This is a genomic window from Paraburkholderia dipogonis, from assembly GCF_046027395.1.
Classification (GTDB): Bacteria; Pseudomonadota; Gammaproteobacteria; order Burkholderiales; family Burkholderiaceae; genus Paraburkholderia; species Paraburkholderia dipogonis_A.
Window position 1 is genome coordinate 57,672 of sequence record NZ_JAQQEG010000010.1, and the last position, 57,671, is coordinate 115,342.

Below are 57,671 nucleotides of genomic sequence, written 5' to 3' on the forward strand. Positions count from 1 at the left end.
ACATGAAGCGCTTCGGGACGCCGATGGAAACCTTCGCGAAGATCCGTGCCAAGGCTAGCCGTCATGCGGTCAACAATCCGATGGCGGTGTTCCGCAAGATCGTAACCACCGAAGAAGTGATGGCCGATCAAGTGTTGTGGCCGGGCGTGATGACACGCCTGATGGCCTGTCCGCCCACTTGCGGCGCGGCGGCTGTCGTGCTGTGCAGCGAAGCGTATGCGAAGAAGCACGGACTCGACACGCGCGTGTGGATCGAAGCGCAAGCCATCGCCACCGATGGGCTCGACACCTTCCAATCCGACGACATGCGCAACATCGCTGGTTTCAGCATGTCACGCGCGGCGGCCAACAAGGTCTACGAGATCGCCGGCATCGGAGCCGAAGACGTCGACGTGGTGGAACTGCACGACTGCTTCGCGCACAACGAATTGCTGACTTACGAAGCGCTCGGCCTGTGTCCGGAAGGTGGCGCGCAAAAGTTTGTCGACGATGGCGACAACACGTATGGCGGCCGCTACGTGACCAATCCGTCCGGCGGCTTGCTGTCGAAAGGCCACCCTATCGGGGCCACCGGCCTCGCGCAGTGCACGGAGCTTGTGCAGCAACTGCGCGGTAATGCCGGCCAGCGCCAGGTGCAGAACGCGCGCATCGCGCTGCAGCACAACATTGGTATTGGCGGCGCTGCCGTCGTCACCATGTATCGCAACTGACATCACAGTGCGCCCGATCCATTGTATCGACGGCTGCCACCACTCGAGCGCGATGTGAATGAACTGCATTAGCTGGCGCGCGCGGCGAGCCGCCAATGCGACCCCCTTCGCGGTCGTAGCGCGACATTCAAGTCGTTGAAGCGACCTTAATCGAGAGAATGGAAATGAGTCGAAATCAGAATGGCCCGCTGGCGGGACTGCGCGTCCTGGAAATTTACGGGATCGGGCCGGTCCCGTTCTGCGGCATGAATCTGGCCGATCTGGGCGCCGATGTTGTGCTCGTCGACCGCATGCAGGTAGGCGCCGAAGATAACGATCTCGGCAAGCGCGCAATCATGAACCGCGGCAAGCGCTCGATCGCTCTCGATCTCAAGTCCCCGGAAGGCGTGGAAACGCTGCTGCGTCTGGTGGAAAACTGCGATGTGCTGACAGAAGGAATGCGTCCCGGCGTGATGGAACGGCTGGGACTCGGTCCCGACGTCTGCCTCGCGCGCAATCCGCGGCTGGTGTACGGCCGCATGACCGGATGGGGGCAGGAGGGACCGTTGGCGAACGCTGCCGGCCACGACATCAACTATCTGGCGCTGTCGGGCGCACTTTGGTATTCCGGTCAACCGGGCGAAGCGCCGATGGTGCCGCCCAGCCTGATCGGCGATATCGGCGGCGGCGCGTTGTATCTGGCCGTCGGTGTGCTGGCCGGCGTGATGAGCGCGCGTGCAACAGGCAAGGGGCAGGTGATCGACGCATCGATCGTGGACGGCAGCGCCAACATGATGAATCTGCTGATGGGCCTGAGGGCGACTGGCCAGATGGTGAATGAGCGTGGGCGCAGCCTCCTCGACGGTCCGCATTGGTATCGTACCTATCGCTGCGCCGATGGTCACTTTGTCTCGGTCGGCTCGTTGGAACCGCGCTTTTACCGCATCCTGCTGGAGAAGCTGAACCTTGCCGACGAACTCGCCGAGGTGAAGCAAAATGACCCCGATCATTGGCCGCAAGTGCACGAGCGTTTCGCCGCCTTGTTTGCCACTCGCACGCGTGACGAATGGTGTGCGTTGCTGGAAGGCACCGATGCCTGCTTTGCACCGGTTCTGAACCCCGACGAGGCGGCGAAGCATCCTCACATGGCCGCACGCGCAGTGTACAGCCGCATCGATGGCGTACTGCAGGCCAATCCGGCACCGCGCTTCATCGGCACCCCCCTGGCGCAGCCGGGCAGCATACCGAGCCGCGGCGAGCACGGCGAAGCCGTGCTGAACGACTGGTGCAAGGCCCGATGATTTCCGTTGCGAAGGAATGATCCGACATCATCGATTCATTGCTCCGGAAGCAATTCAATCCGGAAAATGAATGTCACATTTCATGAGGAAAAAATGGGCGATACATCAGCAGCATTCCTAAGTGAGCAGGAAGTCTTGATCCGCGATTCGGCGAGAAAAGTGGCGGCGGAAGTGGTCGCGCCAACGGCAGCCGAGCGCGATCGGACCTGTGCGTGGCCACGCGACGAATTGAAAGCCGTCGCTGAACTCGGCTTTCTGGGGATGCTCATTCCGGAGGAATACGGCGGCTCCGGCTCCAGCTTTGTGGATTATTGTCTCGCCATCGAAGAGTTTGCTGCTGCGGACGCCGGCTTCGCAACGCTCATTCACGTGCACAACACCATGGCCGGCATGCTTGCCAAAGTGGGAAGCGAGGAGCAGAAGCGCAGGTACCTGCCGGCGCTGGCCTCCGGCGAAAAGATCGGTGCGACATTGTTCACTGAGCCGCACGCGGGATCGGATACGGCGGCTTTCCGTACCACGGCACGCCGTGAAGAATCGCATTACGTTGTGAATGGCAGCAAGCAGTTCATCTCGAACGGCAGCGAAGCCGGTGTGGCCTTTGTACTCGCCGTCACCGACAAAACCGCTGGCAGGAATGGCATGAGCCTGCTCCTCGCCGAACCCAGCGAGCCCGGCTATATCGTTGCCCGTATCGAGCACAAGCTGGGTCAACGCTCGGCGCACGTCGCACAAATCCAGTTGGAGAACTGCCGTGTGCCGATCGAAAACCGCGTGGGCGATGAAGGCGGCGGATACAAATTGGTCATGAGCTTGCTGTCGGAGGGGCGGGTTGCCATTGGCGCAGTGGCTGTCGGCACCGCGCGCGCCGCATTGGAAGCCGCGGTGCGATATGCCAGGGAGCGCGAAGCCTACGGCGCACCGATCATCAAGCTGCAGGGCGTTGCCTTTGATCTCGCCGATATGGCGACCCAGGTGGAAGTCGCGCGTCAGTTCATGATCCACGCCGCCCGCCTGTGCGAAGCCGGCATCCCCTGTGCGAAGGAAGCGTCGATGGCCAAGCTCTTCGCCAGCGAGATGGCGGAAAAGGTGTGCTCGGATGCCTTGCAGATCCACGGCGGCTATGGCTACGTCAACGACTTCCCGGTCGAACGCTACTACCGGGACGTGCGCGTGACAAAGATCTACGAAGGCACAAGCCATATCCAGAAGCTGATCATTTCACGTGGCCTTGTGTAAGGCCCGACATCAAATTAGGGAAGCAAGATAAATGAACGATACGTCAGCGGTATTCCTGAGCGAACAGGAAGTCATGATCCGCGATTCGGCCAGGAAGGTGGCGGCGGAAGTGGTCGCGCCAACGGCAGCCGAGCGCGATCGGACCTGTGCGTGGCCGCGCGCCGAATTGAAAACCGTCGCTGAACTCGGCTTTCTAGGCATGCAGGTGCCAGAGGAATACGGCGGATCCGGCGCAACTTTTGTGGACTATTGCCTCGCCATCGAAGCGTTTTCCGCAGCGGATACCGGTTTTGCGACGCTCATTCACGTACACAACACCATGGCCGGCATGCTTGCCAAAATGGGAAGCGAAGAGCAGAAGCGCACGTACCTGGCGGCGATGGCCTCGGGTGAAAAAATCGGCGCGGGTCTGTTGACCGAACCGCACGCCGGTTCGGATACGGCGGCCTTCCGTACCACGGCACGCCGTGACGGATCGCATTATGTGTTGAATGGCAACAAGCAGTTCATCTCGAACGGCAGCGAAGCTGCCGTAGCCTTTGCCATTGCGGTGACCGACAAGACCGCCGGGAAGAATGGGTCGAGCATGTTCATCATCGATCCCAGTCAGCCCGGTTATAACGTGGCGCGCGTCGAAAACAAGCTCGGGCAGCGCTCGGCTCATATTGCCGCGATCCAGTTGGAAGACTGTCGTGTACCGGCTGAAAACATCCTGGGGGAAGAGGGCTCCGGCTACAAGAAGATCATGGGCATGCTGTCTGAGGGGCGCATTGGGATTGCTGCGGTGGCAGTCGGCACCGCGCGCGCCGCGTTGGAAGCCGCGGTGAAATATGCCAGCGAGCGCGAAGCCTACGGCGCGCCGATCATCAAGCTGCAAGGCGTCGCTTTCGATCTGGCCGACATGGCAACCCAGGTGGAAGTCGCGCACCAGTTCATGCTGCATGCCGCGAGGCTATACGAAGCCGGCATCCCCTGCGCGAAGGAAGCCTCGATGGCCAAGCTCTTCGCCAGCGAGATGGCGGAGAAGGTGTGCTCGGATGCCTTGCAGATCCACGGCGGCTATGGCTATCTCAACGACTTCCCGGTCGAGCGCTATTACCGGGATGTGCGCGTGACCAAGATCTACGAAGGCACGAGCCATATCCAGAAACTGATCATTGCACGCAGCCTGATCTAGGAGGAGGGTAGCCGGTGAGCAGCGACCTCCGCTGCAGGCACGCCTGACCCCTATATACCGCCAAAATCCATGCCATAGATGTGTGGGGCGGCGCTGACACCTGGCTCAGCCGCAACGCGTCGAATCCTGATTGGCAGCCGGGCGGCCCCGGCGTTTGACAGGCAATTTCGTCCGCACTCAGCCAACTGGCGTGCGATGCCTGGTCTGATGCCGAAACCGCCCACGAATCGAGGGCATGCCTACGCGCGCGGTAGCAACGGCCGCCCTCTCGTCTGGACAGGTGTGCCGCAACTTGTGACGAAGTAGGCTGACCGGTCGAACAGCTACTTCTAAAGTGAGTCTTCATGTCCTTTTCACTGCGGCCTCTCGTTGCACTTAGCCTCGCTCTCGCAACGGCGTCGGTGTGCGCACAGTCGGCCGGCTCGGCAGCACTCTCAATTCCTGTCACCGCCGATAACTTCGTTCGCGCGGAGTCGGACATGATGTTCACCGCGATGGTCAAGCAGAACGGCCTCGGACAGTTCGGGCATCACCGCGATCTGGCGCCGATTGACAAGCAGACTGTCGTACGTGTCAATCGCGACACGATCTATTCGACGGCGGTGTTCGACCTTGATGCAGGGCCCGTGACGATCACGCTGCCCGACGCGGGCAAGCGCTTTCGTTCGATGATTGCGATTAACGAAGATCACTATGCGCAAGAGGTGGTCTATGACGGCGGTAGCTACACGTTGACGAAGAAGCAGATGGGCACGCGGTACGTGTTGGTTACGGTGCGCACGCTGGCGGACCCGTCAGATCCGGCGGATCTGCAACAGGTCCATGCGCTACAGGACGGGATCAAGGTCAAACAGGCGAGTGTCGGCCATTTCGACATGCCCAATTGGGATGCCGTCAGTCAGAAGCGAGTACGCGACGCGCTGAAAGTGCTGGGATCGACGCTTCCTGACACGAGGGACTCGTTCGGCCCGCCGGGCGAAGTGTCGCCGATACGGCATCTGATCGGTGCCGCAACCCTCTGGGGCGGCAATCCGGATAAGGATGCTGTCTATCTGACCGTCACGCCGGGCAAGAACGACGGTGCAACGGTGTATCGTCTACGTGTCAAGGACGTGCCCGTCGATGGATTCTGGTCGGTCAGCGTGTACAACGCATCGGGATATATCCAGTCGAACGCATACGGTGCCTATACGCTTAATAACGTAACGGCGAAGAAGGCCGGGGACGATTCCGTCGAGGTCCAGTTCGGAGCGTGCGACGGCAAGATTGCCAATTGCCTGCCCACCGAGGCTGGCTGGAACTATACGGTACGACTCTATCGTCCGCGCGCCGAAGTCCTGAAGGGATCCTGGACGTTCCCTCAAGCGCAGCCCGTGCTTTGACAAGCGGATACGCATTTGACCGGCCTCGTCAGGCCGGCCAGGTTTTCTTTGAACGCTGTTCCACGATGGCAATCATCCGCTGCGCCAAGGGCGACAAATAGGCTCCGGCTCTTGACATGATCGCGATGCGCCTTTGCAGATCAAGCTCTTGCGCATCCAGCCTGATCGGTCGAATCCCCATCGCCGCCCACTTTGGCGCCGCACTTGCGACGCTCAGCAATTGCGTACCCCGAACAAGCTGAACGAACGAGGGGCTGCTGAAGTCTGTCTCGATCCGCAAGATAGGCTGTGGCAGGCCTTGATTGCGAAACGCGGCTTCCACTTGTTGCCGCACGGCGACGTGGGAACCTGGCAGCAGCCAATCGTGGCCCACCAGATCAGCGAGCTTCGGCTTTCGCTTACGCAGCAGTGGGTGCGCCTGGTCCGCGATGACAGTGAGTCTGTCATTGAAAAGCTCCCGCACCACAAAATCTGCTGCGCGCTGTTTTGGCACTGGCGCCATGACCAGATCGAGCGAACCTTCCGCGAGGAGGTCTAAAAGGGCAGGCGCCAGCATCCGACGCAGACGAAGCTGGGCCGCGGGGCGATCCATGACCAACTGTCGACAGGCATCCAGCACCATCGCATCGGGGACCGAGGGCGAACAACCCAGGCTCAAAACGCCCTGCGTCCCCGATTGAATCGCCCGCATTTCTTTCAGCACATCTTCGTAGTCCCGATGAATAAGCCGAGCTCGATCGATGAAGAGTGCCCCTGCCGAAGTTGGACTCATACCCCGCGCGCTGCGCTCGAACAACCGTAAGCCTAACTGCGCTTCGATGCGCTTCACAGCCTTGGTCAACGCGGGCTGAGTGACGCCCATGGCCGTGGCGGCACGGCCGATCCCGCCATATGTGTTGATGGCCAGAACATATTCGAGGTCACGGGTTTCCATTGAGGCATTCCTGATGGTAATGACTTTATGCCAGATGTCGCATTGCGACCATGAATCGAATCATACAGACTCGGCTTAAGTAGCAAACCCAGAACGAGAGACGAAGCCGAAATGAAGCCGAACAATGTACTGGTACTGATGGCGGACGAGCACAACGCCAGAATGCTTGGGTGCGCAGGCCATCCCCTGGCAAAAACGCCAAACCTCGATGCGCTGGCGGCACGCGGAACCCGCTTTACCCATGCTTACACGAATTCCCCCATCTGCGTGCCGGCGCGCGCGAGCTTCGCCACCGGACGCTACGTCAATGAAATCGGGTACTGGGACAATTCCATTGCCTACGATGGTCGTGTAGAGGGCTGGGGGCATCGTCTCCAGGCGGCAAAGATCCCGGTGGAGTCCATCGGAAAGCTCCACTATCGCAAGCAAAGCGATCCGGTCGGCCTTGACCGCCAGCATGTGCCCATGCATATCAAGGACGGCCTGGGCATGGTGCATCTGTCGATCCGCAAGCAATTTCCGGATTTCGTGGCCGAGGCGCGCCATGTGGCAGGCATCCCCATGTCCGCAGCCGAAGGCGAAAGCGAATACACCCGCTACGACCGGCGGATCGCCGACGTCGCGTGTGACTGGCTGAAGCGCGCCGCTGACAAAGACGGCAACTGGGTCCTGTTCGTGAGCTTCGTCACACCGCACTATCCATTGTGCGTACCCAAGGAATTCCTGGACCTGTACCCGATCGACCAGATGCCTGAGGGAAAGTTTGCGCCCGCATCAGGCTTCCAGCTTCACCCCTGGCTGCAGCGCTTCGTCGCCTCCGGGCGCGCGACAGTCGAGCAACAAAAAAAGGCCTTCGCGTCCTATCTGGCGCTGTGCAGTTTCATGGACGCCCAGGTCGGGCGCGTGCTGGAAGCGTTGCAACAGGCGGGCCTCACCGATTCCACCCGGATCATCTTTACCTCGGACCATGGCGAAAACGCCGGTGCTCGCGGCCTGTGGGGCAAGTCCAACCACTACGAGGAAGCCGCAGCCATTCCGCTCATCGTCGCGGGCCCGGATGTTCCCGCTGCGAAGGTGTGCAACACGCCCGCCACGCTGGTTGACGTCCATCCGTCCATCCTTCATGCCGCCGGGTTGCCCTTTGAAAACGACGGAACACCCGGAAAATCGCTTTTCAATCTTGCAAACCAGCCGGACGACATCGAGCGTGTCGCCTTCAGCGAATACCACGCCGGCGGGTCGCCGTCCGCGTCCTACATGGTCCGCAAAGGCCGCTTCAAGCTTATCCACTACGTTGAGTTTTCTTCAGAACTGTTCGACCTCGAGGCCGACCCCGAGGAGGGCACTAACCTTGCAGAGGACACGCGCTACGCATCGGTGGTCTCGGAACTCGAGCGCATCTTGCACACGATCGTTGACCCCGAAGAAGTCGATAAGCGCGCCAACCTTGCGCAACGTGAGTTGATCGAAAGCCTGGGTGGTCCCGAAATGGTGATGGCCAATCTGGTGACTGAAAAGTCTTACACCCCCGTGCCCGCGCACATCGCTTCGGAAGACTTCATTCCGCCAGGCCAGTGACGCGTCAATTCCGTGCGCTGTCTGGATCAGCGTGGTCAAGACAACGTACGGAACGGGCAGTAGTCGTGCACTAAATAGCATCCCGAAACACGGGATCAAACGGAGACATCATGCCGGTTGGGAATCTCAAATTTTCGCTTCGAAACCGATGGGTTCGCATTCTTGGCGTCGCTACGGTGATGTACATGTTGGCGCTCATCGATCGCGGCAATCTGGGCATGGCCATTCCCTCGATGCGCCAGGATCTCGGCTTGTCGCCAAAGGCCATTGGCCTGGCGGCGGGCGCTTATTTCTGGGGCTATCTCATCTTGCAGATACCGATGGGACGAATAGCCAGTCTACGGAGCCCCAAGAAGGCAATCTTCGTCTTGATGCTGCTCTGGAGCACCATTGCGTTGGCTGCGGCGTCTGTCACGACCGAACGTGGATTGACGATCAACCGGTTCATGCTGGGACTCGCAGAAGGCGGTTTGCTGACTTGCGTGCTGGTCCTGATCCGGTCCTGGTTTACTCGTGCAGAGCGCGCGCGCGCCACCGGCATTCTCCTGCTGGGTCTGGTCGCCGGGCCGATCATCGCGGGTCCGCTTTCCGGCCTCATTCTGACGCACTCAACCTGGCGTTGGATGTTCATCATCGAAGGATTGCCAGGCTTACTCTGGGGCATCGTCTGGTGGTGCCTCATTGATGACCACCCACGACACGCGACCTGGATGGATGAAGCGGAGCGCGAACAACTGATTCGAACCCTTGACGCGGAAACGAGCGACATGGTTGCGCTGCAAGGCCATTTCCTGTCGGTCCTGTGGCATCCATGTGTCATCTTGCTGGCGCTGTACAACTTTCTTGCACTTGTCGGGGAGTGGGGAATTCAGTTCTGGTATCCCACCGTTCTCAAAGAGGCGGGGCTTTCAATAGGCGTCGTTGGACTGGTGGCCACCTTGCCGGCCCTCTTGAGCATGCTCTCGATGACGCTGGTTGCCAGAAGCTCTGACCGTTGGGGTGAGCGCAAGTGGCACATGATTGGCGCGACGATGACTGCGGGTTGCGTGCTATTGCTGATGCAGTTCAGTGGAGGAAGCGCGTTCGCGATGGTTTGTCTGTTTGCTGTGGCAACAGGTGCCATGGCGGGTCGGTTCGGGCCGTTCTGGACGCTGCCATCCGAAGTGTTGCCGCCAGCCGTGCTCGGCGTGGGGATTGGCGTCATTCATGGCTTTGGCAGCCTGGGCGGCGTAGTCGGACCGTTCGTTTTTGGACTCGTGCGAATACATACAGGAAATTTCACCTTGGCGTTCAGCGCGGCCGGGGTGGCAATGATCCTTGGTTGCCTGTTCGTCATCCCTTTACGGGTTCGCCCGCGAACTGCCACGAATGGGTGCAGGCGCCCTGTTCGTCACAGCACGAACTGAATTCGTTCTCAAACTCGGAAAGACAAAATGACAGCTGAATCTTCGTTTTCTGCAGCAACCACAGCCTGGCAAAATTCGGGCGATTTTGTTCAGATTGGAGAGCATCGGGTCTTCGTCCATCGGCGAGGCGTTGGCGCTTCCATTCTCTTCATCCACGGCTTTCCGACTTCATGCTTTGATTGGCGAGATACAGTTTCCAGCCTTGCGGGCCACTTCGATTGCATCGCATTCGATCAGATCGGCTACGGACTCTCCGACAAACCGGCGGCGTGGGGATACTCGCTCTTCCAGCAAGCCGATGTCATCGAAGCATTGCTCAAAAAGCTCGGCGTCAAGACGGTGCACGTGGTGAGCCACGACGTGGGCACGAGTGTCCATACGGAGTTGCTTGCCCGCAAGCAGGAGGGGCGCCTTTCCTTCGAGATCGACAGCTCGACGTTTCTGAATGGAAGCATCATCAAGGGGATGGCGACACTCACGAACATCCAGAAGGTGCTTGAGAATCCCGCCACCCTTGACGAAGGGAAGCGGATGGTGGCCGACATGGTGCCTGGATACGCTGAGCGCCTGAAGAAGTGTATGGGCAAACCCGAGGCCGTCAGTGCAGAGGACGCACTGATCATGACCGAACTCCTTGCCCACAAGGACGGCAACCTTCGCATACCCAATGTCTACAGTTACGTGCGCGAACGGTATTTGCACGCGGACCGCTGGGTCGGTGCAGTCCAGGCGGAGGGCGCGCGAGTTCAGTTCCTGTGGGGCGATGCGGACCCCATCGCCAACATTGCCATGGGGAGAGCGCTGCATGCTCTGGCGCCGCAGGCGCAATATGCAGAATTGCCCGGGGTTGGCCACTTCGTTCCGGTAGAGGTGCCTGAAACCGTAGCCGCGCACGTCAACCGCTTCGTCACTGAGACCGCCGCTGCTTGACGGCGTGCGTTTCACCCCTTCCCTATGCGAGATCGTCGATGTCGACTGTAGAAAAACACCTTGAGGACACCACACGTTTGCTCGAAACCCGGCCGGCCGGCACGATGGCGCAGATGAGCGGCGCTGAGAGCCTCGTGAGAACGTTGCTCGCGTGTGGCGTCGACACCTGCTTTGCGAACCCCGGCACGAGCGAGATGCATTTCGTGGCGGCACTCGACCAGATTCCCGGCATGCGCTGTGTGCTCGGCCTGTTCGAGGGCGTGGTGACCGGCGCGGCCGATGGCTATGCGCGCATCGCGGGCAAGCCCGCCGCCACGCTGTTGCATTGCGGGCCCGGTCTGGCCAACGGCCTCGCCAACCTGCACAACGCGCGCCGCGCGCAGACGCCCGTGGTCAACATCGTCGGCGACCAGGCGACTTATCATCGGCCCTTTGATGCCCCCCTTACCTCCGATACGGAGGGCTGGGCGCGTCCGGTCTCGGTGTGGACGCGCACGGCCACCGAGGCCGCTTCGGTCGGCGCCGCTGCGGCCGCCGCGGTGCAGGCCGCGTGTGCAGAACCGGGCGGGGTGGCGAGCCTGATCCTGCCGTCCGATGTCTGCTGGAACGAGGGCGGCCAGGTGGCTGCGCCACTGGCCCCGCTCCCTGTGCCGAAGGTCACGCCGGATATCGTGCAGCAAATCGCGCGTGTGCTGCGCTCCGGCGAGCCGACCATGCTGCTGCTCGCGGGCCGCGCGCTCGACGAAGCCGCGCTGGCCGACGCGCATGGCATTGCCGCCGCCACCGGCGCTCGCCTGATGTGCACGACCGCCAATGCGCGCGTGGCGCGCGGCCGTGGGCGCTTTCCGATCGAGCGGCTGCCGTATTACGGCGACCCTGCACGGGCCAGGACCGCTGGCATCCGCCATCTGATCCTCGTCGGCACACCCGCGCCGGCGACGTTTTTCGCGTACCCAGGCAAGTCGTCGCGCCCGTATCCCGAAGACGCGGTGGTCCACGTGCTGGCCCGGGCAGAGCAGGACCTCGCCGATGCGCTGGCGCAGCTCGCGGCGCAACTGAACGCGCCGCGCATCGACGCACCTGACGCCCAGGCCGCTGCGCACGAGATTCCTGACGGACCGATCACCTCGCAGTCGGTGGCGCAGATTCTGTGTGCACAGCTTCCCGAGCAAGCGATCGTGGTCGACGAGAGTGTCACCTTCGGTCATGCGTTCTACCCGGGCACCGCACACGCGGCGCCGCATGACTGGCTGCAGGTGACCGGTGGCGCGATCGGCGATGGTCTGCCGCTCGCGCTCGGCGCGGCGGTCGCGGCGCCTGGCCGGCGCGTCGTTGCGTTGCAGGCCGACGGCTCGGCGATGTACACGCCGCAGGCGCTCTGGAGCATGGCCCGCGAAGGTCTCGATGTGACCGTGGTGCTGCTGTCGAACCGCAAATACGCGATTCTGCTCGGTGAGCTGGCAAGCGTCGGCGCGACGCCGGGCAAAACCGCGCTGGACATGCTCGACATCGGCCGCCCCGATATGGATTGGGTCAAGATCGCCAACGGCATGGGCGTGGAGGCCGCGCGCGCCGATACACTCGCGCGCTTCGCCGAACTCTTCGCGATGGCGAATGGGCGCAAGGGCCCGTTCCTGATCGAACTGATGATCTGACGAGAGGGCATTCAACCATGACAACGTCAGGTAACACACAGCAACGCGCTGACGCCGGCGCCGCGCTGACACCACTGATCGAGGCGCTGCGCGAAATCGTCTGTCCGGCTGGCCTTTTGCTGGAAGACGATGTGCGTGCGCGCCCGGCCGGCGTGGCCAGCCGGCAGGGGATACAAGCGCGGGTGCTCGTGCGTCCCGCCAGCACCGCCGAAGTCAGCGCCGTGCTGGCCGTCTGCCACGCGGCGGGGGTACCCGTCATACCGCAAGGCGGGCTGACGGGCCTCGTGCACGGCGCCGATGCGCAAGCGCATGAAGTGATTCTGTCGCTGGAGCGCATGCAGCGCATCGAGCCGGTCGATACGACGCAGCGCGTGCTGATCGCCGAGGCGGGTGTGATACTCGCGCAAGCGCAGGATGCAGCCGCGGCGGCGGGGCTGTTGTTGCCGGTCGACCTCGGTGCGCGCGGCAGCGCGACGCTGGGCGGCATGGTGGCCACCAATGCGGGCGGCAACCGCGTGATTCGCTACGGGATGATGCGCGAGAACCTGCGCGGTCTCGAAGTCGTACTGGCGGACGGCACCGTGCTGGACTCGATGAACGAGCTCCTCAAGAACAACTCCGGCTACGATCTGAAACACCTCTTCATCGGCTCCGAAGGCACGCTCGGCATCGTGACGCGGGTCGTGCTGCGTCTTAGCGAGCCGCCTGCCGGGCGACGCATGGCGCTCGTGGCGATGCCCGATTTCGCAGCGGTCTGCACGCTGCTGCGCCAGCTGGATCATGCGATGGACGGCCGGCTCTCGGCGTTCGAAGTGATGTGGCAGGACTTCTACCATGTGGTGACCACGCCGCCCGCGCTCGCGCGGCCGCCATTGCCGCAGGACCATCCGTTCTATGTGCTGGTGGAGGCGAGTGTCGATGACGATAGCCAGGACGATCGCTTCGACGATGCGCTCGGTGCGGCGCTGGAAGCGGGTGTCGTGGTCGATGCGACACTCGCGAAGAACGAGCGCGAATGCGCGGCCCTGTGGGGACTGCGCGACGATGTCGCGCAGCTGCGCCGCTTCGGCCCGCTCGTCGCGTATGACATCTCGCTGCGGCTCGCCGACACGGGACACTACGTCGAAACCGTCCGTGCAGAGATCGCGCAGCGTTGGTCCGGCGCCGGGTTGTGGGCCTTCGGGCATCTCGGCGATGGCAACGTGCATCTCGCGGTGCATGTGCCGGACCTGGACCCGCAACGCCGCGTCGAACTCGACACCTTGGTCTACTCACCGTTGCAGGCGTTGCACGGCTCCGTGTCGGCCGAACACGGCATCGGGATCGAAAAGAAGCCGTGGCTGGGTGTGTCGCGCACACCAGCCGAAGTGAATGTGATGCGCCTGCTCAAGCAAGCGCTGGATCCGAAAGGCGTGCTCAATCCTGGACGTGTCTTCGACGGCGTGGCGGGCACACCCTAGACGCGGGCACTACTGCCGTGTGGGCGCAGATGGCGCACAATCTCCCGCGACGGATCATTTAAAGGTGAACGGAATGGTTGAACAGACTTTTAACGCGCTGATGCTGCGCGAGGAAGACAGGAAGACGAGGGCGGCGGTCGAAACCTTGTCGTTCGATGCGCTACCCGCTGAGGACACGCTCGTCAAAATCGACTATTCGACCATCAACTACAAGGACGCGCTTGCCGTCACGGGCACCGGCAAGGTCGTCAAGGCATGGCCGCTGGTACCCGGTATCGACTTCGCGGGGACCGTTGTCGAGACCACGAATCCCCAGCTCACCGCGGGCCAGAAAGTGGTGTTGACGGGATGGGGTGTCGGCGAAAAGCACTGGGGCGGCTATAGCCAGTATCAACGGGTGCGGGGCGACTGGCTTGTGCCCTTGCCAGACGGCCTCGGCACGCGTGAGGCGATGATGGTCGGCACGGCGGGCTTGACGGCCATGTTGTGCGTGAGCGCGCTCGAATCGGCGGGGGTCACGCCACAAAGCGGTCCCGTGCTCGTCACTGGCGCGACCGGCGGGGTGGGGAGCATCGCTGTAGCGATCCTTAAGCACCTCGGCTATACCGTGTCCGCGCTGACGCACAATCCGGAGAAACATGATTATGTGAGGGGCCTCGGCGCCAGCGAGATCGTGGACGGTCCGCAATGGGCCGAATCGCCGCGCGCGCTCGAGGGCCAGCGCTGGGCCGCCGCGATCGACACCGTTGGCTCGAAAGTGCTGGCACGCGTGCTGGCCGAGATGAACTACGGCGGTGTGGTGGCCGCATGCGGTTTGGCGGGCGGCGCCGATTTGCCGACCACCGTGATGCCGTTCATCCTGCGTTGCGTGAACTTGATCGGCGTCGATTCGGTCATGCTTCCGTTGAAGAATCGGATCGCAGCGTGGCAGCGTATCGTGACGGATTTGCCAGTGTCCGTGCTCGACGCGATCACGGCGAAAACGGTACGGCTGACCGAAGTGCCCAGTGCCGCGGCAGACCTGCTGGCGGGTAAAGTGCGCGGCCGCGTGCTGGTCGACGTCAACTGACGGGTCTGCGCTGAGTTGCGTCGCGAGAACGCTCGCGACGGTAACGATACGGCGGACCTGCGAAACTCGCGCAGGCCCCCGCGCCGCGGCGAAACTCAATCGCCGCCGGCGTTCTCGAGCGATGCCATGTCGATCACGAAGCGATACTTCACATCATTGGCACGCATGCGCTGAAACGCCGTGTTGATCTCGCTGATGTCGATCATCTCGCAGTCGGGCAGAACCTTGTGTTCCGCGCAGAAGTCCAGCAGTTCCTGGGTAGCCTGGATTCCGCCGATCAGCGAACCGGTCAGCGAGCGATTGTTGCGCATCAGCAAAGCGCCGTGCACGGGCTCCAGAAGGTCGATTGCGCCGACCACCACCAGCTTGCCGTTGCGTCCAAGGAGCATCAGATACGGGTTGACGTGGTGCCGCATCGGGATCGTGTCGAGGATGAAATCGAATGAGTTGACCGCTGCCTGCATCGCCTTCGGATCACTCGACAGCAACACGTGGTTCGCGCCGAGCGCGCGAGCGTCGTCGACCTTGCCCGGTGAGCTCGTGATCACGGTCACTTCGGCGCCCAGTGCCGCTGCGAGCTTCACCGCCATGTGACCCAGGCCGCCCAGGCCTACGACCGCCACCTTCGATTGCGCGCCGACGCCATACTTGCGCATCGGCGTCCATACCGTGATGCCGGCACACAGAAGCGGTGCGGCGAAGCGTGGGTCGAGTGCGGCGGGCACGCGCAGCACGAACCGGTCGCGCACGATGATGTGCTGGGCGTAGCCGCCGTAAGTGGTCTCGCCGGTGATCCGATCACGGCCGTTGTAGGTCGGCGTGGGTCCTTCGGTACACAGTTGTTCTTCGCCTTCCTCGCAGGGTGCGCAGTGCTGGCAACTGTCGACGAGACAGCCGACGGCGACCCGGTCGCCGACCTTGAATTTCGTCACGTCGCTGCCGACGGCAGAGACCTGCCCGACGATCTCGTGCCCGGGCACGCAGGGGAAAACGGTATTGTTCCAGTCGTTGTCGACCTGGTGGGCGTCCGAGTGACATACGCCGCAGTAGGCGATGTCGATCGAGACATCGTCGGCGCGCAATGCGCGGCGCTCGAAGCTCATCGGGGTGAGGTGTGCGTGGGCATCGAGGGCGCCGAATCCGTGACAGGTGGTCATGATTTGATGTGGTTCAGAAGAAAAAGGGAATGGATTGGCCCGAGCGGGCGCCGGGCCTTGGGGATAGAAAACCGGTCAGTCGATGGGCGGGCGCTGCCACGGGCCCGGGGTGGCGTCGGGTGAGTTGGTCTGGTTCGAAATCCACTTGCCCATACGGCGCAGCGGCTCGATCGCGTCCTGAGGCGCGGCCCATTTCATCGCCGCCGCGTAACCGAGCGACACGATCCGTTGGGCGCCATACAACGGCAGGCGATCTTTCAGTTCGTCCTTGAGGCGTTCCGGATAGATGCCGACCGTCTGGGTGTAGGCGTCCACCGCGTCCATCACTTCATCGAGGGAGTCGACCGGCACGAGGTTGGCCGTCCGATCGTCGAGCAACGTGGCGAACGACACCGGTTCGGGAATCTGCGAGACGATGATCGCACCTTCCCCATCCTTGCCACCGATTACCCGATACCACTCGTCGTCGAGGCGTAGTGCATCGACGTGTGCCTTGAGACCCTGGTCGTAACGTTTCGCAGACGTGCTGACGCTGTTCGGCAATTGCATCAGGGCGTCGTACACGTAGCGGCCGAAGGCGTTGAGCTGCTGCAGGCCCGCCTCGTCGGTGCCGCTTTGCACATAGGCCAGACGCGCACACACGCAGCCTTTCTGGTTCAGCGCGCCGATATCCGTGGCGAGGCGCAGCGCGGCTTCGCGCATGGTGGCCTCGCTCGCGAAAGTGTTCTTGCCGATGATGCTCGCGCTGCGTTTGGGGTCGAGCGAGATCAGTTCGAGGCCGGGCTGGATGTACTGGCTCACGTGCTTCATCGACGCGAAGCCGCCCCACGCGACGATCTTTTCCAGATTCTGTGGCTGATACAGGCGCTTTTCGAACGCCGCGTCGCCGCCTTTCCAGTAGGCGACGCTCAGGTGTTTCGTGAGCGGGTGATCCGGTGCCATCTCGATCATCGTGCGGGCGATGGCGAGGGCCGTGAAGGGGTCGTTCGACGGCGCCTTGATGATGGCGTCGCTGCGCAGCACCATGTTGCGCACGATGGTCAGCAACGACAGCCCCGTGGCATTGCCGGCCACGATGTGCAGAGTACGCGCGCCGAAGCAGCGCACTTCGAGGTCGGTGCCGTCGATCAGGCGCTGCTTGACCCATCCTTCCAGATACTTGATGCCGACCGTGCTGTCCACGGCTTCGATGATCGCCTCGCGCGAGAGCATGTGACGCAGGCCGAGGTAGCTCGACTTGACGAGCGTCGGCGTGGTCGGCGCCGTCAGATACGACAGCTCGCACGCTTCCTGAAGGTGGCGATTGGTCGCGAGATCGAGGTGCTCGCCGAGCGCGGCAGCGTAGTCGAGAATGTCGTCGAAGCTGAGCTTGTACAGGTCGGCCAGCTTCGCCGGATTGCCGAGCGGCAGCGCGTCGATGTAATGGTGGGCGTCCGGCGTGAGAAATGCGAGATCGCCGCCGCGGCCGCCGACTTCGATCAGGTTATCGGTGATGATCTGGCCGCGAATGATCATCGGCGCGATAGGTTTTTGCATGACATCAGCCTTCGAGAGTATTGAGGAAATCCATCGCTTCGCGATGCGCGTTTTCGCTGGCCGCGCAGGTGATCTTGTCGTCACCGCCGTTCTTTTCGCTGTAGCGCTGGATCGGACCGACGATGTAGCGGCTCGGTCTGCCGCACGGGCAGCGCTCGTCCCATTCGATGGTGATTTCGTCGCCGGAAATGAAGCCGCCCCAGCGCGTTTCGGTGCTCAGATCGTAAAAAGCCGCGCGCCCTGTCACGCGGCCAGTGCGCGGCAGCGGCTTGCTCGTCTCGGGATCGAGCAGGTAGGGAATGACGGTCGGATTCAGGTGGTAATGGCCGTGCTCGCACAGCATGTGCGAACCGAGTACTTCGGACATCGCATATGACTGGTTCAGCTTCTTCGCGCCCGTGAAACGCAGGATGTCCTCCACCCAGCCTTCGGGTTGCACCATGCCTTTCGCGCCGCCGGCGGTGGTGATGTACGAATCAGCGGCGAACACGCCTTCGAGACCGCGCGCGAGGCCCGCCTTCGCCATGTTGTGCAGCAGATTCCAGGTCGCGTAGATAAACGCGCGCTTGCCCTTGAGTTCATGTGCGATGCGTTCGAAAAATGCTTCGAGATGCTTCGGCATGTCGGCCTGGAGCCGGTCGAAGGCTTTCTTCTTGGCGGCCAGTTCAGCACTGATTTCCAGTCGATCGAGCGTGCCGCGCGCGTGCGCAGCTCGGATTTTCGCGCCGAGATGCAGCACGTCGCTGCTCAGCCGCGCGGGGTAGGCGGCCCGGAAATGCGTTTCGTCCGGCAGCAACACCTTGATCATGAAGTCGTTGCCGCGCAAGTGGCTCAAATAGCCGGAACGGTAGTACGGAAAGGCGGTGTGCAACTCCGGTTGAGGCGTGTGCGGCCCCGTCATGTTCCAGATGAACAGCCTGCGTGCCTCGAAAGCTTTTTCGTACTCGCGGGCACTATGCGGCAGAAACGACACCGTGCCCGACGTGCCTGACGTGTGGCTGAGCACCAGTTGCGGCACCGCTGCGTCCATTGCCGCGAACCAGTCGTCGAGCCCGCGGCACGCGCTGACGTCGGCCGCGAGTATCTGCTCGGCCACCTCAGGGGTGACCAGTTTGCTCAACCACCTGTTGATTTGCGTGAAGTTGTGCCTTTCGAGCAGCGAAGGCGGATAGGACTTGTAGATGGTGTGCTCGAACAGCAGCGGCACCACGTCGTCAAGTTGCTCGACCGTGTGCACGCCTTCGGCATCGGCGAGCTTCTTGAGTGTCGGAATGCGGTCGCGAAACGCGGCAAAGCGCTTTTTCAGGCCGATCAGCTGCATGGCGTCGACCTCGGCACGCGGCAGGTGACCCCATGTTTCGTATGAATGATTGGCGAGAGCCGCCGGGTCGTTCAGCAACAACTGGGTTTTTTGTTCGATGGAGACTTCTGCAGAGGACATCGTCTGACTCGCTACTCTTGAGTAAATCTTGGGTAAGGGACCGGCGCCGACGCCGGCGTGCGGCGAGCATTCACGCTCGCTCGGCCCAACGCAGACCGCAAGATCAGTATAGGGAGCCGACGGCCGTGTCTCGTTCCGGATTCGGTCGCCTGGTGGCGGCGGACAAGGCCTTGAAATAAAAGGAGAAATTTTGGGCTGGAGGCGCGTTTGCCGGGCGATTCTGCGTTTCTGACCGGTGCCTGCGGACGGCCCGTGAGCGACCGTTCCTGTCAACGCGTGGTAACCCGCCCCCCTACGAATGAGGGGAGGCGGTGGCTGTGCACGTCGCTATAGTTGGCATTTCCGAACTGTCCTTGCGCCCCGCGGAATCACCTGCCGGCGCAGGCGCACGCCGAACGAGAGAGAAGGATTGCCATGGCTAATTCGACCCGCGATGTGCAAGGAGCGGCCAGCGGCGATCGGGTCCTGCGTGTCGGGATACCTGCTCAGCCGCGCAAAGCGCCGCGCCAGGCGCGCTCGATCGCCCTTGTCGCCGCGCTGAAGCAAACTGGCAGGCAAATTCTCGAGACGGAAGGGCGCGACGCGTTGACCGCGTTGCGCCTCGCGGAAAATGCGGGCGTGGCCATTAGCTCGATCTACGAGTATTTCCCGACCATGGAAGCGCTGATTACCGCGGTCTTCGACGATTACCGTGTCGAGCGACGCGAAGCGTTGCTGGCGGGCATCGCGGCGCTGCCTGTCAACGCGACCTTGTTCGACGGAATTCTCCTTACGTTGAAAATCGGCCTTGCCGTTCATCACAAGAAAATGTTGATCGACCCGGCGTACAGCGTGCGTTCGACCCACTATGACGAACTCGTGCGGCTCGATCTGGTCAAGACGAAACAACTTTGGCACGCGGTCGCGACCCCGGCGCTGATGGCGCGTTTCGCCAGCGAGATTCGCGTCCGGGATTGGGCGCAGGCCGAGTTTCTGGTCTTCCAGACGCTGCTTGCGCTGCCGCGGGCGATGGTGCTTGAAAGACCTGAATACCTCGTCGATTCCGATACGCCCTATTTGATCGCACGCATGGTGCATGCGTTGTTGACCGGCGGGACGAGCACAACGGGCGAGTGCCAAACCGATCAAGCGGAATAGTGCAAGCCATGCCGCCGCGGCATGGCTATCCGCAGCGCGCGCTTACATAGCGGCCAGGCGCCGGCTCGATCGGCTGATAGGCGTCATCGCCCAATCGCGTGCGAGCCGGAACCTTCTCGGCGGCGTGCCGGCGCAGCCATTGGCTCCAGTGTGTCCACCAGCTTCCTGGCTTCTGTTTCGCAAGCGCGAGCCACTCGTCCGCGTTGTCGGCCTGGTTGCCACCAGTCCAGTAATGGCGCTTGTTCACGGACGGAGGGTTGATGACCCCGGCGATGTGGCCGCTCGCGGCCAGCACGAACTGCGGCTTGCCGCCAAGCAGGTGTACGGTTCGCCATGCGGACCGCCATGGGACGATATGGTCGCCTTGGGCCGCGAGAACATAGCTCGGGACATCGATCGCGCCGAGGTTCACCGGCTGGCCGCACATCACGAGCTTGCCCGGCACGCGCAGGTTGTTCTCCAGGTACGTGTTACGCAGCAGCCACGCAACCATCGGCCCCGGCAGATTGGTGGCGTCGGCATTCCAGTACAACAGGTCGAACGCGTCGGGCGTTTGTCCCTTCAGATAGTTGTTGGCGACATAGGGCCACAGCAGATCGTTCGCGCGCAACATCTGGAATACGAACGCCAACGACTTGCCGGAATGGATGCCACCCTGGCCGATCGTCAGTTCGCTTTGCCTGACACTTTCCTCGTCGATGAACGCGCCCAGGTCACCCGGTTCGTCGAAATCGAGCAGGGTCGTGAGCAAGGTCATGCTCGCTACCGTTTCGTCGCCGCGCGCGCGCAGGATCGCCAGTGCCGAGGAGAGCATCGAGCCGCCGACGCACCAGCCGAGCGTGTTGACCTTGTCCGCGCCGCTGATCGCCTGCGCTATCTCGATCGCCTTCATCACGGCGTGTTCGAGGTAATCGTCCCAGGTCGTATGCTGCATGTCCTCGCCTGGGTTGCGCCATGAAATCACGAAGACGGTGTAGCCCTGCTCGCACGCGTAGCGCACGAAGGAATTTTTCGGCTGAAGGTCGAGAATGTAGAACTTGTTCACGCAAGGCGGCACGACGACGAGCGGCCGCGCGGCGACCTGAGCGGTGAGCGGCGCGTACTGGATCAATTGCATGAGGTCGCACTCGAACACGACCGCACCCTCGGAGAGCGCGACGTTGCGGCCTACCTCGAATGCCGTCTCGTCGGTGATCGCAATCTGGCCGCGTGCCAGGTCGTGCAGCAGGTTCGACATGCCGGCACGCAAGCTCTCGCCGTCCGATTGCAGCGCAAGCCGCATCGCCTCGGGATTGGTCGCGGCGAAGTTTGCGGGGCTCATCGAATCGATGAACTGGCGGGAAAAAAAGCGCAGTTTGTGCTTGACCTTGTCGTCGAGTTCCGCGGCTTCGACCATCTCGGCGAGCAGGCGTGAATTGAGCAGGTAAGCCTGCACGAGCGCACTGTACCAGGCGTTGCCGGTCCAATCCTCGCCCTGGAAGCGGCGGTCGTTCGGCTCGGGCGCCGTCACGGGGGGCGCGACGCCATTGCCGCTCGCGTGCGGCGACATCAGAGTGCGCCAAAGCGCCATCTGTTGATTCCAATAGTGTGCACTGGCAAGCGCCAGCGGCGCCGCGACCGCGTTCGATGCCTCGCTATCCTGGGTTGCTCGCGGGCCGGTCAGCACCTGCGTCCAGTCGAGTGCCAACTTGAAGCATGCCTGGAGCCATTTCTCTGGTGCATTGAAGTGAGACGCCATACAAGTCCCCTCGTGGTTTGATGCAATGGTTGTCCAGAACGGCAATGGGGTCATCCGCCGATGGCAGCGCGAGCCATGCATCGGCCTCGCCGTACGCGCCCTGGATCGTCATGCCGGCCTTTCTCGCGATACGCATCATCGCGTCGTTGTCCGACTGAAAATACATCCACAGCGTGTGGAACTGCATCCTGCGAGCGTGAGTAATCGCGTGTTCGAGCAGTGCGCTGCCGATGCCGCGCCCGCGCGCATCTTGCGATACGGATAGCCCGAACTCGGCGGCGCGAGGACGATCGTTATCGCGCAGCGTCACGAAATGCCCCACGCCGTCCAGCGTCAGCGGACTGTCGTAGACGCCGAACACCGTGTCGCGCTCGAAGTCGATGCCATCCACGTAATGTTTGATCGTCCAGTCGCGCGTCGGCTGATTGAAACGGAGTCGACGGTCTTCGTCGTTGAGGGCGAGAAAATGCGCGAGTAATGCCGGGCGCGATTGCTCGGTCAGCACACGCCAGCTGGTTCGATTGGTTTGCGCGTTCCACATTCAGACCACCGGACCGCTGGAATCCTGCTCGCGCCGCTGCTCGGACCAGAGTATTTTTGCCGCCTCGCCATCGCTCCGATAGCTGTGACAGCTATTGATGATCGTCACGTCTTTTTTAAGGCTTGCGGGCCAGTCGGGCGACGCGCGCTCGATAGCCAAGCTCGCCTGCACGGCGGTCGTCGCCATTGTTCCGAGTATCAGTTCGGTCAGATGCGTGCAACCGTGCATGCCGCCGACGCGAGCCTTGACCTGCGTTCGCCAGCCCGCACCGATTTGCAGACCGGCGAGCGCTGCATAGGCGGACTCGATCTTCGGGCAGTAAGGCGTCGGGGTTGCGCGCATCTGCGCGGTGACGGCCTGGACGACCAGCTTCTGGTTCACCGTCATGAGGATGCGCATGTCGTGAATCGGCATGCCGGCGGGCAGGATCTTGAAGAAAAGATCTGTTCCGTCTGGCGTGATGTCTCTCAACTCTGCTTCGATGTCAATCAGCCCGTCGCTGCGCTGATACGCATGACAGGCGACATGGCGGGTATGAAGAAGCTTTCGCGCGACAGCGGTCGGGTTCATATCGGATATCCGTGGACAGCAATGACGCGTGCGCTAGCCGCGCAATGCTTTGACCAGCTTTTCGCGCACTTGCGGATGGCCGGCGAACGGGTCGCCGGGGTTGCACTGTCCGATCATGCGTTTGAAGCGCTCCTCCACGAGCGCCATTACATTGAGATCCGAGTAGATATAGAAGTCCCGCATCCGGACGGCGTCGAACGTTATCTGGGCGATTTCTTCCACGCTGATCTTTGCCGAGCTGACCGACTTCTCGGACATCGCCTGTGCGACAAGCTGCGAGCGCGTCGGCGTTTCAGCGTTGGCAAGCTCGGCGGGACGATTGCGGCGCGACTGGCTGAATGCGGTCGGCACGAAGTACGGACACAACGCCGAACAGTGCACCTGATCGGTCACGAGGCCGAGGTCGTGATAAAGCGTCTCGGTGAGGGCAACCACCGCATGCTTGGAGACGTTGTACACGCCCATCGACGGTCCGTTGACGAGACCGGCCATCGATGCGGTATTGACGATATGGCCTTCATAGGCCGGATCGCGCGCGGCGGCGAGCATCAAGGGCGTGAATATCCGCACACCATGAATGACGCTCTTCAAATTCACGCCCAGCACCCAGTCCCAATCTTTTTCGGTGTTCTCCCACACGAGGCCGCCCGCGCCCACGCCAGCGTTGTTGAACAACAGATTGACCTCGCCGAACGCGTCGATCGCGGCGTCGGCGAGCGCCTGTACCTGATCGGCACTCGACACATCAGTACGCACGCCGATCACGGCCGCACCCTGGTCACGGCGTGTTTTCACGGTGGCGTGCAGTGCGTCTTCCTGGATGTCGGCCAGCACGAGCTTCATGCCCAGGGCCGCGCCGGCCTCGGCGAATGCCTTGCCGAAGCCCGATGCAGCGCCGGTAATCACGGCAACCCTGTTCTGAAACTGCTTCATTGCGTTGTCCTGCCTGGTTGCATGTCGGGAATGTCGAGCTCAGCGAGCGCTTCGGGTTGCAACGCGGCAACGCGCCTGCACACGCAGGATAGGGCGTGTCGGGTGTGGCGCCGCCTTCCCTTTGGAGGGGGGCGGCTGCGAACGCGGCCTGGTGGGCGGATTGCGCGGCGGGTCGCCGGGAAACCGGGCATCGGTGGGACGCATGTCCGCGTCTGGCGAACTGAACGGCAGTTCGCCGGCGCCCCCTAGAAAGGGAGGGGGAAATTGCGTCTGACGCCCGCCTATCATGTGCCCGGATCTCACGTGCGACACACGCCGCAGCTTTCGCCGCCGCGCCGAACGGCTTCGCATGACAAAACGGATGAAGTCGACCCTCCCGATCCCGGGAGAAACTCAAGACATCAAAGGAACCAGCATGACAGCGCAGTATCAGTCCCATGACGGCATTGCCGTCATCACGCTCGACAATCCTCCTGTCAACGGACTGGGCCACAGCACCCGGGTGGGCATCGTCGAAGGGATGACTCGAGCGCTGGACGATGCGACCGTCAAGGCGATTGTGATCACCGGTGCCGGCAAGGCATTCTCGGGCGGCGCGGATATCCGCGAATTCGGTACACCAAAGGCGATGCAGGAGCCGAGCCTGCAAACGGTCATCGATACGATTGAGGCTTCGCCAAAGCCGGTGGTGGCTGCAATTCATGCGGTGGCGATGGGCGGCGGCCTCGAGCTGGCGCTAGGCTGCCACTACCGCGTGACGGCAAAGGGCGCGCAGATCGCCCTGCCGGAAGTCAATCTTGGCCTGCTGCCAGGCGCCGGCGGGACGCAGCGCTTGCCGCGCGTGATCGGCCTCGAGGCGGCTTTGAACATGATCACGTCAGGCAATGCGATCCCGTCCGAGAAGTTTGCCGATACGAAGCTATTCGACCACGTCGCCAGTGACGACGTGCTACCCGCTGCAGTGAAGTTCGCTCGGAACGTCGCCGCCGCGCCGGGCCAGCATCCGCAGGTACGAAACCTGAAGGTGCAGCACAAGAACGCTGAAGGCTACCTCGGATTCGCGCGCAGCACGCTCGCGGCGACATCGCAGCATTTCCCGGCACCGCTCAAATGCGTCGACGCGGTCGCGGCTTCCCTCAAGCCGTTCGAACAGGGCATGAAAGACGAGCGCGATGGCTTCCTGTATCTGCTCTCTACGCCTGAATCGCGGGCCTTGCGTCATGCGTTCCTCGCCGGGCGCGCCGCGAGCAAGATTCCCGATGTGCCGGGCGACACGCCCACCCGCAAGATCGCGAAGGTGGCCGTGATCGGCGCGGGCACCATGGGTGGCGGCATCAGCATGAACTTCCTGAACGCGGGCATCCCCGTGACGATGCTGGAAATGAAGTCCGATGCGCTGGAGCGCGGCGTGGCGACGATCCGCCGCAACTACGAGAGCAGCGCGAAAAAGGGCAAGCTCACCCAGGACGACGTCGAGCAGCGCATGAACCTGCTGCGCACGACGCTCTCCTATGACGACATCGGCGACGCCGATCTCGTCATCGAAGCGGTGTTCGAGGAAATGGGTGTGAAGGAAGCGGTCTTCAGGAAACTCGACGGGGTCATGAAACAGGGGGCGATCCTCGCTTCGAACACCTCGACGCTGGACGTGAACACAATCGCCTCGTTCACGACGCGTCCTCAGGACGTGGTCGGCATGCACTTCTTCAGCCCGGCCAACGTGATGAAGCTTCTCGAAGTGGTCCGCGGCGAGAAAACCGGCAAGGATGTGCTTGCCACCGTCATGCAGCTCGGTAAGAAGATCAAAAAGGTCGCCGTTGTGGCCGGCGTGTGCGACGGTTTCATCGGCAACCGCATGCTCGAGCAGTACAGCCGCCAGGCGGGCTTCCTGCTGGACGAAGGCGCGTTGCCCGAACAGGTTGACCGCGCGATCGAGACATTCGGTTTCGCCATGGGCCCGTTCCGCATGATCGACATGGCGGGCAACGATATCGGCTGGGCGATCCGCAAACGGCGCGCCATCGAGCAGCCCGAGTTCACCTACTCGAAGACCGGCGACCTGCTGTGCGAGGCGGGGCGCTTTGGCCAGAAGGCCGGCGCAGGATGGTACGACTACGAGCCGGGCGATCGCAAGGCGTATCCGAGTCCGCAGGTCAACGAAATGATCGTGCGTCACTCGAAGGATCTGGGGATCGCGCGCCGCAAGATTTCCGATGCAGAAATCGTCGAGCGGCTGGTGTTCGCACTCGTCAACGAAGGCGCACTGATTCTCGAGGAAGGCATCGCGTCGAAGGCATCGGACATCGACATGGTCTATCTGAGCGGCTACGGCTTTCCGCAGTTCCGCGGCGGCCCGATGCTGTATGCGGATCAGTTCGGCCTCTACAACGTCGCGCAGGCGATCCAGCGTTGCGCGAAGGGTTATCGCGGAGAAGCATGGCAGGTCGCGCCGCTGCTGCAGAAGCTGGCGGACGAAGGCAAGGGCTTCAACGATTGAGCGTGTCCGCTGCTGCATGCCGGCGCGCAGGTCACGGATGCCATGCATCCCGCGCTGCGGCTGCCGGCCAGTAACCCTATCAAAGCACACCCAGGAACAACACATGAATGAAGCAGTCATCGTATCCACCGCGCGCACCGGCTTGGCAAAGAGCTGGAAGGGCGCCCTCAACATGACCCACGGCGCCACGATGGGCGGCCATGTGGTGAAGCACGCAATCGAGCGCGCCGGCATTGAGGCTGGCGAAGTGGAGGACGTGCTGATGGGTTGCGCGAATCCCGAGGGCGCGACGGGCGGCAATATCGGGCGGCAGATCGCCCTGCGCGCGGGCTGCCCGGCGACGGTGCCGGGTGCGACGGTCAACCGCTTCTGCTCGTCGGGCCTGCAGGCCATTGCGATGGCTGCGCAGCGCGTGATCGCGGACGAAGGCGACATTTTCGTGGCGGGCGGCGTCGAAAGCATTTCGTGGACGCAGCGGCAGATGAATCAGCACATGGCGAGCGACCCGTGGCTGGTGCAGCATAAGCCGGAAATCTACTGGAGCATGCTGCAGACCGCCGAGACCGTGGCCAAGCGCTATGAGATCTCGCGCGAGCGCCAGGACGAGTACGGTGCGCGCAGCCAGCAACGGGCGGCCGCTGCGCAACAGGCGGGCCGCTTCAATGACGAGATCGTGCCGATCACGGTGCTGGCCGGCGTGACCGACAAGGTCACCGGTGAGATCGTGACGCGCGAAGTGACACTCGCGGCCGACGAAGGTATCCGCGGCGACACCACGCTCGAAGGCGTGGCGAAGATCCGCACCGCGATGCCTGGCGGTGTCATTTCGGCAGGCAATGCATCGCAGTTCTCGGATGGCGCGTCGGCCGCCGTGGTGATGAACGCACGGGTGGCGGCCGCGCGCGGCCTGCAGCCGCTCGGCGTGTTCCGTGGCTTCGCGGTGGCGGGCTGCGAGCCCGACGAAATGGGTATTGGTCCGGTGTTCGCGGTGCCCAAGCTGCTGAAGAAGGCTGGCCTCAAGGTCGAGGACATCGGCCTGTGGGAGCTGAACGAAGCATTCGCGGTGCAGGTGCTGTATTGCGCCGACCAGCTCGGCATCCCGATGGAGCGCCTGAACGTCAATGGCGGCGCGATTGCGGTGGGCCATCCGTTTGGCGTATCGGGCGCGCGCCTCGTCGGCCACGCGCTGATCGAAGGCAAGCGCCGCGGCGTGAAGTACGTGGTGGTTACGATGTGTATCGGCGGCGGCCAGGGTGCGGCCGGCCTGTTCGAAGTGCTTTGAACGGGATCTCCGTATGTCGCTGATCCTGTCCCGCCGTGATCTGGATTTCATGCTGTACGAGTGGCTTCGGGTCGAGGCGCTGACGGAGATCCCGCGCTACGCCGACCACTCGCGCGAAACTTTCGACGCCGCGCTTGATACCTGCGAAAAGATCGCCACTGAACTGTTCGCGACGCATAACAAGAAGAGCGACCAGCACGAGCCGCATTTCGACGGCGAAACGGTTAGCCTCATTCCTGAGGTCAAGACTGCGCTCGACGCGTTCAGTGCGGCAGGTCTGATGGCCGCGGGCCAGGATTACGAACTCGGTGGCATGCAGTTGCCGCTGGTGGTCGAGAAGGCTGGCTTCGCCTGGTTCATGGCCGGTAACGTCGGCACGGCGGGCTATCCGTTCCTGACGATTGGCAATGCCAACCTGTTGCTCACCTACGGCACGCCCGCGCAGATCGACGCGTTCGTGCGGCCTGAGATGGACGGCCGTTTCTTCGGGACGATGTGCCTGTCCGAGCCGCAGGCGGGCTCGTCGCTGTCGGACATCACGACGCGCGCCGAGTATGAGGTCGAGTCGCCGCTCGGCGTGCAATACCGGCTGCGTGGCAACAAGATGTGGATCTCGGGCGGCGAACACGAACTGTCCGGGAACATCGTACATCTGGTGCTGGCCAAGATTCCTGGTCCGGACGGCAGGCTGATTTCGGGCGTGAAGGGCATCTCGCTTTTTATCGTACCCAAGTACCTCGTCAATGATGATGGCTCGCTCGGCGAGCACAACGATGTGGTGCTCGCCGGTCTCAATCACAAGATGGGCCATCGTGGCACGACCAACTGCCTGCTGAATTTCGGCGAAGGCATCAAATATCGGCCGGACGGCAAGGCTGGCGCGATAGGTTATCTGGTCGGCGAGCCGGGTCAGGGGCTCGCCTGTATGTTCCACATGATGAACGAGGCGCGCATCGGCGTGGGGCTGGGTGCGGCGACGCTCGGCTATACCGGCTACCTGCATGCGCTCGACTACGCGCGCAACCGGCCCCAGGGACGCACCGCCGGCCGTGGCGGCAAGGACCCGGCCAGCCCGCAGGCGAAGCTGGTCGAGCATGCTGATATTCGCCGCATGCTGCTCGCGCAGAAGAGCTACGCGGAGGGCGCGCTGGCGCTGAATCTATATTGCGCCAAGCGGGTGGACGAAGAACGCGCGGCGCACGCGGCGGGCGACGCACAGGCGTGTGAGCGGGCGACGCTATTGCTCGACATCCTGACGCCCATCGCCAAAAGCTGGCCGTCGCAATGGTGCCTGGAAGCGAACAGTCTCGCGATTCAGGTGCACGGCGGTTACGGCTACACCCGCGAGTACAACGTCGAGCAGTTTTACCGCGACAACCGTCTCAACCCGATTCACGAAGGCACGCACGGCATCCAGGGACTGGATTTGCTTGGCCGCAAGGTGGTGTTGAAGGAGGGGGCCGCCCTTGGGATTCTCCGCGACACGATGCAAGCCGCCGTTGAATGCGCGCGTGCTTGTGCGGACGCGGCGTTGAACGAATATGCCGGTGTGCTCGATTCCGCTACCGCCCGCCTCGCGCAGGTGACGCGGCAACTGTGGGCGGCGGGGGAACCCGCATTGACGCTCGCCAACGCGTCCTTGTACCTGGAAGCGTTCGGCCATGTGGTGATGGCGTGGGTGTGGCTGGAGCAGGCCCTTGTCGCGAGTGCTGCGCTTGCTGGCGGCAAGCATGCACAGGACGATGCTTTCTACCGCGGCAAGCTCGCCGCCGCGGCTTATTTCTTTCGCTGGGAGCTGCCCCGCGTGACAGCGCAGTTTGATCTGCTTGCAAGTCTCGATCGAACCACGCTCGACATGCAGGACGCCTGGTTCTAAATGAGCGCCTTCGATGCTGAAGTGATCGCTAGCAGATCAGGCACGAGGCGAGCTCAAGGAGTCCCTTTTTGAACGCTGTACAGCAATACGCGGAAAAGTGCGTCACAGATATTCTCCTATCAGATGCTGACTGGGCGCGCGTCGAACATCTGTTTCCAGGGCCGACTCGGGGACCTGGGCGACCCCGTCGAGATTGTCGCGGAATATTGAATGCGATTCTCTGGGTGCAGCAAAACGGCGAGAAGTGGCATAGGCTGCCGTCCATTTTTCCGGCCCAGCAGACGTGCTACGTGAAGTACCTGGCATGGCGCCGCGCGGGGCTTCTTCAACGCGTCGCCGAACTCATTGATGTGAAGTCGCTTGATCACTCAGCGACTGGCCGATGTGACGGGGTGGTTGACGCGGCCGCGTCGTTGTCGAGACGTCGATTGTAAAGACGCTCAACAAGAGCCTACGGCTCTACAAAAGGAAAATCATATGCATACCGTAAAGCAGCTCTTCGACCTGAAGGGTAAGACGGCGCTTATTACCGGCGGCTCGCGCGGGCTTGGCCTGCAGATCGCGGAGGCACTCGGGGAGCAGGGCGCCCGCCTCGTGATATCGGCACGCAAGACAGACGAACTGCAGGCCGCTCAGGCGCATTTACAGGCGCGTGGCATCGTGGTCGACTGGGTCGCCGCCGACGCTGCGCGCGACGACGATATTGCGCGTCTTGCCGACGAAGCGCTCGCAACGCTCGGGCGCGTCGACATCCTGGTGAACAATGCCGGCGCCGTGTGGGGCGCGCCGGCCGAGGACCACACCGTCGAAGCCTGGGACAAAGTGATGGACCTGAACATCCGCGGCCTGTTTTTGCTGACGCAACGCATCGGCAGGCGTTCGATGATTCCCCGCCGCTACGGACGGATCATCAATGTCGCATCGATATCCGGCCTCAGGGGCAACGTGCCGGGCCGCATGGAGACGATCGCCTACAACACGTCGAAGGGCGCGGTGGTCAACTTCACACGCGCGCTGGCAGGCGAGTGGGGCGAGCACAACATCACGGTGAACGCACTGGCGCCGGGCTTTTTCCCGTCGAAGATGACGAGCGGCTCGCTCGCTCGCATGGACATGGATGCCGTATGCGCGGGCATCCCTCTGCGACGGCTTGGCGACGACGGCGACCTGAAGGGTGCGGCGCTGCTATTCGCGAGCGATGCCGGCAAGCACATCACCGGCCAGATTCTCGCGGTGGATGGTGGGGTAACGGCGGTCGCGTGAACACGGTGTCTGGGCCGTTGTTCGACGCAGGTATTTGCATTGCGTTCGACGCCGTCCCCCGTGAAGGACGGCATTGCTCCCTACTGAATCAGGTCATGCTTGCGCGCCCATACCATCGCGTCATACCGGCTCGACACCCCCAGCTTGGAGAAGATGTTGCGCAGATTCCACTTCACGGTTTCAAGCGTGATGTTCAGTGTGAGCGCGATTCGTTTGTTCGACATCGCCTGGGCCACGAGGCCGAGTATCTCCACTTCGCGCTGAGTCAGCACCGCCTGGTTCCTGGGGGCGTTTGCGCGCCGGCTCCCGCCGGTGGTCGCGTCGGCTGTCGCGGCGTTGGAGAACTTGTCGAGCAGATCTTGCGCGTACTGCATGACGGGCCCTTGCAGCAGCTTCTCCTGCACGAGCCGCGCGAGTGGCTTGCCGACCAACGCGCCTTCGTCGACCAGCGTACGTATGAGGCCGAGTCTGTGGCCGGCTTCGACCGCTTTGGCCATGGAGGCGATTGCTTCTTCTGAGCGCTCCATGTTGTCGAGTGCCGCGCTTTGGAGTATGTCGACAAGCGCAAGCAGCCTGCCGCGACCGAATTGCGCCGCATGGCTGCGCGTGATCTCCAGCGCCGCTAGTGCCCGATCGGGATAATCGGTCAGAACGACACGGGCCCGGGCAAGCGCGGCGACTGCCGGAAACTCCGCGCGGTAACCCTGTTCGGCCGGATGGGCGTGTGCCAGTTCGTCCAGAGAGGCGGACACGTCAGCGGCACGTGCCCGGTCCCCCTTTATCAACAACACTTTGACCTGTTCGGCCAGCATGTGCGCGACCGCGCGTTCCTGGCGGAGGCCGCGCATATGTCCGGCCTGTTGCTGCAGGAAGGACAGCGCTGCCTCGGGGCTTTCCTGCAGGAGGTCGAGACGCGCCCTGCAAAGCGATGCACGGATCATGACCTCCGGCGCGGAGGACTGCAGCAGGCCACGGCGATTGGCGATGGTCTCCCGTGCATCATCGATGCGGTCCAGTTCGTAATAAGCATCGGCGAGGCCGCCGGCGCAAAGGTTCGCGCTGATCGAGCGGCGGCCCAGCGCCTTCACCGAACGCGCGAGTAGCAGGGAACCGGTGCGCTCCGCCTCACGTACTTCGCCGGCGAGCATCAACGTCGTGATGACCGTCGCTTCCGCCACGAGCGCCATGTCATTGTTGCGGTCCGCCAGCGGAATGGGGTGGGCGTCGAGCAGGCGCCTCGCTTTCGCATACTGCCCGGTGGCGCTGTACGCCGAGGCGAGTTCGGCAAGCAGCACGTACTGCAGAAAGGGATTTTCCATCGCGGCATCGCGCTGGGGCTCCAGCAGATCGATGACGCGTTGCATATCGTCGCGCTGGACGGCGATCGCGGCGCGGATCAGCGGCAGGCTGCTGCTGACATCCGGATGCGTAGGGGTGCCGCTTGCGTCCAGATGGGCGAGCCAGCCCTCCGCTTTGGCTGGGCGAGCAGTCAGCGCGACCGTCAGGCAGGCGAGGAAAAGCAGCCTCTGATGCTTGAACAAGGTCTCTTCCGGCAGGCGGTCCAGCAGATGCAGCGTCGGACTCAGATATTCCAGGCTCCATGTTGCGGGGGCGGCGCGCTCGATCACCGAGGTGGCGAACTCCAGATCTTCGCCGAGGCTGGCATGGCGGATCGCTTCTGCAAGGAATCCGTTATCGGCGAACCATCGGCTGCCGCGCCGGTGCAATTCCCGCACTGCAGCGGATCCGCGGCGTTCGAGCCGCGTGGCGAGAAATTCGCCGAATAGCGGATGGAAGCGGTACCAGACTGACCTGTCGTCCGAATCGACCCGAATGATCAGCAGGTTCTCGTCTTCCATGCGCGTCAGCAACTCCGCAGTGTGCGGAATATCCGTGACGGACTCGGCGAGAGACGTATTGAATCTGCGGAAGATCGACAGCGTTTCGGCAAGACCGGCGAGCTCAGGCGGCAGGTGCGCCATGATCTCTTCGGTCAGGTAGGTTTGCAGATCGCTGGATCGCCAGACAAGATGCGGGAGGATCGAACGCGTGTCCGGACGGCTCTTCAGCATGATGACGATCAACTGGAGGCACGATGGCCAGCCGCTCGTCAGCTCCTGAATCAGGCCTAGTTCATCGGCGTTGATCTTGCCTGCACCCAGGTTTTCATCGAGGAAGACGCGCGTTTCTGGCAGGTCGAAGGGCAGTTCGGCGCTATCCAGTTCCACGATCTGATCCATGACTCGCAACCGGCTCAAGCTCAATGGCGGCGTAACGCGTGAAGAAAGCACGAGATGGAGATTGCCCGGGCCATGATCGAGCAGCTTCTGCATGAATTTGTGCGCTGCCGACGCCTCCACCAGGTGATAGTCGTCCAGGATCAGGTAAACGTCGCGCTGAAGCGCCTCGGCGCCCCTGACGATGGCGGCGATCGCCGTATCCATGGCGACTGCGCTGGTGTCCTCGAGCGGCATATCCGTTTCGACCGGAATGCCCAGGCGTTGAAGGGCGGCAAACAGCGCGGCGCAAAAGCCGGCATAGCCGTTGTCGTCAGCGCTCAGGGAGAGCCAGCCGACGTCGGCCCCAGCCTTCAGGCAGGCTTGCCGCCATTGCGCGAGCAGGGTGGTCTTGCCGTAGCCCGCGCTGCCGGTGACAAGGGCGAGCCTGCACTGATGAATACGGTTGAGCTGGGCGAGCAGGTTGGCGCGCGGCAAGTGCTTTGCGCCGATACGAGGGGGAGAGAACTTGGTGGAAACCAGGTGTCTGGTGAATTGCGTGGTCAAGTCGTCACCTAGTCGATGCAACGGATGATTCGCGCGCGAGAGGCAACCGTTTACATCCGTGTTCCGCGCGAATACGTCCTTCCTCTGATTGAGGGGTGCCAAACGGATGAGCGGAAGCTAACTTACCAGCATTCGAACGTCAAGAGAGCGGAGACTGGCCGATATCCCGGAAGAGACCCGTTCCGTGGGGGATCGGCATGGGGGCGACGGCATCCTGAAGGACATCAGCGGCGGGCACGTTTGGCGGGATGTCATCGTTATCCCTATGCCCGGTGGCACGGCCTGGGGCTGGCCGGTAATCCTGCCGCGCGCCTTGACGGGGGCCAGGCTTTCGCGTGACCCCAGGCGCCCGAGGACGACAGCGCGCGTTAAGCCAGCGCGTTAAGCCAGGTTACGCGAAATGATCAGCTTCTGGATGTGACTGGTGCCCTCGTAGATCTTGCAGATCCGCACATCGCGCAGATAGCGCTCCACCGGGAAGTCGGTGAGGTATCCGTAACCGCCGTGGATCTGCAGCGCATCCGAGCAGACCTTCTCGGCGATTTCGCTGGCAAACAGCTTGGCGATCGATGCCTCTTTCATGCAGTTGACGCCGGAATCGCGCAACCGCGCGGCGTACAGGCAGTACTGGTACGCGACGTCGACCTGCGCGGCCATATCGGCCAGGTCGAATGCCACGCCCTGGAGCCTGGCAATGGGCGCGCCGTACGCTTCCCGCTCGCCGGCGTACTTGATCGCGGCCTCCAGCGCAGCACGCGCGGCGCCCGCGGCGATAAAGGCGATGCCGATGCGGCCGTCGGCCAGTCCCCCCATCGCCGTGCGATAGCCGTTGCCCTCATCGCCCAAGCGGTTTTCGGCCGGCACGCGGCAATCTTCCAGCGCGATCTGGGCCGTATGCGCCGTGTGCTGACCGAGCTTGCTCTCGATGCGCGTCACGTGATAGCCGGGCTGCTTCGGGTCGATGATGAACGTGGTTGCACCACGTTTTCCGGCTGTTTTGTCGGTGATCGCAAAGACGACGCCGACGCCCGCTTCGCTGCCGTTCGAAATGAACTGCTTGGCGCCGTTCAGGACGTAGTGGTCGCCGTCGCGGCGGGCTGCCGTGCGCAGCGCGGCGGTATCGGAACCGGCATGCGGCTCGGTGAGGAGGAACGCGCCGATCGATTCGCCGCGTGCCATCGCCGGCAGGTAGCGCCGCTTCTGTTCTTCGGTGCCGTGTTCGGCGATGGTCATCGCCGTGAAGTTGTGCACGTGGACGATGGTGGCGAGGCCAGCGTCGACAGCGGCGAACTCGTGCTGTGCCAGACAGAAGTCCAGCACGCCGGCGCCCGTACCGCCGTACTCTTCGGGAATGAGCATGCCGAGAAAGCCCAGTTCCGCCATCGCCTTCAGTTCGCTGTATGGCCATGCCGACGCGGCATCGCGTTGGGCGGCGGTCGGCGCGATGATCTCGGTAGCGACGCGCCGTGCGGAGTCTCGGATCAGGATCTGTTGTTCTGTCAGGAATGCAGTGGATATGTCTGTCATGATTGCCTTGCCTTTATCGAGGGCCTGGTATGGGGTACAAGCGCGTTTTGGGAGCCATCGTCCGCGCCGCGCGGGCGCACGGATCGGCAGCCCCTGCGCTGCGCAGAAAGAGCCTGGCCGGATCAGCGTGCTTGCCAGTCCTTGAGTACCGAGTCGGTATGTTCGCCACGGCGGGGAATTGCGCCGGGGCGGGCGGCAGGCGTGGCGGAGAAGCGGGGCGCCGGGCTGGCCTGCAGGATGCCGCCGTCGCGGGTATAGACCTCGCGGGCCTTCATATGCGGATGCGCCGCCGCTTCGTCGGGAGTCAGCACCGGCGCGAAGCAGGCGTCCGTGCCTTCGAGCAGCGCGCACCATTCGTCGCGCGTGCGGCTTGCAAAGAGTTCGGCGAAACGCTCGCGCAACGTTGGCCAGTTGCGCGAATCGTAGCCGTTGTCGAAGGCGCGATCGTCGGCGACACCCAGCTTCTCGCGTAGTTGCTGGTAAAACTTGGGCTCGAGCGAACCCACCGAAATGAACCCGCCATCGGCGCAGCGGTAGGTGTTGTACCAGTGGGGGCCGTCGAGCAGGCTTTGTCCGCGTGCGGGCGTCATCTTGCCCGAAGCCTGCAGCGTCAGCAGCAGCGTCATCATGTGCGCGGTGCCGTCGACGATAGCGGCATCCACCACCTGACCCTGGCCCGTCGCGCGCGCGCTCATGATGCCGGCCAGCAACCCGACGGCGAGGTACATGGCGCCGCCGCCCACGTCGCCGATGAGGCTTGGCGGCGTGACGGGCGGCTCGCCCGGCTGGCCCGCGTACCACAGGGCGCCAGACAGCGCGATGTAGTTCAGATCGTGTCCCGCCGCATGGGCGAGCGGTCCGCTCTGGCCCCAACCGGTCATCCGGCCGTAAACCAGACGAGGATTGTGCTGCAGACAGACGTCCGGGCCGAGGCCGAGGCGCTCCATCACGCCGGGGCGCATGCCCTCGATCAGCGCATCGCACTGTTCGACCAGTTCCAGCACGGTGCGTACGCCTTCGGGCGTCTTGAGATCCACAGCGATCGAGCGCTTGCCGCGGCTCGCGATGTCATTGTTGCCGACATCCACGCGCTCAGTGTCGGCATTGACGCGATCGACGACCACCACGTCTGCGCCGAGATCGGCGAGCAGCATCCCGCAGAAAGGCCCGGGGCCAATGCCCGCGATTTCCAGTACCCGGATGCCGGTGAGCGGCCCTTGCTTGTTTGACGCCATCGTTTGTCTCGCTATGTTTGTAGTCTGCCTAATGATAGACAGCCGCATGCTGCGGCACACCCCCTCAAGCAGGAGGGGGCGGATGGCGGTCCTGGCTGTGATCCGAAGCTGTGATCCCCCTATTCCGGGCAGGGGCACGCGGGCGGGCATGCGTGTACGTTCCGGCGCGTGCTGAAGGGCGCGCGAATGCGAGGGCGGACATGGCGATCCACGGCCCGCTTGATCGGTCGGCTACTGGATGAATCCGTGCTCGCGCGCCCACATCATGGCGTCGTAGCGCGTCGAGACGCCGAGCTTGGTGAGGATATTCCGTACGTTCCACTTCGTCGTGCCGACCGTGATGTTGAGCGTCAGCGCGATGCGTTTGTTCGACATGGCCTGCGAGATCAGCAACAGGATTTCGAGTTCGCGCGGCGTGAGGCTCACGTGTTGCGCGGCCAGCGAGGCAGTACCCGAGGGGCTGACTCGAACGGGGGCCGTGCCGAGCTTGTCGAGCACCGTGTCGAGATAGTGCGCGGCCTGCGTGCCGAGGGCCGGTTCGTGACGCACCGTTGCGAGCAACGGACCGATCCGTTCGCCTTCGTCGAGGAAGGCTCGCATCAGCCCAAGTTTCGCGCCCGAGCGCACGGCATCGGTCAGGCATTGGGTTGCCGCATCGTGCTGCTCGAGATTGTCGAAGCTCACGGCCGCCAGCAGGTTCGCCCGCACGAGCAGCCGCTCGCGCCCGAACGATCGCGCGAACGCCCGGACTTCATCGAGCGCATGGAGCGCCTGACTGGCATCGAAGTTTGCCAGTGCGAGCCGCGCGCGCGCGAACGCAGCGATCGCCGAAAGCTCCGCGTGGAAGCTGGCGCCGCGGTGCGCCTCGCCGAGCGCGCATAGTCTTGCGACTACGTCGTCGGCGCGAATGTGATCGCCGTCGGCAAGCAGGATGCGCGCCTGTTCGGCGAGCATGTACCCCATCGGCCTCGCGAGGCCAAGACCGTGGAAGTGCGCTGCCTGGACATCGAGAAAGGCGAGCGCCGCCGCGGAATCCTGTTGCAGACGATCCAGCCGCGCATGGCATAAGGAGGCCTGAATCATGACCTCCGGCCACGATGATCGCAGGATGCGCGCCCGGTTGGCGAGGACCTCGCGCGCGTCATCGATGCGGTCGAGTTCGTAGTACACCTCGCCCAGCATCGCCGCACAGGTACTCGCGCACACCGAATGCCGCCCATAGGACGATTCCGCCTGTTCGAGGAGAGCCGATGCCAGGTGGACTGCCTCGCTCACCCTGCCTTGCGCCAGGTAGATGGTCGGCAGCGTTGCCTCGACGAGCAGCGCAATTTCGCTGCCGTGGTCTTCGGCCATGACCGCGTTGTCATTGAGCAGTCTCAGCGCGTCCTTGACGCGGCCATTGCGGGCATACGCGTTTGCCAGCGCGCCGAGATAGAGGTACTTCAGCATCCGGTTGTCAGGCCATTCGCTGCGCGGGCGCTCCAGTAGTGCAATGACGCGTTGATTGTCATCGCGCTGCGTGGCGATAGCCGCTTCTGCCAGCGCCAGGTGCACCGCGGCGGCGGGGTGGCTCGCCATATCGGTGCGCCGAAGCTGCTCGAGCCAGCGCTGCGCGAGCGAGGGTCGGGCCGTCAGCGCATACGTGAGGCAGCCCAGAAAGAAGAGCCTCGGGTGAGCGGACAGTGCTTCCTGTGGCAGGTGCTCGAGCAGATGCACCATTGCGCCGACATAGCTGAGGCTCCAGTTGGCCGGTGCCGCTTGCTCGATGGCGTTGACGGCAAACTCGACGTCGCCGCCCAGATTGGCGTGGCGGACCGCTTCCACGAGGAGGTCGTGGCTGGCGAACCATTGGCTGCCGCGACGATGCAGCGCTTCGACGGCATCCTTGCCCCGTTGCGCAAGCCGCGCGGCGAGGAATTCGCCGAGCAGCGGATGAAACCGGAACCACGGCGAGCGATCGTCTGACTCGACGCGCTGGATCAGCAGGCTTTCGTCCTCGGCTCGCCGCAGCAGATCGGCTGCATTCTCCGCGCCGGCAACGAACGCGGCGAGATCGGCGTTGAAGCGCCGGAAGATGGAGATCGACTCCAGGAAAGCGATCAGGGCCGGTGGAGACTGCGCGATGACATCTTCGGCGAGATACGCCTGGAGATCGCCCGATCGCCACAGGAATGCGTGCAACTGCTCGCGTGTACCCGGGCGGCTGCGCAACATGATGGCGATGAGTTGCAGGGTCGCCGGCCATCCCTGGGTCATGTCCTGGATCAGCCGCAGTTCATCGGCGGTGAGCTTCATCGTGCTCAGATTCTGCTCGAAAAACGCGTGGGCTTCTTCGCGGCTGAACGGCAAATCCGAAAAGTCCACCTCGGCCACCTGTCCGTAGACGCGCAGCCGGCTGATGCTCAACGCAGGCGCCACGCGCGACGAGATCACGATGTGCAGATTGCCAGGGCTGTGGGTCAGCAACTTCTGCATCAACTGATGCGCCCACGGGTCTTCGACGTGGTGGTAGTCGTCGACGAAAAGATAGATGTCCTTGGCGAGTTCCTGCGCGCCGGCGATGATCGCCGCCACCACGTTTTCGATCGATCTTGCGCCGTGGTCGTCCTCCGCCAGCGTATCGTCGTCTACCTCGATGCCAAGACGTTTGAATGCGGCGAGCAGGTAGCGGCAGAACACCGAGCCGCGCCGGTCGTCCTGGGTGAGCGCGAGCCATGCGACTTCGGCGCCGGCCTTCATCAGTTCCTGGCGCCACTGCACGAGCAGGATGGTCTTTCCAAAGCCGGCGCCCGCAGTGACAAGCGTGATCGTGCAATGCTGGGTTTCGCGCAGCCGGTCAAGTAGTTGCCTGCGTGGGATGTGTCGCGTGCCGATGCGTGGCGGTGCGAACTTCGCTTGCACGAGCAGATCGTCGAAATGCATTGTCGGAAATTTTCTGGGGTCGATTGCCACCAGCGCGTTCTCGCGCGGGTGCGTGGCCCGGGAGCGTACGGTGGCAAGCAGAAACTGAACAGCGAGGGTTTTCACCAAGGCACACGCAATGGCGCGCAGCAACCGCACCGGGCGAGCGCCTGATGGCTGGCGGCACCCATCCTGTTTGCATGCTAGCACGTCCTTTATGCAAGATCGGCAGCTCACAAGTCGCGCCTGACGGGTCTTCCGCGTCGCGCGGCGGCCCAGAGGCCGTTGCCTACCCGTTGATCCCCCCCGCAAATGGAGGGGAATCCATCGACTCAAATCCCTATCGTAGCAATGCACGAGTGACACCACCGGTGCGCAAGCGCCGCAGCACGTATGGGGCGTGCGCGTCCAGCCACGTGCGGACGGGTGTCATGCAGCTTACGTATCGCCTGAAAAATGGCATGAATCGAGGAGAACAGCATGAGCGTTTCGTTTGAAGTACGGGGTTCCGTCGGCTGGATCACTTTGGCGCGGCCCGAGGCCATGAATGCGCTGGAGCGCGGCATGGTGGATCGCATGACGGCCAAGCTGGTCGAGTGGAAAGATGACGCGCAGGTTCGCGTGGTCGCGTTGACCGGCACCGGTCGCGCATTTTGTGCGGGTGCCGACCTCAAACAGGTCGGCGCGCCGACCGCGCCTGGCGAGATGGACTTTCTCGATGCGATCGTGGTGTTTTTCAACACGCTGCGCGCCTTCCCGCGGCCCGTGATCGCTGCGGTCAACGGCATCGCATTGGCCGGCGGCCTCGAAGCTGTGATGGCTTGCGACTTTGTGATCGCGGCGCAGAGCGCGCGCTTTGGCGATGCGCACTCGAACTTCGGCGTGTTCCCGGGCGGCGGCGGTGCGGCGCTCCTGCCACGTAAGGTGCCCGTCAACGTAGCCAAGTACTTGCTGTTCACCGGCGATTCGCTGCCGGCCGAAGACATGAAGACCTACGGCCTCGTCAGCGAAGTGGTGGCGGACGCGGAATTGCAGGCGCGCGTCCAGGCGCTCGGCGAGAAGCTCGCGGCCAAGAGTCCCATCGTGCTTACCCGGATGAAGCGGGTGGCTGACGAAGCCGCCGACAAGTCGATCGCGGACGCGCTGCGTCACGAGGTTCTGGAACTGCGCAACCATCAGCGCTCGTACGACATTCAGGAAGGCCTGCGCGCGTTCGTCGAAAAGCGCAAGCCCGAATTCAAGGGCTATTGAGCGGCGAGGGGCGCATCCGGCCCCGCGAACGTCCCGGCGCTGCCGGCAAGCTACCAACATTAAGAAAACATCTGAGGTAAACATGGAAGATATCTACATCGTCGGCGTTGGCATGACGCCGTTCGGTCGCCACATGGACAAGAGCGTCAAGCAACTGACGGCATGGGCCGTAGAAGATGCGCTCAAGGATGCGGCGTGCGACCGCAAGTGGGTGCAGGCGGCATTCTTCGGCAACACGACGCAAGGTCACTTCGACGGTCAGCACATGATCCGCGGTCACGTCGCGCTGCTGCCGATGGGTTTTGGCGGCATTCCGATCTACAACCTCGAAGGCGCATGCGCGTCGTCGAGCGCGGCCTTCAATCTGGGTGTCATGCAACTGCGTGCCGGTGCGGCCGACGTGGTGCTGGCCGTGGGTGCGGAGAAGATGTACACGAACGACAAGGCGAAGATGTTCTCGTGCTTCGAGTCGGCGTGGGACATCGAGACGCTCGAGGAAAACAAGAACTACCTGGCGAACATGGGCAAGGATATCGTGCCGCCGCCGGGCTCGCAGTCCGACAAACCGTATAGCCCGTTCATGGATGTCTATGCGGCGCTCGGCCGGGGCTTCATGTCGCGCTTCGGCGTTACGCAGCGCCAGATTGCGGCGGTGGCGTCGAAGAATCACGGCCACTCGGTGCACAACGAGCGCTCGCAATACCGCAAGCCGATGAGCATCGAAGAAGTGCTCGCCGCGCCGCCGATCACGTACCCGATGACGCTGCCGATGTGCTCGCCGATTTCCGACGGCGCCGCCGCGGCAATCCTGTGCACAGAATCTGCGCTGAAGAAATACGGCTTCGATCGCAGCCGTGCGATCAAGGTAATGGCTAGCGTGATGCGCTCGGGTTCGGCGCGTGCCGCCGACGACCACGCAAACGCCTGCACGCCGCTCGCTGCCAAAGATGCATTCGAGCAGGCTGGTATCAGCCCGAGCGAAATCAATGTGGCCGAACTGCACGATGCGTCGGCGATCGGCGAACTGATGCTGTTCGAAGGTCTGGGGCTGCGCGAGCCGGGCATGAGCGGCATCCTCGCCGAACGCGGCGAAACCACGATCGGCGGCTCGATTCCGGTCAATCCGTCGGGCGGCCTCGAATCGAAGGGCCATCCGATCGGCGCGACCGGCCTTGGACAGATCTTCGAGCTGGTCGACCAGTTGCGCGGCAATTGCGGTCCGCGCCAGGTGGAAGGCGCGCGCTTCGCGATTCAGGGCAATGGTGGCGGTCTGTGGCGTGTCGAAGAAGCCACCGAACACATTGCCATCCTCGGCCGGGTTTGATTCCCGAACTTACGGTTACTGCAGAGAAAAACCATGAATATTGAAATGCCGACGGAATACCAGCGCGAAGCGGTCGAGAGCTTCCGCAAGTTCCTGAATAGCGAGATTCGTCCGATCGCCAAGCAGTTTCGTGACCGCTTCATCTTCAAGGAGAAGATGCGCGAGATCACGATGGCCATTGCGGAATTCGGTTTGCCTGGCGCATCGCTCGCGGAAGAGCATGGCGGCATGGGCCTGTCGATGGTCACTGAAGCGATGCTGTTCGAAGAGCTCGTCACGGTGTCGGTCGATATCGGGCTGTGCGTGATGATCAACAAGGGCATGACGCAGCTCGCCGCTGACCTGCCGTCGCCGCTGCGCGAACGCTACCTGCCCGACATGCTGGCCGGGCGCGGGTTCGCGAGCTTCTGCATCAGCGAGCCGGACGTTGGCTCGAACGTGGCGGACATCAAGGTCACGGCACGGCGCGACGGCGACCACTTCATTCTCAATGGCGAGAAGACGTGGATCTCGAACGGCGACTACTCGGACTGGATCGTCGTCACGGCGCGCACCGGTGAGAAGGAGTTGACGCACATCCTCGTCGATCGCAAGGAGCATGGGTACGAGTCGCGCAACATCGAAAAGATCGCGCTGAACTCGCAATCCACCGCGCAGATTTTCCTCACCGACTGTCGTGTGCCCGTCACCAATGTGGTGGGCACAATCGGCGAGGGGCTGAAGAACACGATGAAGACGTTCGAAAAGGCACGCGCCAACGTGGGCATGCTATCGGTGGGCCTCATGCGTGCCGCGCTGGAAGAGTCGATCGCCTACGCAACGGAGCGCAAGCAGTTCGGCAAGAAAATCGCCGGCCATCAGCTGATTGCGGAAAAAATCGCCGAAATGGCGACGATGACCGATGCGGCGCGTCTGATGTGCTTCCGCGCCTTCTCGATGATGGACGCAGGCGTTCGTTGCGATGTGCAGTCGTCGATGGCCAAGTGGTTCGCCACCGAGGCAGCGGTCAAGGTGTGCCGAGACGCGGTGCAACTGCATGGTGGCAACGGTCTGACGAAGGAGTTCAACGTCGAGCGTCTTGCGCGTGAAGCGATCGTGATTCCGATTCCGGACGGCACGACGGAGATCCAGAAGCTGATGATCTCGCGCGCGCTGACGGGTATTGGCTCGTTCATCTAAAGCCGCTTCGGCACGGGTGCGCAAAAGTCAGGAGATGGACAGCGCGCGCCCGTAGCCGCTGGTGCGGCAGGGCGGGTAGCATGCGGTCCGCCCGCCGGGGACGCACAAAGGACCCACAGGTTCTTGTGCGCTTTTGGCAGCCGCGCTCATCGGGCAACGTTCATGCCTTATCAATCCATCTACCGGCCCGGCCTGTTCGAGGGCAGGGTGGTCATCGTGACCGGTGGCGGTAGCGGTATCGGCCGCTGTACCGCGCATGAACTGACGGCGCTTGGTGCGCGCGTCGTCATCGTTGGACGCAATGCCGAAAAGCTCGCACGGGTGAAGGCGGAGATCGAGGCCGATGGGGGCAGCGTGTCGTCGCACATCTGCGACATCCGTGACGACGCAACAGTGATGTCGACCGTCGACGCGGTATTGGCCGATCACGGGCGTATCGACGGTCTCGTCAATAATGCCGGCGGCCAGTTTTTCTCTCCCCTCAAGAGCATTTCGTCCCGGGGCTTCGACGCGGTGGTGCGCAACAACCTAACCGGCGGCTTCATTTTCATGCGCGAAGTGTTTGTGCGCTGGATGGAGCAGCACGGCGGTTCGATCGTCAACATGACCGCCGACATGTGGAATGGTTTGCCCGGCTTCGCACATTCGGGATCGGCTCGCGCCGGCATGCATTCGTTGACCGAAAGTGCCGCATCCGAGTGGGCTGCATCCGGCGTTCGGGTGAACAGCGTCGCGCCCGGTCTCATCGCTTCCAGCGGCTTCGACAACTATTCCGGCGAAGCCGCATCGACCATTCTCAGCTTCACGAAAACGATACCGGCTCAGCGCTACGGCACCGTGGCCGAAGTCTCGGCGGCTATCGTGTTCCTTCTATCGCCCGCAGCGGCGTTCATCACCGGCACCTGCATCCGCGTGGATGGCGGTGGGCCTAATGCGCGTAGTCACTGGACGTGCCCGCCACACCGGAACAACGTTCCGTTCGAAGGCTTTCATCTGGACGCGTTGCCGGATCTGCTCAAGCGCGGTCAGTGAGGTACGCGGGCCGAACACTCGCGTGTGAAGAATATGTACAACAACAGGAGACGTTTTCGTGAAACGCATCATGCCGATAGCGTTCTGCGTCGCACTTGGGGCGACACTTGGGGCCGTCAGTTCAATTGCCGCACCGACCATTACCGAACCGACCAGGGTTCAGGGGATGCCCGGCTATAACCAGCCGAATCAATACCTGACCCGTCGAGCCGTCAAGGTGGCGGACAACATGGAGCCGGTTATCGACAATACCGAGCAGAACCGCGAGGCGCGGCAAAAGCTCGAGGCATTGCAGCAGAAGACGGGCAAGCGGCCGAATGTCGTCATCTTTCTGCTCGATGATGTGGGGTACAGCGATTTCGGCTTCAACGGCGGCGGCGGGGCAGTCGGAAACGACACGCCGGATGTGGACCGTATCGCCGGCCAGAGCCTGGTTCTGAGTTCGGCCTACTCGCAGCCGAGCTGCTCGCCCACGCGCGCTACGATCATGACCGGCCAGAACATGGCGCATCACGGCATTCAGGTGCCGCCTATGTACGGCCAGCCTGGCGGCCTGGAAGGGCTCACCACGCTTGCGCAACTGATGTCGCGCCAGGGTTATACGACCCAGGCGGTCGGCAAATGGCACATGGGTGACAACGTGGGCTCGCAGCCGCAAAACGTCGGGTTCGACGATTTCCGCGGCTTTCTGTCCGTGTCCGATATGTACACGGAGTGGCGAGACCCGGAGTACAACCCGGAGATCGCACTGAGCCCCGATCGCTACAACGCCATTCGCAATCTGCCGTTCAACAAGAGCGACGTGCATGCGGTGAAGGGCGGAAAGATCGAGAACCTGTACGAGATCAACACCGACACCATCAAGGATCTCGACCAGAAGTGGCTCGCCTATACGGTCGACTTCCTGAACCGCCAGAAGCAGGCGGAGAAGCCCTTCTTCCTCTATTACGCACCGCGTGCGTGTCACTTCGACAACTATCCGAACGACTACTACCGCGGGCGTTCGGCATCGCGCACGACGTACGGCGACTGCATGGTCGAAGTCAACGACCTCTTCAAGAAGATGATCGATACGCTCGAGGCCAATAACGAACTGGATAACACGGTCATCTTCTTCGCCTCGGATAACGGTCCAGAGCAAGAGGTTCCGCCGCACGGCCAGACGATGTTCCGCGGCGGCAAGGGTTCGACGTGGGAAGGCGGTGTGCGCAGTCCGTTTTTTGTGTACTGGAAGGGCATGATTCCCGCGCGCAAGTCCGACGGGTTGTTCGACTTCGCCGACCTGTTCAATACGTCGCTGTCGCTTGCCGGGCAACCGGGTGCGGCGCTGGCGAAACAGGTTCCTGCCACGACCTATATCGACGGTATCGATCAGACCTCCTTCCTGCTGGCTGACAAGGGCGTATCGAACCGCCGGAGCATTTTCTACTTCTGGAACGACGAAATAGCAGCGGTTCGGGTCGACGAGTTCAAGTTCGTGATCAAGGTGCAGCTTGCTGATTCGGTGACTCAAGCCGGGTATAACGGAGGCTTCAGCGGCACGATCGCACAGCCGTGGACGGCTCTGATGTTCAACCTCTACACCAATCCGAAGGAAGACGAGACGGTCAGCATCCGGCATATTCCGGCGGCTATTCCCATAGCCGGAGAGCTTCAGCGTTATCGCGAGGTGCTGAAGAAGTACCCGCCGCGCACCCAGATCTCCTTGAAGCAATGACGCACGCCGGCGCTCTCACGGGCGCCGGTACGGCCATCGATGACGGAGGTTTGGACGTGACTTCACCCAGGAAGAGAAAGCACATCTGGATCACGGCCGCGCTGGCCGTCCTCACATTGGGCTGTGCGTTCGCTGTCTATCAGTACAGCGAGGAACCGGCTGCGTTCAGCGTGGCCGACGGCGTGGCCGGCTTGCGCAATATCGTCCGGATTCCCGGCGACGTCGCCTCGATCATCGGTGCTTCATATCGGTGAGCTAGACACCGGTGCGTCCATCGGTTTTGGTGTAACGCTTGATTAGAGGTTTCAGAATGATTCCAGCAAAGAGACGAAAACACATCGGGTTCGCAGCGGTGCTGGCCGCGCTCATTCTAAGCTCTGCTGTCGCGGCCTATCAATACAACAAGGAGCCCGTTGCGCTCAGCGTTGGCGATGGCAAAACCGGTCCGCGCGACATGGTCTGGATTCCCGGTGGCGAGTTCGCCATGGGAAGCGATCACCAGCACGCTCAGCCGAACGAAGGCCCGGCTCATCGGGTGAAAGTGAGTGGTTACTGGATCGATCGCTACGACGTCACCAACGCGGATTTCGCGCGCTTCGTCGCTGCGACGGGCTACGTGACGACCGCCGAGCGCAAGCCGCGCTGGGAGGACCTGGCCGTGCAGTTGCCGCCGGGTACCCCGAAGCCTGCCGACAGCGTGCTCGTGCCAGGGGCGCTGGTGTTTGCCGGAACAGACGCGCCCGTACCGCTGGAGGACTATTCTCGCTGGTGGAAGTTCGTTCCGGGCGCAAACTGGCGGCATCCGACTGGACCCGATAGCAATATCACGGGAAAAAACAAACATCCCGTAGTGCAGGTGTCCTACGAGGATGCGCAAGCCTACGCACGGTGGGCACACAAGCGGCTCCTCACCGAGGCGGAGTGGGAATACGCGGCAAGAGGCGGTCTCGAGCAGGCCGACTACGCGTGGGGAGCCGAATTTGCACCGCGCGGAAAGAAGATGGCCAATACGTGGGACGACGCGTCCCGGCCATTTCCTGTTACCGCGGCGCGCGGCACCCATGAAAAGGTGCAGGTCGGCACCTCGCCCGTTGGCCGCTACGCGCCGAACGGCTATGGTCTGTACGACATGGCCGGCAACGTCTGGCAGTGGGTCGGCGACTGGTATCGCGCGGACGCGTTTCGTATCGAAGCGGCGAGTGCGCGCGTCGTCACGGACCCGAAAGGCCCGTCGAACAGTTTTGACCCGGCATTGGGCGAGACCGCTTACGCACCCGCTCGCGTGACCCGTGGCGGCTCGTTTCTGTGCAGCGAGACGTACTGCATGAGCTACCGGACAAGTGCGCGGCGTGGTACGGATCCGATGAATGGTATGTCGCATCTTGGCTTCCGCCTCGCGATGGACGAGAGCGAATGGAAGCGTGAACGCGACAGGCCCGACGCGAAGTAGCGCGGGCGCTACATATCGGGCCCGCCGTTAGCGGGCCCGATACCACGCGACGCCGTCCCCGTCCGTCTCGATCGAGGCTTGATCACGGGCCACGAGGTAGTTCAGGTGGGCGATGCTCTCGCCGGTAGCGAGTCCCAGCAGCGAAGCATCCGTCGACGAGATCGCCCGCGCGAAGAGGGTGCCGAATACGTCGATCACTCGGCTCGGCGACTGCAATGCCGCGTGCAGTCGCGCGAGCACGCGCCGCTGACTGGACGCGAGACGATCGAGCCGTTCGTGCAGTCCGACAAAGGGTTCATTGTGCGCGGGCAGTACCAGCACATCGTTCGGCACCCGCTGCCGGATCTTTTCGATGGATGCGAGCCAATCGGCGAGCGGGTCGGCATCGGGCTCGGTCGGATGCACGGAGACGTTGGAAGAAATGCGCGGCAGCACCTGATCGCCCGAGATCAGGAGTCGCAGTGACGGGCAGTACAGGCACGCATGTTCGGGCGTATGGCCCGAACCGACCACCACCTCCCACTCGTGTTGGCCGATGCGAATCACCTCGCCATCCTGGATGCGCCGGTAGCTATCTGGCAGTGGCGACGTCATCCTGCCGAAGCCGCCGAAGCGCTGCCGGTAAGCGCCGATCGCGTTTTCATCCCAGCCCGCGCGGCGATAGAAAGCGATCGCCTCGTCCGGCGCTGCGCGACCGGTGTCCCCCACCAGCACGCGGCAATTGAGATATTCGAGGCGCGTCATCCAGAGGCGGCATTCGAACCTGCGCGTGAGCCATCCCGCCATCCCGACATGGTCAGGATGCATGTGCGTGACGATGACGCGGCTTGGCCTCTGTCCGGCGAGCGGCCCGTCCAGCACCTCGTTCCAGGCGGCAGTCGTGTCCTCGTTGTAGACGCCCGTGTCGACCAACGTGTAGCCATCCGTGTCCGCAATCGTCCACAGGTTGATGTGGGTCAATGCCGAGGGCAGGGGCATGCGTATCCACTGCACACCGGGTGCGACCTCGCGCGTATCGCCGCGCTCCGGCGGCGTACCGCAGGGATAGCTGAGCACGCCGCGGGTATCGCTGCTGTGGTTGTCCGTCATCGTTGTTGTGTCCTTTCGTGTGCAGATCTACAGGATGCTTCACCCGTAAGACATGTATCGCGATTCGAGTGAAATGTCACCCTCCGTTCGGGGGGGGCGGCCGACGTGCCAGCCACTTTCCCGTCTCTGTCGGCGTGCGAACCGCGCATGCCGCGCGTGGGCGCCCCGTCTTTACGAGGGGGAGGCACAGCGCTTGAAAGATGCTTAAATCTGGACCCACTTCGACGTGCTGCCGCCCTGCATGCCAGAGGAGCGGTGCGCGTTGGCACGCGGACGGACGCAGCACGTGCCCCAGTTTCCCATTCCAAAGAGGAGAAAGACCATGAGCTACATCGCGCCACTCAAGGACATGATGTTCGTGATGAAAGAACTGGCGGGTCTTGACCGCGTCGCGACGTTGCCGGGCTTCGAAGACGCGACCGAGGAGACCGCGCAGGCCGTGCTCGCGGAAATCGCGAAGTTCTGCGGCGAAGTGGTGGCGCCGTTGAACGCACAAGGCGACAGGAATCCGAGCACCTGGCTCGACGGCAAGGTGACGACGACGGCCGGCTTCAAGGAGGCCTTCCGTCAGTTCTCCGAAGGCGGCTGGCAGGGCGTCATGCATCCGGTCGAATATGGTGGCCAAGGGCTGCCGAAGCTAATCGCGACGCCTTGCCTCGAGATGCTGAAGGCCGCGAATCTGTCGTTTTCAGCGTGTCCGTCTCTCACGGACGGCGCAATAGAAGCGTTGTTGATTGCCGGTTCGCAGGCACAGAAACAACTGTATTTGCCCAAGCTGGTGTCGGGTACGTGGACCGGCACAATGAATCTGACCGAGCCGCAGGCGGGGTCCGATCTGGCGCTCCTGCGCGCGCGAGCTGAGCCGCAGGGCGACGGCTGTTACAAGATATTCGGCACAAAAATCTTCATCACGTGGGGCGAGCACGATATGGCGGATAACATCGTCCACCTCGTGCTGGCACGCACCCCCGACGCACCCGAAGGTGTAAAGGGCATCTCCCTGTTCATCGTCCCCAAGTTCCTCGTCAACGAGGACGGCTCGCTCGGCGAGCGCAACGATGTGCATTGCGTATCGATCGAACACAAACTCGGCATCAAGGCAAACCCGACTGCCGTGCTGCAGTATGGCGACAATGGCGGTGCGACCGGCTATCTGATCGGCGAGGAAAACCGTGGCCTTGAATACATGTTCATCATGATGACAGCGGCGCGATTTTCGGTCGGCATGGAGGGCCTCGGTGTGTCGGGCCGCGCGTATCAGAAGGCGGCCGCGTACGCGAAGGAGCGGGTGCAAGGTCGGCCCTCCGACGGTTCCGCGAGGCACGCGGTCGCGATCATCCATCATCCGGACGTGCGCCGCATGCTGGCGACGATGCGCGCGCTAACCGAAGGGGCGCGCGCACTCGCGTACGTCGCGGCTGGCCATTGCGACATGGCGCATCGTCATCCGGACCCGGCAACGCGCGCCGAACATCATGCGCTCTATGAATTTCTGGTGCCGGTCATCAAGGGGTGGAGCACGGAGCTTTCGCTCGAAGTGACGGGCCTCGGTGTGCAGGTGCATGGCGGCGTGGGGTTCATCGAGGAGACAGGCGCCGCGCAGTACTACCGCGATGCACGCATTCTGCCGATCTACGAAGGCACCACGGCGATCCAGGCCAACGACCTCGTCGGCCGTAAAACGGTGCGCGACGGCGGCGAGGTCGCAAAGACGATTCTTGCGCAGATCGATCAAACGCTCGCGGCGCTGCAGGCACACGTTTCGTACGAGTTGAGTGCTGCCTTCCCGGCGCTGCATCGCCATCTTGCGGCGGGCCGGGGCGCGTTCGCGAACGCAATCGAATTCATGATCGCGCACTTCAGGAGTGATCCGAATGCGGCGTTCATTGGGAGCGTGCCGTACCTGAAGCTGACCGGGATCGTGCTGTGCGGCTGGCAAATGGCACGTGCACTGCTGGTGGCGGCGGACAGGATGCCCGACGATCCGTCGTTTTACGGCGCGAAGATTGCCACGGCGCATTTCTACGCCACACACGTGTTGCCCCAGGCGATAGCGTTCGAATTGACAATCCTCAGCGGACGGGGCGGTGAAGGTGTACTGGCGCTCGCCGAGGATCAGTTTTGACTGGCTGACTCCCCCTTCGTCCATACGCAGAAAACGGCGCCACGCGGGCGCCGTTTTTTCATTTGCGCTGCCCTTCGCAAGCTATCTAGTAAACCCGCCCCCTCCTTTTTACAGGGGAGGGGATAGGGGAGTGCTGGCAATCTGACACTTAGCTGTTTGATACGGCTGTCGTATGGAAAAGCAAATCCATCGTTCGAGATTTCAGAGGAGGTCGACTGAGGATCGCAGTGACAGGTTGAGACGTGACTAACAACATAAAAATCTGCGTTGAGTTCGATACAAGCGGGCGTCGGGACGGTGGATCGAGATTGCCTGATTCACCCGCAGTGGCAACCGGCGCAGCCCTGTCTGAATAAGAGTATCGGGGTTTGCGCGTGAGTGTGAACTCAGCCGGCAGGACAACAGGAGACAAAAAGATGTTTCGCAAGACAAAGCAAGGGGACTGGGTGCAGAAACTGCCGAGGCTGACAATTCTCGCGGGCCTGGTGTCGGCCGTCATGCCGATCTACGCGCACGCGTTCAGGATCGACACTGGATCTTCTGACTGGGAAGTCAACTGGGATAACACCGTTAGCTACAACATCGGTATGCGGGCCGAGGGCATCGATCCCATGATCGGAAATAATCCGAACTTCGATGACGGCGACTACAAATTCAAGCACGCCGGCGACATTGTCACCAACCGGCTGTCGGTGGTGTCCGAGTTCACCGCGGCTTACCAGGGGTACGTCGGTTTCAAACTGTCGGGCTCGGCATGGAAGGATTTTGCTTACGGCAGCGGCGACGTGACGAACCCGGGCATGTATGCGCCCGGCGTCACCTATCAGTCGATCAGGGCCTATCCGAACGGGCAGTACGGCTCCTATACGAACCGATACTACGTAGAGGGCGCGCAGCTGCTGGATGGGTTCGCTTTCTACAACTCGGAGATCGGCGGCAAGGCGATTTATTTCAAGGCCGGCCAGTTTACCGAGTACTGGGGTAATTCCCTCCTGTCTCCCACCCAGGGCATTTCGTATGGGCAGGGCGCGACTGACGGGATCAAGGCACTTAACTCGCCGGGCACCCAGACCAAGGAGCTGCTCCTGCCGCGTCCGCAGATCAGCCTGACAGCACAGGTGACACCGCAGGTGTCCGTATCGGGACAGTACGAGCTTGGGTGGCAGGCGAATCGTCTTGGCACGGGCGGCACCTACCTCGAGGCAAATGACGCTGTTGCCCAGGGGCCATCGGGCCTCTTTGTTACGACGTTGCCAGGCGCGGTGCGTCCGCTGTTTGGTTTGCCGCCGGGCGGCCCGTTTGGGTATGTCATCCCCCAGGGCACGGCTAACACGCCGCCGCAGCTGGACAACAACTTCGGACTCAAGACGAGCTGGACGCCGAGTTTCATGAACGGCGCGATGGGTTTCTATTTCCGCCGCTTCGACGAAACGCAGCCCTGGGTGTTGTCGGACTGGAAGAGCTTCCCGGCGTTGCATACCTCCCTGCCGACCGACTACCACCTGGCCTATAACCGCGGCGTCCAGCTGTTCGGCTATAGCCTCGATACGACGATCGGCAGCGTGGCCACGGGATTCGAAGCATCCTACCGGCGCAATACGGCCCTCAACACCGCGCTGAGTTCGAACATAGCGACCCAGACGGAAGGCGCGAAGGGTGATGTGCTGAACCTGGTCGCCAATGCAATCGTGCCTTTGTCGCGTTCGCCCCTTTGGGATACGGGTACGCTGATTGCCGAACTGTCGTACACGCACCTCATGTCCGTGACTCAGAATGCGTCGATCTATAACGGTCTGGGTTATGGCGGCTGCCCCTCCAACAACAAGTGGGCGGGGTGTTCGACCAAAAACTATGTGGGCGCCGGCGTCGTATTCCAGCCGCAATGGCTTCAGGTGTTCCCGGGCGTGGATCTGAGTATGCCGACCTCGATCACGGGCGGCCTCTATGGGAACAATCCGATCAACCCCGGCCCAGCGGGCGGGGGGCAGGGCTTTTTTATCTACTCCATTGGCGTCCAGGCACTGATTCGCCAGAAGACCACGGTCACGCTGGCCTACAACGGCTATCACGCGCACGTAAATGGTACTTCGACGACACCGAGCGGCTTGAGCTATGACAACAGCGGGGCCGCCGGGCTGGTCGATCTCAACGACCGCCCGTGGGTGTCGTTGACGATTCAATCGTCGTTCTGATTCGCACCAACAAGATAGTGGAGACATTCATGAAGATCTGGATTCATCTGGCTGCTGCCGGTCTGGTGGCGCTGCACGGCGCCGGCGCATTCGCTGCGGTATCGGCAGACGAGGCCAAACAGCTCGGCACTACGCTGACCGCGTTTGGCGCCCAGAAGGCGGCGAGTGCCGACGGCACGATTCCGGAGTACACCGGTGGACTTACCCAGGCACCGGCGGACTTTGTGCCCAATAGCGGCAAATGGCCCGACCCGTTCAAAGGTGAAAAGGCCGCCTTCAGCATCACCGCGGCGAACATGTCGCAATATGCCGACCAGCTGACACCGGGCGTGCAGGCGCTGCTCAAGCGGTTTCCCGACTACCGCGTCGATGTCTATCCGACGCATCGCACGATCCGCTATCCCCAATGGGTGCTCGACAACACGCTTAAGAACGCCACCAGCGCGAAGCTGACCGGCAAGATCGAGGGCGACGGCGTGGAGGGTGCATTCGGCGGGATTCCATTCCCGATTCCAAAGAACGGCTACGAGGTGATGTGGAACGCGCTGCTGAACTATCAGCGCACGCAATACGACGCGAGGAACGTGGGCGCCTTTCTGGTCGATACCTCGGGAGGACGCACCGATCTGCCGGTTCTGGATATTGTTGAATTCCGGCCGTACTACGACCGCGCGTTGGCGGGCAAGAACTTCACCGGGTCATATGACCGGCTGTGGGTGCAACAAAAGACCCCGCCGACGACGGCAGGAACGTCGATCCTGGTGGACTACCCGATTAACTATTCCGAAGCCGATCAGACGACCTGGGCGTATTTTCCCGCGCAACGTCGCACCCGCATGGCGCCCGACTACAAATACGACACCCCTGCGGCGAGCTACGGTGGCGTCACGTTCTGGGACGAGGCTGCGGTCTTCCGTGGCCGGATGGACCGGTTCGACTTCAAGCTGATCGGCAAGAAGGAAGTGTTCATTCCGTATAACAACTACAAGCTTTCGCAAATTCCGCCGGATGACCTGTTCGGACCCAAGCACACCAAACCGGATGCGGTGCGTTGGGAGCGGCATCGTGTCTGGGTCGTGGAAGCCACGTTGAAGGCTGATGCGCGACATGCGTATTCGAAGCGGGTCTTCTATGTCGACGAGGATAGCTGGGCATTCAGCGAATCAGACGGCTTCGGCCAGGATGGCAAGCTGTGGCGCGTCGGTCTCGACTATTCATTCAACTACTACGACGATGGCGGCGGCGTTTTCGCCACTTCGCTGGGCTTCTACGACCTGCAAAAGGGGAACTACTTTGTCGCCGGTACGGCTAGCCTGAGTGGTCCCATGCAAGTCCGTGTGGCCGAAAAACTGGAAAAGCCGATGCTGTTTACGCCAGCAGGCATGGCGGGAACCGGCCTCCGCTAATGCTCGCACCGCAGTCCGGCGGGTAGTGTACGGACTGCTTCCCGGCTGGATGGCGGCTGCACGCCGCCTCCGGCCGGGAGTGCAGGGACCCGATACGACATGATTGCGGATGCCTTGGAAAAGGCATCGGATGATCGAAGGTGAAACATGTTTCAGCAAACGTTTGTGGGCATCGCCCGCGGGAGTCTGCTGCTGGGCGCGCTGATGATGGCGAGCTCTGGCGGAGTCGCGGCGCAATCGTTGTCGGACACGAGCGCGCACCAGAGCGCGGGTGTGGTTTTGCACAAGGATCCGTTTGTCGATCCGCTGGATGAGGCTGCGGTGATGCACCGAAGCATCGCTGGGCGACCCCTGATGTCGGTCGTGCGTGCAGGAACGCGGCTTGTTGTGGCCGGCATGCGTGGCCTGATTGCGATGTCGGACGACAACGGCAAGACGTGGACCCAGGTGAGCTCGCCGGTCAGAAGCGATCTGCTCGCGCTGAGCTTTCCGACGGCGTTGGAAGGCTGGGCGGTCGGCCACGATGGCGTTGTGCTCCACACCGCCGACGGCGGTAAGACCTGGATCAAGCAGTTCGACGGCCGCATGGCCGCCACGGCGCTGATTGAAAACTACAAGACGCGCATTGCTGCCGGCGATGCCACGTTGCAACCCTACCTGGATCAACTGGTACTGAACTACAAAGCGGGACCGTCGCTGCCGCTTCTCGGCGTGGTGTTCCGGGATACGTTGCATGGATTCGCCGTCGGGCCGTTCGGCATGGCTATCGCGACTGACGATGGCGGGAAAACCTGGGCTCCCATTCTGGAGCGTATCGAGAATCCACAGTTTCTGCATCTGGACGCGATCCGTGAAGTGGCGGGCAAGGTGTATATCGCCGCCGAAAAAGGCACCGTCTTCTGGCTCGATCCGGACACGGGAAAGTTTCATCGCGTTGATACAGGCTATGCAGGAAGCTTCTTTGGCGTGACAGGCAACGAGGACGTGCTGCTCGCCTACGGGCTGCGCGGCACGGTCTATCGCAGTGCCGATCGCGGCGCCACATGGCGTGCGATGCAAAGTCCGCTGCATGGCACCGTGACCGGCGCGAGCTATGTGCCAGGGCTTCGCACTTTTGCGCTCGTGAGCAGCGCCGGTGAGATTGCAACCGCTGACGCATCGGCAAACGCGCTTCACCTTTCGAAGTCCACGCGGCCGACGCTCATCACTGCGGTACAGGCATTAGCGGGCAGCACGCTGGTTTTGTCAGGTCTCGATGGCGTGAGTTTCGCCGCGCTTCGGTAATCGCACCCGCTTCAGGATAAAGAATACAGGTATGTCACTGAACACTGAACGAATCGATTCAATGCCGGTTCTGAAGAACCGTGAGGATTTCGAATCGAAATCCGGCTCGCGCCTCGAGCGGCTCATTTTCAATCATCGGCTATGGATCGTCGTGCTGTGTGCGATCCTGACGGCGTTCCTCAGCTTTGAGGCGGCGAAGTCGACCGTCAGTGCGAGCTACGAACGGATGATGCCGCAGTCGAGCCCGTTCATCCGCAACTATCTCGAGAACATCGGCTCCCTGCGTGGCCTCGGCAACTCGCTGCGCATCGTGGTCGAAAACCGTAAAGGCAACATCTACGACCAGAAGTATCTCAAGGTCCTGCGGCAGGTCAATGACAAGATCTACGTGATTCCGGGCGTCGACCGGTCGTTCGTCAAGTCGCTCTGGATGCCGGTGGTACGGTGGACCGAGGTGACGGAAAACGGCTTCCAGGGCGGCCCGGTGATGCCGGACAACTATGACGGATCGGCCGGCAGCCTCGGTCAACTGCGCACGAACGTCGCGCGGGCCGGCATTGTCGGTTCATTGGTCGGCAATGACCAGCAGTCGAGCACGATCTTTGTGCCGTTGCTCGACCACTATGCGGATACGGGCAAACCGCTCGACGCGCGCGCGGTGTACGACGCAATCGAGAAGATCCGCGCTGAGTATGCCGGCGACGACATCAGCATTCACGTGATCGGCTTTGCCGAGGTGGTGGGCGACCTGATTCATGGGCTGATGCAGATCGCGGTTTATTTCGGTATCGCGGCGGCGATTGCGGCGGCGGTGATCTTCGCCTATACACGCTGCGTCCGGAGCACGGCACTCGTCATCTATTGTTCGTTGACAGCGGTGCTGTGGCAGCTTGGCATCGTTCGGCTGCTGGGCGTCGATCTCGATCCCTATTCGATTCTGGTGCCATTCCTGATCTTTGCCATCGGCGTATCGCATGGCGCCCAGAAGATGAACGGCATCATGCAGGATATCGGGCGTGGCACGGACCGCTATGTGGCGGCGCGTTACACGTTCCGCCGTCTGTTTCTTGCGGGGCTTACCGCGTTGCTGGCGGATGCGGTGGGATTCGCCGTGCTCATGCTCATCGACATTCCGGTGATCCGCGGCCTCGCACTTGCCGCCAGCGTCGGCGTGGCGGTGCTGATCTTTACGAATCTGGTGTTTCTGCCGGTGCTGCTGTCCTACACCGGCGTGACGCGCGCCGCTGCCACGCGCAGTTTGCGTGCCGGCGATCAGAACGCGCTTATCCGGCTGCTCATGCCGTTCACGCGCCGCCCCTATGCGTGCGGGGCTGTGCTGGTAGCGGGGATGCTCACGGCAGGAGGGCTGCTCATCGGCCAGCATCTGAAGATCGGCGATCTCGATCCGGGGGCGCCCGAGTTGCGCGCGGACTCGCGGTATAACCGCGACAACGCGTACATCACCGGCCACTATCGCCTGTCGACCGACCAGTTCGCGGTGATCACGAAGACGCCGCCCGGCGGGATCAACGACTTCAAGACGCTGATCGAAATGGACAACCTCGAGCAGCAGTTGCGGGATCTGCCGGGTGTGCAGACGACGACCTCAATCAGCAGTCTGAGCCGTCGCTACACGGCGGCGGGCTATGAAGGCGATCCGCGCTGGATGACCATCAGCCGCGATCCCGCCATATCGACCGACGCCGTCAACAACGCCTATGTCGCGAACCCTGAACTGGTGGATGGCGCCCGCGCTGTCGCACCCGTCGTCGCTTTCCTCGCTGACCACAAGGCGCAGACGCTGGCACGGGTGGTGAAGACGGTCGAAGCGTTCGCGGCCCAGCATAACGCCGGTGACCGCCAGTTCCTGCTGGCGGCCGGCAGCGCCGGGATCGAGGCGGCGACGAACATCGCGGTCGAGAAGGCCAACCGGATGATGCTGCTGCTCGTCTATGCCGCGGTCATCGTGCTGTGCTTCATTACGTTCCGTAGCTGGCGTGCGGTGGTGGTGGCCGTCGTGCCGCTCGTCATTACGTCGATTCTGTGCGAGGCGTTGATGGTGATGCTCGGCATCGGCGTGAAGGTCGCGACACTGCCGGTGACCGCGTTGGGTGTCGGCATTGGCGTGGATTACGCGCTCTACCTGGTCAGCGTTCAACTGACGTTGCTGCGGCAGGGCGCTTCGCTCGAAGACGCATACCGTGGAGCGCTCAGCTTTACCGGCAAGGTCATTGCGCTGATTGGCGTCACGCTTGCCGTCGCGGTGGTGACGTGGGCATGGTCGCCGATCAAGTTCCAGGCTGATATGGGCATTCTGCTTACCTTTATGTTCGTGTGGAACATGGTGGGCGCGCTCGTGCTGATTCCCGCGTTGTCATACTTCCT

At 62.5% G+C, this 57,671-nt stretch carries 42 protein-coding genes (2 of these 42 cut by a window edge); 29 read left to right on the forward strand and 13 right to left on the reverse strand.

Annotated elements, in window-relative coordinates; genetic code table 11:
• The 5 genes from PQR32_RS12170 to PQR32_RS12190 form a co-directional block, all read left to right on the forward strand.
• On the forward strand, nt 1-710 hold the 3' portion of the coding sequence (locus tag PQR32_RS12170) for a lipid-transfer protein (protein ID WP_408226360.1). It extends 472 nt beyond the left edge of the window; 710 of the gene's 1,182 nt are visible here — the last part of the coding sequence; its start codon lies beyond the left edge, outside the window; it ends in the stop codon at nt 708-710.
• Nucleotides 711-874: 164 nt separating this feature from the next.
• Nucleotides 875-1,990, forward strand: a complete 1,116-nt coding sequence (locus PQR32_RS12175; RefSeq protein WP_408226363.1) for a CaiB/BaiF CoA transferase family protein — start codon at nt 875-877, stop codon at nt 1,988-1,990.
• A 93-nt stretch (nt 1,991-2,083) separates the two neighbouring features.
• The gene (locus tag PQR32_RS12180) at nt 2,084-3,229 is read left to right on the forward strand and encodes an acyl-CoA dehydrogenase family protein (RefSeq protein WP_408226366.1); all 1,146 of its coding nucleotides are present in this window, start codon (nt 2,084-2,086) and stop codon (nt 3,227-3,229) included.
• Between the two features lie 31 nt (nt 3,230-3,260).
• Nucleotides 3,261-4,406: an acyl-CoA dehydrogenase family protein gene (locus PQR32_RS12185; RefSeq protein WP_408226368.1), complete on the forward strand. Its 1,146-nt coding sequence runs from the start codon at nt 3,261-3,263 to the stop codon at nt 4,404-4,406.
• A 479-nt stretch (nt 4,407-4,885) separates the two neighbouring features.
• The gene (locus PQR32_RS12190) at nt 4,886-5,788 is read left to right on the forward strand and encodes a DUF1254 domain-containing protein (protein WP_408226371.1); all 903 of its coding nucleotides are present in this window, start codon (nt 4,886-4,888) and stop codon (nt 5,786-5,788) included.
• 28 nt (nt 5,789-5,816) lie between these two features.
• On the opposite strand, the gene PQR32_RS12195 is transcribed toward PQR32_RS12190, so the two are convergent.
• Nucleotides 5,817-6,722, reverse strand: coding sequence for a LysR family transcriptional regulator (locus tag PQR32_RS12195; RefSeq protein WP_408226374.1), 906 nt, complete (start codon nt 6,720-6,722; stop codon nt 5,817-5,819).
• A gap of 111 nt (nt 6,723-6,833) precedes the next feature.
• Between PQR32_RS12195 and PQR32_RS12200 the strand changes: the two genes are divergently transcribed.
• From PQR32_RS12200 to PQR32_RS12225, 6 genes are all read left to right on the forward strand, one after another.
• A complete protein-coding gene (locus PQR32_RS12200; RefSeq protein WP_408226377.1) occupies nt 6,834-8,300 on the forward strand; it encodes a sulfatase family protein in 1,467 nt (488 codons plus the stop codon).
• 185 nt (nt 8,301-8,485) lie between these two features.
• Nucleotides 8,486-9,706, forward strand: coding sequence for an MFS transporter (locus PQR32_RS12205; protein WP_408226380.1), 1,221 nt, complete (start codon nt 8,486-8,488; stop codon nt 9,704-9,706).
• Between the two features lie 27 nt (nt 9,707-9,733).
• Nucleotides 9,734-10,636, forward strand: coding sequence for an alpha/beta fold hydrolase (locus PQR32_RS12210; RefSeq protein ID WP_408226383.1), 903 nt, complete (start codon nt 9,734-9,736; stop codon nt 10,634-10,636).
• 113 nt (nt 10,637-10,749) lie between these two features.
• Nucleotides 10,750-12,291, forward strand: coding sequence for an acetolactate synthase large subunit (locus PQR32_RS12215; RefSeq protein WP_408226726.1), 1,542 nt, complete (start codon nt 10,750-10,752; stop codon nt 12,289-12,291).
• A 17-nt stretch (nt 12,292-12,308) separates the two neighbouring features.
• A complete protein-coding gene (locus PQR32_RS12220; protein WP_408226386.1) occupies nt 12,309-13,751 on the forward strand; it encodes an FAD-binding oxidoreductase in 1,443 nt (480 codons plus the stop codon).
• A 73-nt stretch (nt 13,752-13,824) separates the two neighbouring features.
• Entirely contained in the window at nt 13,825-14,820 is a 996-nt protein-coding gene (locus tag PQR32_RS12225; protein WP_408226389.1) for an MDR family oxidoreductase, read from the forward strand.
• A 95-nt stretch (nt 14,821-14,915) separates the two neighbouring features.
• Here PQR32_RS12225 and PQR32_RS12230 read toward each other — a convergent pair whose 3' ends face one another.
• The 3 genes from PQR32_RS12230 to PQR32_RS12240 all read right to left on the reverse strand — a co-directional run bounded on the left by PQR32_RS12230 (nt 14,916) and on the right by PQR32_RS12240 (nt 18,954).
• Nucleotides 14,916-15,977, reverse strand: a complete 1,062-nt coding sequence (locus PQR32_RS12230) for an NAD(P)-dependent alcohol dehydrogenase (protein WP_408226391.1) — start codon at nt 15,975-15,977, stop codon at nt 14,916-14,918.
• A gap of 75 nt (nt 15,978-16,052) precedes the next feature.
• Nucleotides 16,053-17,513: an acyl-CoA reductase gene (locus tag PQR32_RS12235; protein WP_408226393.1), complete on the reverse strand. Its 1,461-nt coding sequence runs from the start codon at nt 17,511-17,513 to the stop codon at nt 16,053-16,055.
• Between the two features lie 4 nt (nt 17,514-17,517).
• A complete protein-coding gene (locus tag PQR32_RS12240) occupies nt 17,518-18,954 on the reverse strand; it encodes a phenylacetate--CoA ligase family protein (protein ID WP_408226396.1) in 1,437 nt (478 codons plus the stop codon).
• A gap of 414 nt (nt 18,955-19,368) precedes the next feature.
• Here PQR32_RS12240 and PQR32_RS12245 point away from each other — a divergent pair, with 414 nt between their 5' ends.
• A complete protein-coding gene (locus tag PQR32_RS12245) occupies nt 19,369-20,091 on the forward strand; it encodes a TetR/AcrR family transcriptional regulator (RefSeq protein WP_408226399.1) in 723 nt (240 codons plus the stop codon).
• 25 nt (nt 20,092-20,116) lie between these two features.
• Here the strand turns inward: PQR32_RS12245 and phaC are convergent, their stop codons facing one another.
• Genes phaC through PQR32_RS12265 form a run of 4 tightly spaced genes read right to left on the reverse strand, consistent with a single transcriptional unit; the run spans nt 20,117 to nt 23,873 of the window.
• On the reverse strand, nt 20,117-21,829 hold the full coding sequence (phaC, locus tag PQR32_RS12250) for a class I poly(R)-hydroxyalkanoic acid synthase (protein WP_408226402.1): 1,713 nt from the start codon (nt 21,827-21,829) through the stop codon (nt 20,117-20,119).
• Nucleotides 21,726-22,370 (reverse strand): GNAT family N-acetyltransferase, encoded by a 645-nt coding sequence (locus PQR32_RS12255; RefSeq protein WP_408226405.1) that lies wholly within the window; start codon nt 22,368-22,370, stop codon nt 21,726-21,728. Before PQR32_RS12255 ends, phaC begins: the two co-directional genes overlap by 104 nt.
• Nucleotides 22,371-22,940, reverse strand: coding sequence for a DUF2889 domain-containing protein (locus PQR32_RS12260; RefSeq protein ID WP_408226408.1), 570 nt, complete (start codon nt 22,938-22,940; stop codon nt 22,371-22,373). It abuts the gene before it with no gap.
• 33 nt (nt 22,941-22,973) lie between these two features.
• A complete protein-coding gene (locus PQR32_RS12265; protein ID WP_408226411.1) occupies nt 22,974-23,873 on the reverse strand; it encodes an SDR family oxidoreductase in 900 nt (299 codons plus the stop codon).
• 415 nt (nt 23,874-24,288) lie between these two features.
• On the opposite strand from PQR32_RS12265, the gene PQR32_RS12270 reads away from it, so the two are divergent.
• From PQR32_RS12270 to PQR32_RS12290, 5 genes are all read left to right on the forward strand, one after another.
• The gene (locus PQR32_RS12270) at nt 24,289-26,370 is read left to right on the forward strand and encodes a 3-hydroxyacyl-CoA dehydrogenase NAD-binding domain-containing protein (RefSeq protein WP_408226414.1); all 2,082 of its coding nucleotides are present in this window, start codon (nt 24,289-24,291) and stop codon (nt 26,368-26,370) included.
• A gap of 103 nt (nt 26,371-26,473) precedes the next feature.
• Nucleotides 26,474-27,652, forward strand: coding sequence for an acetyl-CoA C-acyltransferase (locus PQR32_RS12275; protein ID WP_408226417.1), 1,179 nt, complete (start codon nt 26,474-26,476; stop codon nt 27,650-27,652).
• A gap of 13 nt (nt 27,653-27,665) precedes the next feature.
• Nucleotides 27,666-29,528 (forward strand): acyl-CoA dehydrogenase, encoded by a 1,863-nt coding sequence (locus PQR32_RS12280; protein ID WP_408226420.1) that lies wholly within the window; start codon nt 27,666-27,668, stop codon nt 29,526-29,528.
• 68 nt (nt 29,529-29,596) lie between these two features.
• Entirely contained in the window at nt 29,597-29,962 is a 366-nt protein-coding gene (locus tag PQR32_RS12285; RefSeq protein WP_408226423.1) for a transposase, read from the forward strand.
• A gap of 43 nt (nt 29,963-30,005) precedes the next feature.
• On the forward strand, nt 30,006-30,791 hold the full coding sequence (locus PQR32_RS12290) for an SDR family oxidoreductase (RefSeq protein ID WP_408226426.1): 786 nt from the start codon (nt 30,006-30,008) through the stop codon (nt 30,789-30,791).
• 80 nt (nt 30,792-30,871) lie between these two features.
• Here the strand turns inward: PQR32_RS12290 and PQR32_RS12295 are convergent, their stop codons facing one another.
• The 4 genes from PQR32_RS12295 to PQR32_RS12310 all read right to left on the reverse strand — a co-directional run bounded on the left by PQR32_RS12295 (nt 30,872) and on the right by PQR32_RS12310 (nt 39,258).
• Entirely contained in the window at nt 30,872-33,574 is a 2,703-nt protein-coding gene (locus PQR32_RS12295; RefSeq protein ID WP_408226429.1) for a winged helix-turn-helix domain-containing protein, read from the reverse strand.
• A 381-nt stretch (nt 33,575-33,955) separates the two neighbouring features.
• On the reverse strand, nt 33,956-35,101 hold the full coding sequence (locus tag PQR32_RS12300) for an acyl-CoA dehydrogenase family protein (RefSeq protein ID WP_408226432.1): 1,146 nt from the start codon (nt 35,099-35,101) through the stop codon (nt 33,956-33,958).
• A 122-nt stretch (nt 35,102-35,223) separates the two neighbouring features.
• Entirely contained in the window at nt 35,224-36,336 is a 1,113-nt protein-coding gene (locus PQR32_RS12305; RefSeq protein WP_408226435.1) for a CaiB/BaiF CoA transferase family protein, read from the reverse strand.
• A 231-nt stretch (nt 36,337-36,567) separates the two neighbouring features.
• Nucleotides 36,568-39,258: a winged helix-turn-helix domain-containing protein gene (locus PQR32_RS12310; protein WP_408226438.1), complete on the reverse strand. Its 2,691-nt coding sequence runs from the start codon at nt 39,256-39,258 to the stop codon at nt 36,568-36,570.
• Between the two features lie 459 nt (nt 39,259-39,717).
• On the opposite strand from PQR32_RS12310, the gene PQR32_RS12315 reads away from it, so the two are divergent.
• From PQR32_RS12315 to PQR32_RS12345, 7 genes are all read left to right on the forward strand, one after another.
• Nucleotides 39,718-40,488, forward strand: coding sequence for an enoyl-CoA hydratase/isomerase family protein (locus PQR32_RS12315; protein ID WP_408226441.1), 771 nt, complete (start codon nt 39,718-39,720; stop codon nt 40,486-40,488).
• Between the two features lie 82 nt (nt 40,489-40,570).
• Nucleotides 40,571-41,812 (forward strand): thiolase family protein, encoded by a 1,242-nt coding sequence (locus PQR32_RS12320; RefSeq protein WP_408226444.1) that lies wholly within the window; start codon nt 40,571-40,573, stop codon nt 41,810-41,812.
• A gap of 33 nt (nt 41,813-41,845) precedes the next feature.
• Nucleotides 41,846-42,991, forward strand: coding sequence for an acyl-CoA dehydrogenase family protein (locus PQR32_RS12325; RefSeq protein WP_408226447.1), 1,146 nt, complete (start codon nt 41,846-41,848; stop codon nt 42,989-42,991).
• Between the two features lie 162 nt (nt 42,992-43,153).
• Nucleotides 43,154-44,023, forward strand: a complete 870-nt coding sequence (locus tag PQR32_RS12330) for an SDR family oxidoreductase (RefSeq protein ID WP_408226450.1) — start codon at nt 43,154-43,156, stop codon at nt 44,021-44,023.
• Between the two features lie 58 nt (nt 44,024-44,081).
• Nucleotides 44,082-45,740 carry a sulfatase-like hydrolase/transferase gene (locus PQR32_RS12335; RefSeq protein WP_408226453.1) on the forward strand — a complete coding sequence of 553 codons (1,659 nt, stop codon included), beginning with the start codon at nt 44,082-44,084 and terminating at the stop codon, nt 45,738-45,740.
• 56 nt (nt 45,741-45,796) lie between these two features.
• Entirely contained in the window at nt 45,797-45,994 is a 198-nt protein-coding gene (locus tag PQR32_RS12340) for a hypothetical protein (protein WP_408226456.1), read from the forward strand.
• A 56-nt stretch (nt 45,995-46,050) separates the two neighbouring features.
• On the forward strand, nt 46,051-47,190 hold the full coding sequence (locus tag PQR32_RS12345; protein WP_408226460.1) for a formylglycine-generating enzyme family protein: 1,140 nt from the start codon (nt 46,051-46,053) through the stop codon (nt 47,188-47,190).
• Between the two features lie 27 nt (nt 47,191-47,217).
• Here PQR32_RS12345 and PQR32_RS12350 read toward each other — a convergent pair whose 3' ends face one another.
• Nucleotides 47,218-48,279, reverse strand: a complete 1,062-nt coding sequence (locus tag PQR32_RS12350; RefSeq protein WP_408226463.1) for an MBL fold metallo-hydrolase — start codon at nt 48,277-48,279, stop codon at nt 47,218-47,220.
• A 322-nt stretch (nt 48,280-48,601) separates the two neighbouring features.
• Here PQR32_RS12350 and PQR32_RS12355 point away from each other — a divergent pair, with 322 nt between their 5' ends.
• From PQR32_RS12355 to PQR32_RS12375, 5 genes are all read left to right on the forward strand, one after another.
• Nucleotides 48,602-50,404 carry an acyl-CoA dehydrogenase gene (locus PQR32_RS12355; protein ID WP_408226466.1) on the forward strand — a complete coding sequence of 601 codons (1,803 nt, stop codon included), beginning with the start codon at nt 48,602-48,604 and terminating at the stop codon, nt 50,402-50,404.
• 416 nt (nt 50,405-50,820) lie between these two features.
• The gene (locus PQR32_RS12360) at nt 50,821-52,596 is read left to right on the forward strand and encodes a DUF1302 domain-containing protein (protein WP_408226469.1); all 1,776 of its coding nucleotides are present in this window, start codon (nt 50,821-50,823) and stop codon (nt 52,594-52,596) included.
• 29 nt (nt 52,597-52,625) lie between these two features.
• Nucleotides 52,626-54,002: a DUF1329 domain-containing protein gene (locus tag PQR32_RS12365; protein ID WP_408226472.1), complete on the forward strand. Its 1,377-nt coding sequence runs from the start codon at nt 52,626-52,628 to the stop codon at nt 54,000-54,002.
• 147 nt (nt 54,003-54,149) lie between these two features.
• Nucleotides 54,150-55,286, forward strand: a complete 1,137-nt coding sequence (locus tag PQR32_RS12370) for a WD40/YVTN/BNR-like repeat-containing protein (protein WP_408226475.1) — start codon at nt 54,150-54,152, stop codon at nt 55,284-55,286.
• 31 nt (nt 55,287-55,317) lie between these two features.
• Nucleotides 55,318-57,671: the 5' portion of an efflux RND transporter permease subunit gene (locus tag PQR32_RS12375; RefSeq protein WP_408226478.1), read on the forward strand. 58 nt of this gene lie beyond the right edge of the window; only the first 2,354 of its 2,412 coding nucleotides appear in the window; its start codon is at nt 55,318-55,320; the stop codon falls past the right edge of the window.

Coding starts and splice junctions, on each gene's coding strand:
- PQR32_RS12175 (WP_408226363.1), top strand. CDS start 875: ATGAGTCGAAATCAGAATGGCCCGCTGGCGGGACTGCGCGTCCTGGAA.
- PQR32_RS12180 (WP_408226366.1), top strand. CDS start 2,084: ATGGGCGATACATCAGCAGCATTCCTAAGTGAGCAGGAAGTCTTGATC.
- PQR32_RS12185 (WP_408226368.1), top strand. CDS start 3,261: ATGAACGATACGTCAGCGGTATTCCTGAGCGAACAGGAAGTCATGATC.
- PQR32_RS12190 (WP_408226371.1), top strand. CDS start 4,886: ATGATGTTCACCGCGATGGTCAAGCAGAACGGCCTCGGACAGTTCGGG.
- PQR32_RS12195 (WP_408226374.1), bottom strand. CDS start 6,722: ATGGAAACCCGTGACCTCGAATATGTTCTGGCCATCAACACATATGGC.
- PQR32_RS12200 (WP_408226377.1), top strand. CDS start 6,834: ATGAAGCCGAACAATGTACTGGTACTGATGGCGGACGAGCACAACGCC.
- PQR32_RS12205 (WP_408226380.1), top strand. CDS start 8,486: ATGTTGGCGCTCATCGATCGCGGCAATCTGGGCATGGCCATTCCCTCG.
- PQR32_RS12210 (WP_408226383.1), top strand. CDS start 9,734: ATGACAGCTGAATCTTCGTTTTCTGCAGCAACCACAGCCTGGCAAAAT.
- PQR32_RS12215 (WP_408226726.1), top strand. CDS start 10,750: ATGAGCGGCGCTGAGAGCCTCGTGAGAACGTTGCTCGCGTGTGGCGTC.
- PQR32_RS12220 (WP_408226386.1), top strand. CDS start 12,309: ATGACAACGTCAGGTAACACACAGCAACGCGCTGACGCCGGCGCCGCG.
- PQR32_RS12225 (WP_408226389.1), top strand. CDS start 13,825: ATGGTTGAACAGACTTTTAACGCGCTGATGCTGCGCGAGGAAGACAGG.
- PQR32_RS12230 (WP_408226391.1), bottom strand. CDS start 15,977: ATGACCACCTGTCACGGATTCGGCGCCCTCGATGCCCACGCACACCTC.
- PQR32_RS12235 (WP_408226393.1), bottom strand. CDS start 17,513: ATGCAAAAACCTATCGCGCCGATGATCATTCGCGGCCAGATCATCACC.
- PQR32_RS12240 (WP_408226396.1), bottom strand. CDS start 18,954: ATGTCCTCTGCAGAAGTCTCCATCGAACAAAAAACCCAGTTGTTGCTG.
- PQR32_RS12245 (WP_408226399.1), top strand. CDS start 19,369: ATGGCTAATTCGACCCGCGATGTGCAAGGAGCGGCCAGCGGCGATCGG.
- phaC (WP_408226402.1), bottom strand. CDS start 21,829: ATGGCGTCTCACTTCAATGCACCAGAGAAATGGCTCCAGGCATGCTTC.
- PQR32_RS12255 (WP_408226405.1), bottom strand. CDS start 22,370: ATGTGGAACGCGCAAACCAATCGAACCAGCTGGCGTGTGCTGACCGAG.
- PQR32_RS12260 (WP_408226408.1), bottom strand. CDS start 22,940: ATGAACCCGACCGCTGTCGCGCGAAAGCTTCTTCATACCCGCCATGTC.
- PQR32_RS12265 (WP_408226411.1), bottom strand. CDS start 23,873: ATGAAGCAGTTTCAGAACAGGGTTGCCGTGATTACCGGCGCTGCATCG.
- PQR32_RS12270 (WP_408226414.1), top strand. CDS start 24,289: ATGACAGCGCAGTATCAGTCCCATGACGGCATTGCCGTCATCACGCTC.
- PQR32_RS12275 (WP_408226417.1), top strand. CDS start 26,474: ATGAATGAAGCAGTCATCGTATCCACCGCGCGCACCGGCTTGGCAAAG.
- PQR32_RS12280 (WP_408226420.1), top strand. CDS start 27,666: ATGTCGCTGATCCTGTCCCGCCGTGATCTGGATTTCATGCTGTACGAG.
- PQR32_RS12290 (WP_408226426.1), top strand. CDS start 30,006: ATGCATACCGTAAAGCAGCTCTTCGACCTGAAGGGTAAGACGGCGCTT.
- PQR32_RS12300 (WP_408226432.1), bottom strand. CDS start 35,101: ATGACAGACATATCCACTGCATTCCTGACAGAACAACAGATCCTGATC.
- PQR32_RS12305 (WP_408226435.1), bottom strand. CDS start 36,336: ATGGCGTCAAACAAGCAAGGGCCGCTCACCGGCATCCGGGTACTGGAA.
- PQR32_RS12310 (WP_408226438.1), bottom strand. CDS start 39,258: ATGCATTTCGACGATCTGCTCGTGCAAGCGAAGTTCGCACCGCCACGC.
- PQR32_RS12315 (WP_408226441.1), top strand. CDS start 39,718: ATGAGCGTTTCGTTTGAAGTACGGGGTTCCGTCGGCTGGATCACTTTG.
- PQR32_RS12320 (WP_408226444.1), top strand. CDS start 40,571: ATGGAAGATATCTACATCGTCGGCGTTGGCATGACGCCGTTCGGTCGC.
- PQR32_RS12325 (WP_408226447.1), top strand. CDS start 41,846: ATGAATATTGAAATGCCGACGGAATACCAGCGCGAAGCGGTCGAGAGC.
- PQR32_RS12330 (WP_408226450.1), top strand. CDS start 43,154: ATGCCTTATCAATCCATCTACCGGCCCGGCCTGTTCGAGGGCAGGGTG.
- PQR32_RS12345 (WP_408226460.1), top strand. CDS start 46,051: ATGATTCCAGCAAAGAGACGAAAACACATCGGGTTCGCAGCGGTGCTG.
- PQR32_RS12350 (WP_408226463.1), bottom strand. CDS start 48,279: ATGACGGACAACCACAGCAGCGATACCCGCGGCGTGCTCAGCTATCCC.
- PQR32_RS12355 (WP_408226466.1), top strand. CDS start 48,602: ATGAGCTACATCGCGCCACTCAAGGACATGATGTTCGTGATGAAAGAA.
- PQR32_RS12360 (WP_408226469.1), top strand. CDS start 50,821: ATGTTTCGCAAGACAAAGCAAGGGGACTGGGTGCAGAAACTGCCGAGG.
- PQR32_RS12365 (WP_408226472.1), top strand. CDS start 52,626: ATGAAGATCTGGATTCATCTGGCTGCTGCCGGTCTGGTGGCGCTGCAC.
- PQR32_RS12370 (WP_408226475.1), top strand. CDS start 54,150: ATGTTTCAGCAAACGTTTGTGGGCATCGCCCGCGGGAGTCTGCTGCTG.